This is a genomic window from Pantoea dispersa (assembly GCF_014155765.1).
GTDB lineage: Bacteria > Pseudomonadota > Gammaproteobacteria > Enterobacterales > Enterobacteriaceae > Pantoea > Pantoea dispersa.
Genome location: NZ_SCKT01000004.1, coordinates 287407 through 345077 on the forward strand (window position 1 = coordinate 287407; position 57671 = coordinate 345077).

The 57671-nt window shown below is 58.8% G+C and carries 52 protein-coding genes (2 of these 52 only partly in view); 27 read left to right on the forward strand and 25 right to left on the reverse strand.

Annotation, left to right across the window (positions count from 1 at the left end; genetic code table 11):
• From H7K56_RS14555 to H7K56_RS14570, 4 genes are all read right to left on the reverse strand, one after another.
• Nucleotides 1-335: the beginning of an MFS transporter gene (locus tag H7K56_RS14555; protein ID WP_059010392.1), read on the reverse strand. 985 nt of this gene lie to the left of the window's left edge; 335 of the gene's 1320 nt are visible here — the first part of the coding sequence; its start codon is at nucleotides 333-335; its stop codon lies off the left edge, out of view.
• 41 nt (nucleotides 336-376) lie between these two features.
• A complete protein-coding gene (locus H7K56_RS14560) occupies nucleotides 377-1330 on the reverse strand; it encodes a phosphoglycerate dehydrogenase (protein ID WP_150360703.1) in 954 nt (317 codons plus the stop codon).
• Between the two features lie 171 nt (nucleotides 1331-1501).
• On the reverse strand, nucleotides 1502-2386 hold the full coding sequence (locus H7K56_RS14565) for a dihydrodipicolinate synthase family protein (protein WP_150360704.1): 885 nt from the start codon (nucleotides 2384-2386) through the stop codon (nucleotides 1502-1504).
• Nucleotides 2387-2397: 11 nt separating this feature from the next.
• Entirely contained in the window at nucleotides 2398-3552 is a 1155-nt protein-coding gene (locus tag H7K56_RS14570; RefSeq protein WP_058770605.1) for an iron-containing alcohol dehydrogenase, read from the reverse strand.
• A gap of 188 nt (nucleotides 3553-3740) precedes the next feature.
• Here H7K56_RS14570 and dtnK point away from each other — a divergent pair, with 188 nt between their 5' ends.
• The 3 genes from dtnK to H7K56_RS14585 are packed head-to-tail and all read left to right on the forward strand — an operon-like array spanning nucleotide 3741 to nucleotide 6753.
• Nucleotides 3741-5012 (forward strand): D-threonate kinase, encoded by a 1272-nt coding sequence (gene dtnK / locus H7K56_RS14575; protein ID WP_150360705.1) that lies wholly within the window; start codon nucleotides 3741-3743, stop codon nucleotides 5010-5012.
• Nucleotides 4957-5985, forward strand: coding sequence for a D-threonate 4-phosphate dehydrogenase (locus H7K56_RS14580; RefSeq protein ID WP_220496590.1), 1029 nt, complete (start codon nucleotides 4957-4959; stop codon nucleotides 5983-5985). The genes dtnK and H7K56_RS14580 overlap by 56 nt, the downstream gene beginning before the upstream one ends.
• Before the next feature lie 6 nt (nucleotides 5986-5991).
• Complete coding sequence (locus H7K56_RS14585) at nucleotides 5992-6753, forward strand: DeoR/GlpR family DNA-binding transcription regulator (RefSeq protein WP_022547144.1); 762 nt, start codon at nucleotides 5992-5994, stop codon at nucleotides 6751-6753.
• A gap of 78 nt (nucleotides 6754-6831) precedes the next feature.
• Here H7K56_RS14585 and speD read toward each other — a convergent pair whose 3' ends face one another.
• The 3 genes from speD to H7K56_RS14600 form a co-directional block, all read right to left on the reverse strand.
• Nucleotides 6832-7641, reverse strand: a complete 810-nt coding sequence (gene speD / locus H7K56_RS14590) for an adenosylmethionine decarboxylase (RefSeq protein ID WP_021507527.1) — start codon at nucleotides 7639-7641, stop codon at nucleotides 6832-6834.
• A 19-nt stretch (nucleotides 7642-7660) separates the two neighbouring features.
• On the reverse strand, nucleotides 7661-8515 hold the full coding sequence (gene speE / locus H7K56_RS14595) for a polyamine aminopropyltransferase (RefSeq protein ID WP_150360706.1): 855 nt from the start codon (nucleotides 8513-8515) through the stop codon (nucleotides 7661-7663).
• A gap of 109 nt (nucleotides 8516-8624) precedes the next feature.
• The gene (locus tag H7K56_RS14600) at nucleotides 8625-8972 is read right to left on the reverse strand and encodes a YacC family pilotin-like protein (protein ID WP_021507525.1); all 348 of its coding nucleotides are present in this window, start codon (nucleotides 8970-8972) and stop codon (nucleotides 8625-8627) included.
• 177 nt (nucleotides 8973-9149) lie between these two features.
• Here H7K56_RS14600 and cueO point away from each other — a divergent pair, with 177 nt between their 5' ends.
• Nucleotides 9150-10763 (forward strand): multicopper oxidase CueO, encoded by a 1614-nt coding sequence (gene cueO / locus H7K56_RS14605; RefSeq protein WP_150360707.1) that lies wholly within the window; start codon nucleotides 9150-9152, stop codon nucleotides 10761-10763.
• On the opposite strand, the gene H7K56_RS14610 is transcribed toward cueO, so the two are convergent.
• A complete protein-coding gene (locus H7K56_RS14610; protein ID WP_150360708.1) occupies nucleotides 10750-12045 on the reverse strand; it encodes a cystathionine gamma-synthase family protein in 1296 nt (431 codons plus the stop codon). The genes cueO and H7K56_RS14610 overlap by 14 nt on opposite strands.
• A 154-nt stretch (nucleotides 12046-12199) precedes the next feature.
• On the opposite strand from H7K56_RS14610, the gene hpt reads away from it, so the two are divergent.
• The 4 genes from hpt (at nucleotide 12200) to H7K56_RS14630 (ending at nucleotide 15834) form a co-directional block, all read left to right on the forward strand.
• Complete coding sequence (hpt, locus tag H7K56_RS14615) at nucleotides 12200-12736, forward strand: hypoxanthine phosphoribosyltransferase (RefSeq protein ID WP_021507522.1); 537 nt, start codon at nucleotides 12200-12202, stop codon at nucleotides 12734-12736.
• A gap of 245 nt (nucleotides 12737-12981) precedes the next feature.
• Entirely contained in the window at nucleotides 12982-13908 is a 927-nt protein-coding gene (locus H7K56_RS14620) for an ABC transporter ATP-binding protein (RefSeq protein WP_021507521.1), read from the forward strand.
• Nucleotides 13905-14675 carry an ABC transporter permease gene (locus H7K56_RS14625; protein ID WP_021507520.1) on the forward strand — a complete coding sequence of 257 codons (771 nt, stop codon included), beginning with the start codon at nucleotides 13905-13907 and terminating at the stop codon, nucleotides 14673-14675. The genes H7K56_RS14620 and H7K56_RS14625 overlap by 4 nt, the downstream gene beginning before the upstream one ends.
• Before the next feature lie 151 nt (nucleotides 14676-14826).
• Entirely contained in the window at nucleotides 14827-15834 is a 1008-nt protein-coding gene (locus H7K56_RS14630) for an acyltransferase family protein (protein ID WP_150360709.1), read from the forward strand.
• 36 nt (nucleotides 15835-15870) lie between these two features.
• On the opposite strand, the gene panD is transcribed toward H7K56_RS14630, so the two are convergent.
• The 9 genes from panD to thpR all read right to left on the reverse strand — a co-directional run bounded on the left by panD (nucleotide 15871) and on the right by thpR (nucleotide 22977).
• Nucleotides 15871-16251 carry an aspartate 1-decarboxylase gene (gene panD / locus H7K56_RS14635; RefSeq protein ID WP_021507518.1) on the reverse strand — a complete coding sequence of 127 codons (381 nt, stop codon included), beginning with the start codon at nucleotides 16249-16251 and terminating at the stop codon, nucleotides 15871-15873.
• A gap of 85 nt (nucleotides 16252-16336) precedes the next feature.
• Nucleotides 16337-17191 carry a pantoate--beta-alanine ligase gene (panC, locus tag H7K56_RS14640; protein WP_058774807.1) on the reverse strand — a complete coding sequence of 285 codons (855 nt, stop codon included), beginning with the start codon at nucleotides 17189-17191 and terminating at the stop codon, nucleotides 16337-16339.
• Nucleotides 17192-17206: 15 nt separating this feature from the next.
• Nucleotides 17207-18001, reverse strand: coding sequence for a 3-methyl-2-oxobutanoate hydroxymethyltransferase (gene panB / locus H7K56_RS14645; RefSeq protein WP_058780480.1), 795 nt, complete (start codon nucleotides 17999-18001; stop codon nucleotides 17207-17209).
• Between the two features lie 82 nt (nucleotides 18002-18083).
• Nucleotides 18084-18569: a 2-amino-4-hydroxy-6-hydroxymethyldihydropteridine diphosphokinase gene (gene folK, locus H7K56_RS14650; RefSeq protein ID WP_150360710.1), complete on the reverse strand. Its 486-nt coding sequence runs from the start codon at nucleotides 18567-18569 to the stop codon at nucleotides 18084-18086.
• Entirely contained in the window at nucleotides 18566-19981 is a 1416-nt protein-coding gene (gene pcnB, locus H7K56_RS14655; protein ID WP_206099480.1) for a polynucleotide adenylyltransferase PcnB, read from the reverse strand. The genes folK and pcnB overlap by 4 nt, the downstream gene beginning before the upstream one ends.
• 38 nt (nucleotides 19982-20019) lie before the next feature.
• Entirely contained in the window at nucleotides 20020-20955 is a 936-nt protein-coding gene (gene gluQRS, locus H7K56_RS14660) for a tRNA glutamyl-Q(34) synthetase GluQRS (protein WP_371815467.1), read from the reverse strand.
• Between the two features lie 70 nt (nucleotides 20956-21025).
• Nucleotides 21026-21481, reverse strand: coding sequence for an RNA polymerase-binding protein DksA (gene dksA, locus H7K56_RS14665; protein WP_021507512.1), 456 nt, complete (start codon nucleotides 21479-21481; stop codon nucleotides 21026-21028).
• 239 nt (nucleotides 21482-21720) lie between these two features.
• A complete protein-coding gene (sfsA, locus tag H7K56_RS14670) occupies nucleotides 21721-22437 on the reverse strand; it encodes a DNA/RNA nuclease SfsA (protein ID WP_150360711.1) in 717 nt (238 codons plus the stop codon).
• The gene (gene thpR / locus H7K56_RS14675; protein WP_150360712.1) at nucleotides 22438-22977 is read right to left on the reverse strand and encodes an RNA 2',3'-cyclic phosphodiesterase; all 540 of its coding nucleotides are present in this window, start codon (nucleotides 22975-22977) and stop codon (nucleotides 22438-22440) included.
• Between the two features lie 35 nt (nucleotides 22978-23012).
• Between thpR and hrpB the strand changes: the two genes are divergently transcribed.
• The 6 genes from hrpB to fhuB all read left to right on the forward strand — a co-directional run bounded on the left by hrpB (nucleotide 23013) and on the right by fhuB (nucleotide 34361).
• Entirely contained in the window at nucleotides 23013-25490 is a 2478-nt protein-coding gene (hrpB, locus tag H7K56_RS14680; protein ID WP_150360713.1) for an ATP-dependent helicase HrpB, read from the forward strand.
• 98 nt (nucleotides 25491-25588) lie between these two features.
• On the forward strand, nucleotides 25589-28111 hold the full coding sequence (mrcB, locus tag H7K56_RS14685) for a bifunctional glycosyl transferase/transpeptidase (RefSeq protein ID WP_150360714.1): 2523 nt from the start codon (nucleotides 25589-25591) through the stop codon (nucleotides 28109-28111).
• A gap of 328 nt (nucleotides 28112-28439) precedes the next feature.
• Nucleotides 28440-30659, forward strand: a complete 2220-nt coding sequence (fhuA, locus tag H7K56_RS14690) for a ferrichrome porin FhuA (protein ID WP_150360715.1) — start codon at nucleotides 28440-28442, stop codon at nucleotides 30657-30659.
• Nucleotides 30660-30702: 43 nt separating this feature from the next.
• Nucleotides 30703-31497 carry a Fe3+-hydroxamate ABC transporter ATP-binding protein FhuC gene (gene fhuC / locus H7K56_RS14695; RefSeq protein ID WP_058780465.1) on the forward strand — a complete coding sequence of 265 codons (795 nt, stop codon included), beginning with the start codon at nucleotides 30703-30705 and terminating at the stop codon, nucleotides 31495-31497.
• 9 nt (nucleotides 31498-31506) lie between these two features.
• Nucleotides 31507-32385 (forward strand): Fe(3+)-hydroxamate ABC transporter substrate-binding protein FhuD, encoded by an 879-nt coding sequence (gene fhuD, locus H7K56_RS14700; protein WP_150360716.1) that lies wholly within the window; start codon nucleotides 31507-31509, stop codon nucleotides 32383-32385.
• The gene (fhuB, locus tag H7K56_RS14705) at nucleotides 32385-34361 is read left to right on the forward strand and encodes a Fe(3+)-hydroxamate ABC transporter permease FhuB (RefSeq protein ID WP_150360717.1); all 1977 of its coding nucleotides are present in this window, start codon (nucleotides 32385-32387) and stop codon (nucleotides 34359-34361) included. Before fhuD ends, fhuB begins: the two co-directional genes overlap by 1 nt.
• Before the next feature lie 35 nt (nucleotides 34362-34396).
• Here fhuB and hemL read toward each other — a convergent pair whose 3' ends face one another.
• A complete protein-coding gene (gene hemL, locus H7K56_RS14710) occupies nucleotides 34397-35677 on the reverse strand; it encodes a glutamate-1-semialdehyde 2,1-aminomutase (protein ID WP_150360718.1) in 1281 nt (426 codons plus the stop codon).
• 221 nt (nucleotides 35678-35898) lie between these two features.
• Here hemL and erpA point away from each other — a divergent pair, with 221 nt between their 5' ends.
• The gene (gene erpA / locus H7K56_RS14715; RefSeq protein WP_021507501.1) at nucleotides 35899-36246 is read left to right on the forward strand and encodes an iron-sulfur cluster insertion protein ErpA; all 348 of its coding nucleotides are present in this window, start codon (nucleotides 35899-35901) and stop codon (nucleotides 36244-36246) included.
• 33 nt (nucleotides 36247-36279) lie between these two features.
• Here erpA and H7K56_RS14720 read toward each other — a convergent pair whose 3' ends face one another.
• The 3 genes from H7K56_RS14720 to mtnN all read right to left on the reverse strand — a co-directional run bounded on the left by H7K56_RS14720 (nucleotide 36280) and on the right by mtnN (nucleotide 38135).
• Nucleotides 36280-36531, reverse strand: coding sequence for a hypothetical protein (locus tag H7K56_RS14720; RefSeq protein WP_127833699.1), 252 nt, complete (start codon nucleotides 36529-36531; stop codon nucleotides 36280-36282).
• Nucleotides 36532-36637: 106 nt separating this feature from the next.
• Entirely contained in the window at nucleotides 36638-37444 is an 807-nt protein-coding gene (btuF, locus tag H7K56_RS14725) for a vitamin B12 ABC transporter substrate-binding protein BtuF (protein ID WP_150360719.1), read from the reverse strand.
• Complete coding sequence (gene mtnN, locus H7K56_RS14730; RefSeq protein ID WP_136546859.1) at nucleotides 37437-38135, reverse strand: 5'-methylthioadenosine/S-adenosylhomocysteine nucleosidase; 699 nt, start codon at nucleotides 38133-38135, stop codon at nucleotides 37437-37439. Before mtnN ends, btuF begins: the two co-directional genes overlap by 8 nt.
• A 98-nt stretch (nucleotides 38136-38233) precedes the next feature.
• On the opposite strand from mtnN, the gene dgt reads away from it, so the two are divergent.
• The 3 genes from dgt to H7K56_RS14745 all read left to right on the forward strand — a co-directional run bounded on the left by dgt (nucleotide 38234) and on the right by H7K56_RS14745 (nucleotide 42661).
• Nucleotides 38234-39727, forward strand: coding sequence for a dGTPase (dgt, locus tag H7K56_RS14735; RefSeq protein ID WP_150360720.1), 1494 nt, complete (start codon nucleotides 38234-38236; stop codon nucleotides 39725-39727).
• Nucleotides 39728-39863: 136 nt separating this feature from the next.
• The gene (gene degP / locus H7K56_RS14740; RefSeq protein WP_058759526.1) at nucleotides 39864-41303 is read left to right on the forward strand and encodes a serine endoprotease DegP; all 1440 of its coding nucleotides are present in this window, start codon (nucleotides 39864-39866) and stop codon (nucleotides 41301-41303) included.
• Nucleotides 41304-41503: 200 nt separating this feature from the next.
• Nucleotides 41504-42661: a CdaR family transcriptional regulator gene (locus tag H7K56_RS14745; RefSeq protein ID WP_021507495.1), complete on the forward strand. Its 1158-nt coding sequence runs from the start codon at nucleotides 41504-41506 to the stop codon at nucleotides 42659-42661.
• A gap of 38 nt (nucleotides 42662-42699) precedes the next feature.
• On the opposite strand, the gene H7K56_RS14750 is transcribed toward H7K56_RS14745, so the two are convergent.
• From H7K56_RS14750 to map, 4 genes are all read right to left on the reverse strand, one after another.
• Entirely contained in the window at nucleotides 42700-43092 is a 393-nt protein-coding gene (locus tag H7K56_RS14750; RefSeq protein WP_010616197.1) for a DUF3461 family protein, read from the reverse strand.
• 294 nt (nucleotides 43093-43386) lie between these two features.
• A complete protein-coding gene (dapD, locus tag H7K56_RS14755; RefSeq protein ID WP_021507493.1) occupies nucleotides 43387-44211 on the reverse strand; it encodes a 2,3,4,5-tetrahydropyridine-2,6-dicarboxylate N-succinyltransferase in 825 nt (274 codons plus the stop codon).
• A gap of 172 nt (nucleotides 44212-44383) precedes the next feature.
• Nucleotides 44384-47038, reverse strand: coding sequence for a bifunctional uridylyltransferase/uridylyl-removing protein GlnD (gene glnD, locus H7K56_RS14760; RefSeq protein ID WP_021507492.1), 2655 nt, complete (start codon nucleotides 47036-47038; stop codon nucleotides 44384-44386).
• A 197-nt stretch (nucleotides 47039-47235) separates the two neighbouring features.
• A complete protein-coding gene (gene map / locus H7K56_RS14765) occupies nucleotides 47236-48030 on the reverse strand; it encodes a type I methionyl aminopeptidase (protein ID WP_021507491.1) in 795 nt (264 codons plus the stop codon).
• 317 nt (nucleotides 48031-48347) lie between these two features.
• Here map and rpsB point away from each other — a divergent pair, with 317 nt between their 5' ends.
• From rpsB to bamA, 9 genes are all read left to right on the forward strand, one after another.
• Nucleotides 48348-49067: a 30S ribosomal protein S2 gene (rpsB, locus tag H7K56_RS14770; RefSeq protein WP_031279692.1), complete on the forward strand. Its 720-nt coding sequence runs from the start codon at nucleotides 48348-48350 to the stop codon at nucleotides 49065-49067.
• A gap of 180 nt (nucleotides 49068-49247) precedes the next feature.
• Nucleotides 49248-50099, forward strand: coding sequence for a translation elongation factor Ts (gene tsf / locus H7K56_RS14775; RefSeq protein WP_150360721.1), 852 nt, complete (start codon nucleotides 49248-49250; stop codon nucleotides 50097-50099).
• A 153-nt stretch (nucleotides 50100-50252) separates the two neighbouring features.
• Nucleotides 50253-50978 (forward strand): UMP kinase, encoded by a 726-nt coding sequence (pyrH, locus tag H7K56_RS14780; protein ID WP_010616191.1) that lies wholly within the window; start codon nucleotides 50253-50255, stop codon nucleotides 50976-50978.
• 148 nt (nucleotides 50979-51126) lie between these two features.
• Entirely contained in the window at nucleotides 51127-51684 is a 558-nt protein-coding gene (frr, locus tag H7K56_RS14785) for a ribosome recycling factor (protein WP_021507488.1), read from the forward strand.
• 115 nt (nucleotides 51685-51799) lie between these two features.
• The gene (gene ispC / locus H7K56_RS14790; RefSeq protein WP_058774798.1) at nucleotides 51800-53002 is read left to right on the forward strand and encodes a 1-deoxy-D-xylulose-5-phosphate reductoisomerase; all 1203 of its coding nucleotides are present in this window, start codon (nucleotides 51800-51802) and stop codon (nucleotides 53000-53002) included.
• Between the two features lie 165 nt (nucleotides 53003-53167).
• Entirely contained in the window at nucleotides 53168-53920 is a 753-nt protein-coding gene (gene ispU / locus H7K56_RS14795; RefSeq protein WP_058759529.1) for a (2E,6E)-farnesyl-diphosphate-specific ditrans,polycis-undecaprenyl-diphosphate synthase, read from the forward strand.
• An 18-nt stretch (nucleotides 53921-53938) separates the two neighbouring features.
• Nucleotides 53939-54796 (forward strand): phosphatidate cytidylyltransferase, encoded by an 858-nt coding sequence (cdsA, locus tag H7K56_RS14800; RefSeq protein WP_010616187.1) that lies wholly within the window; start codon nucleotides 53939-53941, stop codon nucleotides 54794-54796.
• Between the two features lie 12 nt (nucleotides 54797-54808).
• Nucleotides 54809-56158: a sigma E protease regulator RseP gene (rseP, locus tag H7K56_RS14805; RefSeq protein WP_058759530.1), complete on the forward strand. Its 1350-nt coding sequence runs from the start codon at nucleotides 54809-54811 to the stop codon at nucleotides 56156-56158.
• A gap of 51 nt (nucleotides 56159-56209) precedes the next feature.
• Nucleotides 56210-57671: the 5' portion of an outer membrane protein assembly factor BamA gene (gene bamA, locus H7K56_RS14810; RefSeq protein WP_021507483.1), read on the forward strand. The gene runs 950 nt beyond the window's last position; the window shows 1462 of its 2412 coding nt (coding positions 1-1462); it begins with the start codon at nucleotides 56210-56212; its stop codon lies off the right edge, out of view.

Here is a 57671-nt window from a genome sequence, read left to right on the forward strand (position 1 = left end):
CCGAGCGCCAGACGCAGCGCCAGCAGCGATTTAAAGCCGGTGGCGAGCCCCATCGCCATGGTGGCAATCGACCACCAGCCGACAGCGATGCCGAGGCCTTTTTTCTGGCCGAAGCGGTCGGCAAACCAGCCTGCCGGGATCTGCAACAGCGCGTAGGACCAGAAAAACGCCGCCATGATAAAGCCCATCATCTCCGGATTGATGTCGAGCTCGGTGATCAGGTGCGGTGCGGCGGCAGAGAGTACGGTACGATCAATATAGTTAATGGCAATGGCCAGCCACATCAGGCCGGCGATCCACCATCTGATGCGTGTTGAGCGTGCGGTGTTGGTCATAATCATTATCCACGCGAAAAGGGTGACAGAGGAGGGCGGCGTCAGGCCAGCCCGTTCATGATATTCATCGGGCGTTCGCCCTGTTTTATACACTGCACAATCTGCGTCACGCAGCGTTCACCAATGGCGCTGATGGCACCGTCGGTATAACCGGCAAGGTGCGCCGTGGGGATAAAGTTACTCAGGGTGAACAGCGGATGCTGCGCCAGCGGCTCCTGCACAAAGACATCCGCCGCCGCACCGGCAATCACGTTATCCTGCAATGCCTGGTAGAGATCCTGCTCATTCACCACGCCACCGCGTGACGCGTTGATGAGAAACGCGCTCTTCTTCATGCGCTTCAGGCGCGCGGCGTCGAACAGGTTTTGCGTCTGGTCGGTGAGCGGCATATGTAAGGTGATGAAGTCGCTGTGCTCCGTCAGCTGATCGAGGCTGACAAACGTCACGCCGTGTTCGGCGGCGAAGGCGTCATCGGGGTAAAAATCGAAGGCGAGGATGCGCATATTGAAGCCTTTAGCGCGCAGTGCCACCTGCTTACCGATATTGCCCAGGCCGATGATGCCGAGCGTTTTGCCGTAGACGTCGGTGGCAAAAATGCGCGGCCAGTGGCCGGCGCGGGTCTCTATTGCGGCGGTGGTGATCTGGCGCGCGCTATTGAGAATCAGCGCAAAGGCGAAATCGGCAACCGCGTGTTTGTTCGCGTCCGGCACGTTTGTCACGTAAATACCGCGCGCACGGGTTGCGTCGAGGTCGATGTTATCGACGCCTACGCCGTGCTTGCAGACAATTTTCAGCTGCGGTGCCAGCGACAGCAGCGCATCGTTGACCTCGGTGAAGGCCACGATCAGGGCGACGGTGTCGGCGAGATGCGGCGCCAGCGCGCTGAGCGGTGCGTTGGCGGGCAGCGTAATCAGCTCAAAGCCCTGCTGGCGCAGTGTGTCGATCGGCGCGGCGTCGTAGCGGGCGAACGAAGGTGAAGTACAGATGACTTTCATAGCAAATGCGTCCCGGTGTTAATAACAGCAGCCATCGCTGCCTGAATCCGACCCGCCACCGTCAGATTAACCCTAACCCTGATGGCGGCAGGGGGTAGCGGCGCCTGTATTGCGCGATGAATCGCGCCGCTACCACAGCTGCGTGCGGTAAGTGCTTTGAATTTACTGGCTTTACTGCAAATACTGATTCACGATCTGGCGGATCTTCTGCTCTTCCTCCGCAGAGAAGCGCACCGCATAGCGGCTGTCGCCGACCTCATAGCCGAGCAGCGCCACGGCTTTTTTCACCGCCGCCGGGGAAAAACCAATGCTGTAGAGATCGGTACGCAGGCCGGTGACGTTCTCCTGAGCGGCGCGCGATCCGGCGATGTCGCCGGCATGGAAGCGCGCCCAGATGGCGTTAATCTCTTTCGGCGCCACGTTAGCCAGCCCGGAAATACAGGCGGAGCAGCCATCGACGAAGCCCTGATGAATCAGTGAGTCCGGCCCGTTCAGCACGTTGAAATGCGCAATACCTGCCGCTGCCTGCAGAAAGCCGCTCAGACTTTCGTAGCTGCCGGCGCTGTCTTTGATGCCAATGATGTTGGGATGCGCTGCCAGCGTACGCACGGTTTCCGGCTGCAGCGTATTACCGGTGCGCGCCGGAATGTTGTAGAGAAACAGCGGGACGTCGAGGGCGTCGGCCACGGCGCGGTAGTGATCAATCAGCTCTTCCTGTTTAAGCGGGACAAAGTAAGGGGTGATCACCGAGACGGCATCCACACCCAGCTTTGCTACCTGCCTGCCCAGCCGGATAGTCTCACGCGTCGAGATCTCGCCAATGTGCGCCACCACCGGTGCAGTGCCGTTTACTTCGTCGACGCAGGTCTCGGTCACCGCCAGCTTTTCCTGCTCGTTCAGCACGAAAAACTCCCCGTTGGTGCCGCCGCAGAAAATACCGTTACCGGCGCTCAGCTGACGCCGAATCTGTTCACGCTGCGCGGCAGGATTGTAGGCTCCGTCGCGATCAAAAGTGGTGACGATGGCGGTCAGTACGCCCTGAATGGTGTTGCTCATGATTCCCCCGCTCATGCTGAGTGATTTAATGCCGGAAACAGCGTCAGGTAGACGTTGCGCACATCGTCGGCGCTGACTTTCATCGGTACATTCTTCATCAGGCGCTGCACGTCCAGCGCGGCTTCGACCAGATACGGCAGATGATCCGGCCCGATACCCAGCGCTTCCAGGCTGGCCGGCAGTTTAAGGCGCTGCACCAGCGCGGCGAAATAGGCCACCAGTGCGTGCGATTTGGCCTCTTCATCCAGTGCGCTATCGGCATCCGGCAGCAGATCGTAGGCCTGCGCGAACTTGCTCACCGCCGCCGGACGCACAAACTGCATGCACGGCGCCAGCAGAATGGCGTTGGCCACGCCGTGCGGCAGATGATACTTGCCGCCCAGCGGATACGACATGGCGTGCACCAGATGTGTCCCGGCATGGGCGATCGCCGCTCCGCCGTAGTAGGACGCCCACAACATATTCAGCCGTGCTTCCAGGTTGTCCGGTTCGGCAAGGGTCTTTTCGAGGCTGGCGAACAGCTTTTTCATGCCGATCAGCGCATAGTTATCACTCACCGGATTGGCCACGGTGGCGGTGAAGCACTCAATCAGGTGGCACAGCGCATCAATCCCGGTCGACGAGGCGATGTGCGCCGGCATGCTGGTGGTCAGTTCCGGAATCAGCGCCACGTAGTCCGGCAGCATCACCGGCGAAATAATACCGACCTTGGTCTCTTTCTCCGGAATGGCAAGGATGGCATTGGGCGTGGCTTCCGAGCCGGTGCCGGCCGTGGTCGGGATCAGTAAAGAAGCGGTACGCGTGTGCGGCTTCTCACCGGCCAGCAGCGCCGTCAGGGTTGGCGCATCGGCTACGCACAACACGGACAGCAGCTTCGCCACATCCAGCACGCTGCCGCCGCCAATGCCGATCACCAGATCGACGTCGCCGTGCGGCAGCGCCGCAACAATCGCCGCCACATCATGCTGGCTCGGCTCGGGCGGCACCGTATCAACCAGGCTCAGGCTGGCGATCTGCTGCTGCAGCCGGGCGATAAGCGCCTGCACCGCCGGAATACCCAGAATGTTTTTATCCGTGACCAGCAACGCCTTCTGCTTATCCTGCAGTAAATAGCTGAGATCGTTCAGAGCCTGATAGCCACTGATCACGGTGCTGTTGATATTCATGTCATGCCCTTATAACGGTTTTGCACATTATGATTAGGTTTGCTCAATGCTGTGCGGGGTGTATCCCTTTCTGAGGCTAAATTTATAGGCGATATCGATTTCAATTAATTTGATCTTGCTCACATATAATCAATCATGATTGAATATAATCAAATGCAGCACGGCAAGGGGCCGTGACAGGAGAGAAAATGACTTCATCGCCATGGAAAACGCCGGTTCTGGTGATTGCCGACGATTTTACCGGCGCCAATGACGCAGGCAGCGGCTTCGCGCTGGCCGGCGCACGCGTCCACGTGCTGTTCAATAACCTGACACCCCCGGAGGCCGGCGCAGCGGATGTGCTGGTGATCAGCACCGATAGCCGTGCGGTCAGCGCAGCGGAAGCCGCCAGCCGCACGCATGCCGCCATTCAGCCGCATCAGCAGATAGCGCAACACGGCTGGCTGTTTAAGAAGATCGACTCAACGCTGCGCGGCAATCCAGGCGCTGAGGTAGCCGCCGCGCTGCAGGTCAGCGCGAAACGGCTGGCGCTGGTGGTGCCGGCGGTGCCTAAGCTGGGCCGCATCACGCGCGGCGGGGAAGTGTGGATCCATCAGCAGCGCCTGACTGACACCGAATTTGCCAGCGATCCTAAAACCCCGGTGACCAGCAGTAACGTGCTGATGCGCCTGCAGATGCAATGCGAGCTGCCGGGCGAGCAGATCGATCTTGCCACGGTACGCAGCGGCACGCTGGCCGCACGGCTGGCGACCAGTCAGGGCCTGCTGGTACTGGACGCGGAACAGCAGGCGGATATCGACGCCATTATCGCGGCTGCCGCGACGCTGCCGGAACGTCCGCTGCTGGTCGGCGCGTCCGGGTTAAGCGATGCGCTGGGTGCGCATCTTGCTGCGCGGCCCTCTCGCCCGGTGCTGGCGATAGTCGGTTCGATGAGCGCCATGGCGCAGCAGCAAATCGCCCGGCTCGCCAGCCAGCGTGACATCCGCTTGATTGATATTGATATTTGCCAGCTGTTTGCCACACCGGCATGGCCGCAGGCGGCGGCCTGGCAGCAGGCGATGGTCCAGGCGCTGCGCGAGGGTGTGCACTGTGTGGTGCGCACTACGCAACAGGCTGACCAGCGCCACGCGATTGCGCAGCTGTGTCAGCAGCAGCAGATTACGCGCCAGCAGCTCGGCGAGCGCATCTGCCAGTTTCTGGCGCAGCTGACGCGCGCCGTCTGCGCGCACATTCAGCCTGCCGGCCTGTTTCTCTCCGGCGGTGACGTGGCCATCGCGGTAGCGCAGGCACTCGGGGCCAGCGGCTTTCAGATTCAGGGCCAGGTGGCGGGCTGTGTACCGCACGGGGTTCTGCTTAACAGTGAATTACACCTGCCGGTGATGACCAAAGCGGGTGGCTTTGGTGATGAAAACACCCTGGCAGAAGCCATTCGTTTTATTGAGGAGAAGTCGAGTGAATAACACTATTGCGGTGACCATGGGCGATCCGGCGGGCATCAGCCCGGAAATCATCATTAAAGCGCTGGCAGAAGGGGAGCTGGCGGGCATTCCGGCAGTGGTGGTCGGCTGTGCCGCGACGCTGCGTCGGGTGCTGGCATTGAATATTACGCCGCACGCCGAGCTGCGCGTGCTGGACAGCGTGCAGGATGCGCATTTCGCACCGGGCATCATTAACGTCATCGATGAGCCGCTGGCCGATCCTGATGCGCTGCAGCCGGGCAAGGTACAGAAGCAGGCCGGCGATCTGGCCTGGCGCTGCGTGAAGCGCGCCACCGAACTGGCGCTGGCGGGCGACGTGCAGGCGATTGCCACCGCCCCGCTGAACAAAGAGGCGCTGCACGCGGCGGGCCACCTTTATCCCGGCCACACTGAACTGCTGGCACAGCTGACCCAGACCAAAAATTACGCCATGGTGCTGTATACCGACCATCTGAAAGTGATCCACGTGACCACGCACATCGCGCTGCGTAAGTTCCTCGACACGCTGAACGGCGAACGTATTCAGACGGTGATCGGCATGGCTGACAGCTTCCTGCGTCGCGTGGGCTATGACCAACCGCGCATCGCCGTCGCCGGGGTCAATCCGCACGCGGGCGAGAATGGCCTGTTTGGTGATGAAGAGATCACCACGGTGACGCCAGCGATCCAGGCAATGAAGCAGCAGGGCATTGATGTCCATGGCCCGTGCCCGCCGGATACGGTGTTTTTACAGTGCCAGCAGGGGCAGTACGATATGGTGGTGGCGATGTACCACGATCAGGGGCATATCCCTTTGAAACTGCTTGGCTTTTACGATGGCGTCAACATCACGGCGGGACTGCCGTTTATCCGCACTTCCGCCGACCACGGCACGGCATTTGATATCGCCTGGACAGGTAAAGCGAACTCTGCGAGCATGGCGATCTCGATTAAACTCGCGATGCAGCTTGCATAGGGAAATATGAAGGGACAAAGCCGTCTCGACCAGATTATGGACTATCTCAAAAGTCATAATCTGGTCACTGTTGAACAGCTGGTGAGCGCCATTTCTGCTTCGCCAGCCACCATTCGCCGCGATCTGATTAAGCTGGACAAGGAAGGGGTGATTAGCCGCAGCCACGGCGGCGTCACGCTGAACCGCTTTATCCCGACGCAGCCGACCACGCTGGAGAAGATGCAGCGTAACCTGGCGGAGAAGCAGGCCATCGCCCAGTTCGCTGCCAGCTATGTGCAGTCCGGCGATGCGGTAGTGCTGGATGCCGGCACCACCATGCTGGAACTGGCACGACAGCTGACCCATCTGCAGCTGCGGGTGATCACCGCCGATCTGCACATTGCGCTGTTTTTGTCGGAGTTTAAACAGATTGAGACCACCATCATCGGCGGCCGCATCGACGACTCCAGCCAGTCGTGCATTGGTGAGCACGGCCGGCGCCTGCTGCGCAGTATCAATCCGGACATTGCGTTTGTCAGCTGTAACTCATGGAGTATTGAGCGCGGTATTACCACGCCGACGGAAGACAAAGCCGGGCTGAAGATGGATCTGCTGGCCAACGCGCGCCGGCGCATTCTGCTGGCCGACAGCAGTAAATATGGCTCATGGTCGCTGTACTGCGCGGCACCGATTGATAGCCTGACCGATGTGGTGACCGATTCCCGCCTTGATGAAGCGGTATGCCGTGATTTGCGCGAGCGCGGCATTGGCCTGCAGCTGACCGCGTAAATGTGCCGCCCGCATCAGCGGGTGAATGACGTGCGCTGCGCTACCGCGGCGCAGCCTTCACCCACTGCTGGCGCTGAGTTACAACAACTTCAATCCCGTCGCCGGGATATTGCGCCCGTAATAAATCTCACGCATCTCCTTCCACAACAGATTGGTAATGCGCTTGTGCTCCTGCGGGCTCAGCTCTTCAGGTTTGGTGTTGAACAGGTAATACTTCAGATCAAATTCCTTCAGCAACATCTTGGTATGAAAGATGTTTTCCTGATAAACGTTAACGTCCACCATGTCGTACATCGCTTTCATATCCTCGGACATGAAGTTCTGAATGGAATTGATCTCATGGTCGATGAAATGCTTCACGCCATTGACGTCGCGGGTGAAGCCGCGCACGCGGTAATCCACGGTTACGATATCCGACTCCAGCTGGTGGATGAGATAATTCAGCGCCTTCAGGGGCGAAATCACGCCGCAGGTCGAGACTTCAATGTCGGCGCGGAAGGTACATAAACCGCCTTCCGGGTGACTCTCCGGATAGGTGTGCACGCAGATGTGACTCTTGTCGAGGTGCGCCACCACCGAACTGGGCAGCGGGCCGGGATGCTCGGAATTATCGATATCCTGCGGATTGATCGGCTCTTCGCTGACCAGAATCGTCACGCTGGCACCCTGCGGCTCATAATCCTGGCGCGCGATATTCAGCACGTTAGCACCGATGATTGAGCAGGTCTCGGTGAGGATTTCCGTCAGGCGGTTGGCGTTATATTGCTCATCAATATAGGCGATATAGCCATCACGTTCGGCTTCGCTATTGGCATAGCAAATGTCGTAGATACAAAAACTCAGGCTTTTGGTCAGATTATTGAAGCCATGTAGTTTTAGCTTTTGCAATTGGGTTCACCTCCTGAGGTCAGCTGAGCGCGTTTAAAAGGTATTGCGGCAGGGCAAAGCTGCCGATGTGCAGCTGTGGCGTGTAGTAACGGCAGGGCAGTCCGGCCGCGGCAAAACGTGACTGCAGCGTCGCAAGGTCCGGCTGGCGCAGCGCCGGATCGTCGCTCGCCCAGGCGAAGGTCATGATGCCGCCGTAGTAAGTCGGAATCGCCGCCTGGTAAAAGCTGACGTCAGCGAAATAGTGGCTGAGTTTGCGGTGGCTGTTGACCGCTTCATCCTGCTGCAGGAAGCAGACGCCGTTCTGCGCGACAAACACGCCACCGTGATTGAGCGCCTGTTTGCAGCCGGCATAAAACGCCGAGGTGAACAGACTCTCGCCAGGACCGATTGGATCGGTACAGTCGGAGATGATCACATCAAACCGTTCCTGCGTCTGGCTGACGAAGTTAACGCCATCGTCGATCACCAGCTGCAGACGCGGATCGTCGTAAGCGCCGGCGCTGTGGTTAGGCAGATAGGTTTGACAGAAATTCACCACGCCAGCATCAATTTCCACCATGGTGATGTGCTCAACGCGCTGATGCCGGGCTACCTCGCGCAGCATCGCGCCGTCACCGCCGCCGATAATCAATACGCGCCGGGCGTTGCCGTGCGCCAGAATCGGCACGTGCGTCATCATTTCGTGATAGATAAACTCATCGCGCTCGGTGGTTTGCACCACGCCGTCCAGCGCCATCACGCGGCCAAACGCGGCGTTCTCAAAGATCACCAGATCCTGATGCGCGGTTTTATCGCGGTATAGCAGATTGTCTACGCTGAAATATTGGCCAAAGCCGCTATGCAGCGTCTCATGCCAGGTCTCTTTGTCGGCCATGCCGGAGCGCTCCTTATGCTGTTAACGCGCAATAATGCCAGAAAAAAGCATAACGAATTATGACCGTGCTTGCACGGTCAGGGCGTTAACAGCAGCGCAGGGCGGAGGATTATTTCACGTAGGCAAGCAGGCTGAGGGAATCGCGCGCCAGCGACTTACACTTTTTGTCGTTGGTGATGGCGATACCGCTCAAATCTTTGTAGCTCTCTTCACCGAGGGATTTCATGTTGTAAGCGCTGTAGTTGCTCAGATCCCAGCGGTTTTGCTGGGCAAAAAACACCAGTGCTTTACGAATCTGCGCGTCGGGCAGATCCTGATAGCCGCAATCATTTTTCAGATAGACAAACACCGCGGTGAGGTCAGCCAGATCTTCTGCTTCGGATTCGCTCAGGGCAAAACTGGTGGAGGAGAAGCCAAGGAGTCCCGCCAGCAGCAGGATCTTGATGCTTTTCGTCATAATCGTTCTCAACAAGGGACAATTTAATGACGTTAGCACAGTTATTGCCGGGATTCCGCTAAATTTGGCTAAATGCGCCACTGGCGCGCTTTTTATCCCGGCGGGCGCTTTCATCGCTTGACCCTCCCGCAGGGGAAAGGTTTACGCTGTGCCCCTATTCACGATAAGGATATGAATATGCAACGTCGTCATTTTCTCAAGCTGACCGCCGCCCTCAGTGCAGCCGGCGCGCTGCCCTTCTGGAGCCGCTCGCTGATGGCCGCTACGCGCCCGCTGTTGCCCATCCCGTCGCTGCTGGAGCCCGATGCACACGGCCAGTACACGCTGACCGCCATGACCGGCAGAAGCCAGTGGAACGGCAAATCCGTCCCAACCTGGGGTTACAACGGTAGCCTGCTCGGTCCGGCGCTGCGCCTGCAGCGTGAGAAAAGCGTCACCGTCAATATTCATAATCGTCTGCCGGAAGCCACCACGTTGCACTGGCACGGGCTGGAAATTCCCGGCGCGGTGGATGGCGGTCCGCAGGCGCTGATTGCGCCCGGCGCCACGCGTCAGGTGAGTTTTACCCCCGATCAACCGGCGGCGACCTGCTGGTTCCATCCGCATCAGCACGGCAAAACCGGCTATCAGGTGGCGCAGGGGCTGGCGGGGCTGGTACTGCTGGAAGATGAGGCGTCCGGCAAGCTGCGGCTGCCGATGCAGTGGGGCGAAGATGATGTGCCGCTGATTTTCCAGGATAAGCAGCTCACTCAGGACGGCACGCGTATCGATTATCAGCTGGATATCATGCGCGCCGCCGTGGGCTGGTTTGGCGATTTGATGCTGACCAACGGCGTGCCGTATCCACAGCACGCGGTGCCGCGCGGCTGGCTGCGCCTGCGCCTGCTCAACGGCTGCAATGCGCGCTCGCTGCACATCGCCGCCAGCGATAAACGTCCGCTGTACGTGGTGGCGAGTGACGGTGGCCTGCTGGCTGAACCGGTGAAGGTGGAGAGCCTGCCGCTGCTGCCGGGCGAGCGCTTTGAAGTGCTGGTGGATACCTCAGACGGCAAAACCTTCGATATCGTAACGCTGCCGGTCACGCAGATGGGCATGACGCTGGCGCCGTTCGATCAGCCGCTGCCGCTGGTGCAGATTCTTCCGCTGCGCGTGATGGCCAGCGGTACGCTGCCGGACCAGCTGGTGGATGTGCCGCCGCTGCCGGCAACGGAAGGGCTGCAGAGCCGCTGGCTGCAGCTGATGATGGATCCGCAGCTGGATCAGCAGGGCATGCAGGCGCTACAGCAGCGCTACGGTGCCAAAGCGATGGGCAGCCAGCACGGCGCGGGCAAAGCGATGGATCACGGCAGCATGAAGATGGACCATGGCGCGATGGATCATAGCAACATGGATCACGGCGATATGGCGATGGATCAGGGTAACCACGCCAGCAGCGCCGTATATGATTTCCACAACGGCAACAAAATCAACGGCCAGGCCTTCAACATGGAAAAGCCCATGTTTGCCGTGCCGCTGGGCAAATATGAAAAATGGACCATCTCCGGCGAAGGCGACGCCATGCTGCATCCGTTCCACATTCACGGCACGCAGTTCCGCATTCTGTCCGAGAACGGCAAGCCGCCTGCGGCGCATCGCGCCGGCTGGAAAGATATGGTCAGCGTCAACGGCTGGCGCAGTGAAGTGCTGGTGCGCTTCAACTACGTCGCCGATAGCGAAAATGCCTATATGGCGCACTGCCATCTGCTGGAGCATGAAGATACCGGCATGATGCTGGGCTTTACGGTGAGCTGACGGCCGCGTCCAGCGCCAGGCGGATATCCTCAATCAAATCATCGGCATGTTCGATGCCGATCGACAGGCGCACCGTCGCGTCGGTGATGCCGATACGCTCGCGCACCTCCAGCGGTACGCCGGAATGGGTGGTGCTGGCGGGATGGCTGGCGAGCGACTCGGTGCCGCCGAGGCTCACCGCCAGTTTGAACAGCGCCAGCGCGTTGAGAAAGCGGAATGCCGCAGCCTGGCCGCCCTCGATATCAAAGGAGAAGGTGGAACCGGCGCCGCTGCACTGGCGCTGCCAGGTTTCTCCTGCCGGACTGCTGGCGTCGAGATAGGGCAGCCAGTGCAGTTTCGCCACCTGCGCGTGATCACGTAAAAATGCCGCGACCTGTTCCGCATTGCTGGCGGCTTTCTCCATGCGCAGCGACAGCGTTTCCAGCGAGCGGCCAATCATCCAGCTGGAGTGCGGATCGAGCTGGGTGCCAATCGCGCTGCGCAGCGAACGCACTTTGTTGATTAACGCCCGGCTACCCAGCGCGGCGCCGGCAATCAAATCGGAATGACCGCCGACATATTTGGTCAGCGAGTAGAGCGAGATATCCGCGCCGTGCTGCAGCGGACGCTGAAACAGCGGGCCGAGCAGGGTGTTGTCGCAGGCGAGAATTGGCCGGGAGCCCTGCTGCTGGGTGATCACCTCCGCCACCTGACGCATCAGTTGGATGTCTACCAGACTGTTGGTGGGGTTGGCCGGTGTTTCAATCAGAATCATCGCGACGCGCCCGCGCTGCCACGCCAGCTTCGCGGCTTCATACACTTTATCTTCGTCGGTGCCGTCGCTGAATCCCACCGCTTTGATCTCCAGATCGTGCAGCGTTTTGCTCAGCAGCGTTTCGGTGCCGCCGTACAGCGGCTGCGAGTGCAGGATCACTTCGCCGGGACGGGCAAAGGTCAGCAGCGTGGTGGCAATCGCCGACATGCCGGAAGAGAACAGCGCGGCGCTTTCGGCACCTTCATAAATGGCCAGCCGATCTTCAACGATCTCGCTGTTAGGGTGGTTGAAGCGGGAATAGACCAGCCCGCCGCTTTTGCCCGCCGGTGGTTGCTGGCGGCCGGCAACGAAATCGAAAAATTCTTTGCCCTCTTCGGCGCTGTTAAACACAAAGGTTGACGTCAGAAACACCGGCGGCTTCACCGCACCTTCTGACAGGCGCGGATCGTAACCGTAGTTGAGCATCTGCGTTTCCGGATGCAGTTCACGCGTGCCGATCTGCGTTTTTTTACCTGATGAAGCGGCCATAGGGATCTCCAGAGAGAGCGGGCAGGATGCTTACAGTTAACGCCAGCGCAATAAATTTCGCCACGATAACGTTTGCGTTCTGTGCGCGGCGTTAGCCTGTGCGTCGACTATGATAGAATGCGCGGCTTTCTGAAAACCTTCTTAGGCGAATGCAATGAAACACACCGTCGACGTGATGATCTCTGAGCAGGAGATCGCAACCCGTATTGCCGAACTGGGCAAGCAGATCAGCGAGCACTACCGCAACAGCGGCAGCGAAATGGTGCTGGTCGGCCTGCTGCGCGGCTCCTTCATGTTTATGGCTGACCTGTGCCGCGCCATTGATGTCGCGCACGAAGTCGACTTCATGACCGCCTCCAGCTACGGCAGCGGCATGTCCTCTACGCGCGACGTGAAAATCCTCAAAGATCTCGATGAAGACATTCGCGGCAAAGATGTGCTGATCGTCGAGGACATCATCGACTCCGGTAACACCCTGAGCAAAGTGCGTGAAATTTTGCAGCTGCGTGAGCCAAAATCACTGGCGATCTGCACGCTGCTGGATAAGCCGGAGCGTCGTGAAGTTGAGGTGCCGGTCGAGTTTGTCGGCTTTACCATTCCGGATGAGTTCGTGGTCGGCTTCGGTATTGATTACGCACAGCGCTACCGCCATTTGCCGTATATTGGCAAAGTTACGCTGCTGGACGAATAACCGCACAATCTTCCAAGGCTGATTCCCTCCGCCTGCGATAAGATGCGCAGCCCGTAACTCACTGACTTACGGGCTCGGCACGCGTTTTCCTGCGGCACGCAGAGTGGTAGAGTGTGGTGGGTTATCACTCTGCGCAATTCCTTTGATTTCACAACCGTTATCGCTGAATAACCCCGCACGCTCGACGCGAGCGCACTATCATTTCATATGGCTATGATGTCACTACAACAGGGTACGGACTCGCAATGACTTATGCACTGGAACTTTCCGGGCTGACCAAGACCTATCCCGGCGGCGTACAGGCGCTGAAAGGCCTCGATCTCAACGTGGAAGCAGGCGACTTCTATGCCTTACTGGGCCCTAACGGTGCCGGTAAGTCCACCACCATTGGCATTATCAGCTCGCTGGTGAACAAATCCAGCGGCAGCGTGCGCGTGTTTGGCTATGACCTGCAGAAAGATGTGGTCAACGCCAAGCGGCAGCTTGGGCTGGTGCCACAGGAATTCAACTTTAACCCGTTTGAAACCGTGATGCAGATTGTGGTTAATCAGGCCGGTTATTACGGCGTGGAACGCGCCGAAGCGAACAAGCGCGCGGAAAAATACCTTAATCAGCTCGACCTGTGGGGCAAGCGTAACGAACGGGCGCGCATGTTGTCCGGCGGCATGAAGCGCCGGCTGATGATTGCCCGGGCGCTGATGCATGAACCGAAACTGCTGATTCTTGATGAGCCGACGGCTGGCGTGGATATCGAACTGCGCCGCTCGATGTGGGTGTTCCTGAAAGAGCTGAACGCCAAAGGCACCACGATTATCCTGACCACCCACTATCTGGAAGAGGCGGAAATGCTGTGCCGTAACATCGGCATCATCCAGAGCGGCGAGCTGGTGGAGAACACCTCAATGAAAGGGCTGCTGTCCAAGCTGCAGTCGGAAACCTTTATCCTCGACCTGGCGCCGCGCAGCCCGCTGCCGCAGCTGGAGGGCTTCCAGTATCGTCTGGTCGATACCTCAACGCTGGAAGTGGAAGTGATGCGTGAACAGGGGCTGAATAGCGTATTCAGCCAGCTGAGCGCGCAGGGCGTGCAGGTGCTCAGCATGCGCAATAAAGCGAATCGTCTGGAAGAGCTGTTCGTCAGCCTGACGCAGGGAAAAACAGGAGTAACCGCATGACGCATCTGTACTGGGTGGCGCTCAAGAGTATCTGGAGCAAAGAGATCAACCGTTTTGCCCGCATCTGGATTCAGACGCTGGTGCCGCCGGTGATCACCATGACGCTGTACTTCATTATCTTTGGCAATCTGATCGGCTCACGCATCGGCGATATGCACGGCTTCAGCTATATGCAGTTTATCGTGCCGGGCCTGATTATGATGGCGGTGATCACCAACGCTTACGCCAACGTCGCTTCGTCATTCTTCAGCGCTAAGTTCCAGCGCAACATTGAAGAGCTGCTGGTGGCGCCGGTGCCGACGCACATCATTATCGCCGGTTATGTCGGCGGCGGCGTAGCGCGCGGCGTGTGCGTGGGCGTGCTGGTGACGGCGGTGTCGCTGTTTTTCGTGCCGTTCCACGTATTCTCGTGGCCGATGGTGGCGATCACGCTGCTGCTGACAGCGATTCTGTTCTCGCTGGCGGGCCTGCTGAATGCGGTGTTTGCGCGCACCTTTGACGATATCAGCCTGATCCCGACCTTCGTGCTGACGCCGTTAACTTACCTCGGCGGCGTATTCTACTCGCTGGCGCTGCTGCCGCCGTTCTGGCAGGCGGTGTCGAAGCTCAATCCGGTGGTGTACATGATCAGCGGGTTCCGCTATGGCTTCCTTGGCATCAACGATGTTCCGCTGGTGTTGACGCTGTCAGTGCTGGTGGCGTTTATCGTGGTGTTTTACGTGCTGGTGTATGCGCTGATTCAGCGCGGACGCGGCTTGCGCACCTGAGGCGCAGCTCCGAATAAGAAGCCGCTGCCGGCGTCGTCCGGCGGCGGCTTTTTTTTACCCACTCTTCGCAATTCCAGACGCGTCTTGTGCTTTCAGTCTGTGGCTTTCCCCATAGTGGCCGCTGACCAAAAAAGCAGCGGGGAAGCGAAGAGTGAATCGGGTATCATGGATTGATAATTTACGCGGCATGAGCATTCTGGCGGTGATTTTTTTGCACTGCATGATTGCAGTGAACCAGCAGGCCGGGCACTTCACTGCCTTTAACGAGCTGGTAAATCAGCTGCTGGCGCCGGTGCGTATGGGGCTGATGTGCTTCGTCTCCGGACTGTTCGTCGCCAGCGGTTTACGCCACGGGCAGGCGCGCTATCTGCGAAACAAAGTCAGCAGCATTCTCTATCCGTTTGCCGTCTGGGCGCTGATCTACGGCGGTCTGAAGTGGACCTTCAGCGCGATGGCCAATCACCCACAGTCGCCGCTGGCCATCGCGCTCGGCCATCTGAGCGGCGGCGATATCACCTGGTTTCTGCACTCGCTGTTTCTGTTCTTTGTGCTGATTATCCCGGTGCGCCGCCTGCCTGCGGCGCTGGTGCTGACATTGTGCGTTGCCGGTGCGGTGCTGCCGCCGCCGGTGCCGCCTGACTCGCTGTTTGCCAGTTTCGACAACCTGCATCTGAACAAGTCGCTGGTGCTGTTTGCCTTCTTCTACAGCGCCGACTGGCTGGTGCGCCAGGATATTGATATTGCCGCGTTCGCGCAGCGTCGTACGCCGCTGCTGCTGTCGCTGATCGCCTTTATGCTGCTCGCGGCGTTCAGCCTGTGGGGCGGGCTGCGTCAGCATTCGCCGTGGCTGCTGCCGCTGGCGCTGCCCTCAATCCCGCTGTTCGTTGCGCTGGCCTGCCGTATCAATCTGCGGGCGGTTAACTACGTTGGCCGCCATTCGATTGTGTTTTATCTTTCGCACTATCTGGCGATTCAGGTGTGCAGTAAATTGCTGCGCCACGACGGCCACTCTGCGTGGCTGGCTGACCTGCATTTTGTGCTGGCGTTCAGCGTCGCGCTGGCGTTGCCAACGGCGCTGTGCTTACTGCGGGCAAAAGGGTGGTTTGACTGGTTGTTTACGCTGAAGCGCAAAGGGCAGCCGCAGCTGGCGGGCGTATAAGGAAAAGGCGCGCTGTCAGTACAGCGCGCGGGATGATCAGGCCACCTGCACCGGTAGCGCTTTAGCGATACGTTTCATCTCGTTATCGCCGTCGAAGTAGGCCACTTTGGGCTGCCAGCTGCGCGCCACTTCATCTTCCACCTGCACATAAGAACAGATGATCAGCAGATCGCCCTGACAGGCACAGCGCGCGGCTGCACCGTTGACCGAAATGATTTTCGAGCCACGCTCGGCGGCGATGGCATAGGTAGAGAAGCGCTGGCCGTTGGTGACGTTATAGATGTCGATGGCTTCGTATTGCAGAATGCCGGAGGCATCAAGAAAATCCTGATCGATGGCGCAGGAGCCTTCATAATGCAAATCCGCCTGCGTCACTTTTACGCGGTGCAGTTTGCCTTGTAATACGGTACGAATCATAGCGTGATACCTTTGTTATACCCGTGCGCGGCCGGTTTCCACCGCGCAGTGTGTAGCGGGTACATGCTGCCCATAAACGACGGCGTTAAACCGTCAGATCCACTTGCTGATTATCAATCAAACGCGCATTACCGAGCCAGGCGGCCATCAGAATCACTGCGCGCTGGCTGTCGACCGTCAGCGGCTGCAGCGTATCGGCATCGCAGATGGCCAGGCCGTCGGGGCGCAGGCCCTGATCGCGCAGCGTCTGTTCGGCGTGCTCAATAATCTCATCCACGTGCCGCTCGCCGTTGCTGAGGCGCTGCGCCATGCTGTTCATCACCTGGCTGAGCACCGGCGCCAGCTTGCGTTCATCGGAAGTAAGATAGCCGTTACGTGAGCTGAGCGCGAGACCGTCTTTGGCGCGCACCGTCGGCACGCCAACGATGTCAATGTCAAAGCCCATGTCCGCTACCATCTTGCGGATGATCGCCAGCTGCTGAAAATCCTTCTCGCCAAAACAGGCGATATCCGGCTGCACCAGATTAAACAGCTTACTGACGATGGTCGCCACGCCGCGGAAATGACCGGGACGGCTGGCGCCCTCCAGCAGCGAGGAGAGGCCCGGGACTTCAACAAACGTCTGGCTGTCGAGACCCTGCGGATAGACATCGGCCGGCGCCGGGGCAAAGACCAGGTCGACGCTGTGGCGATTGAGTTTTTCACAATCGTCCTGCAGCGTGCGCGGATAGCGCGCCAGGTCGTCGGCGCGATCAAACTGCATCGGGTTAACGAAGATCGATACCACCACGATATCTGCGCGCTGGCGTGCTTCATCCACCAGCGTCAGATGCCCCTCATGCAGGTTGCCCATAGTGGGCACCAGCGCGATGCGTTTACCTGCCTGGCGCCAGCGTCGGATTTCACGGCGCAGCAGCGGCAGCGTTTCAATGATCAGCACTGCAAATCTCCTGATTTACTGGAAACTGTGTTCGGCAGCAGGGTAGGTGCCTGCCTCAACGTCGGCCATATACTGGCGAATTGCCGCACGAATGTCGCCGGTTTCCGCAAGGAAATTTTTGGCAAATTTTGGAATGTGGCCGCCGGTAATACCAAACGCGTCGTGCATCACCAGAATCTGGCCGTCGGTGACGTTACCGGCGCCGATGCCGATCACCGGTACCGACAACGCTTTTGTGACGCGTTCAGCCAGCGCGACCGGCACGCATTCCAGCACCAGCAGCTGCATACCGGCCGCTTCCAGCGCCAGCGCATCCGCCAGCAGGCGCTCGGCTGCCGCTTCATCGCGCCCCTGCACCTTGTAGCCACCGAAGATATTAACCGACTGCGGCGTCAATCCCAGATGACCACACACCGGCACGGCGCGCTCGGTCAGCATGCGCACGGTCTCTGCCAGCCAGGCGCCGCCTTCCAGTTTTACCAGGTTGGCACCGGCGCGCATCAGCTGCGCGGCACTGTCAAAGGTTTGCTGCGGCGTGGCGTAACTCATAAACGGCAGGTCGGCCATCACCAGCGCGTCAGGCGCACCGCGCCGCACAGCGGCGGTGTGATAAGCAATATCGTCGACCGTCACCGGCAGCGTGGAATCATGGCCCTGCACGGTCATGCCGAGCGAATCGCCAATCAGCAGCAGCGGAATGCCCTGGTCGGCAAACAGGCGCGCGAAGCTGAAATCGTAGGCGGTCAGCGTGGCGAACTTGCGGCCGCTGGCTTTCAGCTGGCGTAAGTGAGAGAGGGTGGTGGGTTTCATCGCAATCTCCAGCATTTTCTGATGCGCGCAGTGTACTGGATTGATTGCAAAGGCGATACGACGGGCGTGCGATTCTGCCGCGTCAGGCAGACCACAAGCGGATGCTGCTGCGGTCCAGCGTCGCCAGAATGCCGGCCAGCGGCTGACCGTTCGGCAGGCGCAGCGCTGGCGCAATCTCCAGCAGCGGCACCAGCATGAAGGCGCGGTTGTGCATATCGTAGTGCGGCACCGTCAGGCGAGGCGTGTGGATCACTGCATTGCCGAAAAGCATAATATCGAGGTCCAGCGTGCGCGGGCCCCAGCGTTCGGCTTTGCGCACCCGGCCATGCTCCAGCTCAATGCGCTGGGTGTGATCGAGCAGCGTTTCCGCGGCCAGTGTGGTCTCCAGCGACACCACGGCGTTGAGGTAATCCGGCTGATCCGGCGGGCCGTACGGTGGCGTGCGATAAAACGCGGAGGTGGCTACGCGGTGGGTATCGGGAATGGCATCCAGCGCGGCCAGCGCTGCATCAACCTGATGCAGCGGATCGGCGAGATTACTGCCTAAGGCGAGATAGACCCGCGTCATGACGCGCTGTGGTTGCTGTCGCGGCGCGGGCCAGCAGGACGACGGCGTGGACGGCGCGGTTTACGGCGCGGAGCCGGATCGTCACCCAGGGTGTTGAGCATGGTTTTCTGCTGTGTCGGCACCGCCGACTGGAACTCGCCCCACCACTGGCTGAGGCGCAGCAGCTCGGCGTTGTTCTCGACTTCTGCACGCAGCGCCAGCAGGTCGTAGGCGGCGCGGAATTTAGGATGCTCCATCAGCTTCCATGCGCGCTTACCGTGACGGCGCGACATGCGCAGCTGCAGCTGCCAGATATCGCGAATCAGCGTGGTGATACGTTTCGGAATCGCCAGCGCACGGCAGGCTTCATCCAGCGTTTCGTTCATGGACAGCGCAAAGGCATCGAAATAGGTCAGGCCGCTCTCCTGCGCAATCTGCTCGGCTGACTCCAGCTGCGGATACCAGAACATCGCTGCAAACAGGAACGCCGGATTCACGCGCATATCGTTATGCAGGCGGGTATCGGTGTTTTTCAGCACCTGGGCCAGCATGCGCTCCATCGGGCTGTCGCCCTGTTCGGTGAAGTTGCGCGCCAGCGTCGGGAACAGCGGCTGGAACAGCTGGTATTCGCGCATCATCAGATAGGTGCGATAACCGTAACCGGCCTGCAGCAGCTTCAGCGACTCTTCAAACAGGCGCGCCGGCGGAATGTCATTCAGCAGCGTGGCAAGGCGGGGAATCGGCTCGGCGGTTTCCGCCGCAATGCTCATGTCCAGCTTGGCGGCGAAGCGCACCACGCGCAGCATACGCACCGGATCTTCGCGGTAGCGCGTTTCCGGATCGCCAATCATGCGGATGATGCCTTCCTGCAGATCCTGCAGGCCACCGACGTAATCGCGTACGGTGAAATCAGCCACGCTGTAATAGAGGCTGTTGATGGTTAAATCGCGGCGCTGCGCATCATCTTCAATGTTGCCAAAAATATTGTCGCGCAGCAGCATGCCGTTCTGACCGCGCTGCGAACCGTTGCGATCGTCGACGCTCTCTTCCTGATGATGGCCGCGGAACGTGGCGACTTCGATCACTTCCGGACCGAACATTACATGCGCCAGACGGAAGCGACGCCCGACCAGGCGACAGTTGCGGAATAGCTTACGCATCTGCTCCGGCGTGGCGTTGGTGGTCACGTCAAAGTCTTTCGGCTTTTTACCCAGCAGCAAATCGCGCACGCCGCCGCCGACCAGATAGGCTTCGTATCCGGCTTTGTTCAGGCGATACAGCACTTTGAGAGCGTTTTCGCTGATATCTTTGCGTGAGATATTGTGGCTTTCCCGGGGGATAACGGTCATCAGACTTACGGTTTCCACCTCTTCAGGGGCCTCCTCATCACGCTTGAGGACTCTCCGGCAAAAATTAGCGACTCGGGTAAAAATGGGACACCTCGACAGTGAGAAAATGGGTGTGAATAAAATCAGCGGCTAATCATAGCCTGTTGCGAACCATTTAGGAATGGCGTTGTCGCCTCATCCGGTTGTTGCGCATCATGCCGCGGAATCAATGCGCTATCCCAGTGTGTAACGGCATGGTCCAGCAGCGCCCCCAGCCCATGGTCCTGCCAGCCAGGCAAAACCGACTGCCCCAGGAAGCTCAGCGCCTGCACCAGCACCGGTCGCGGATCGCCGTCCGGCAAAGCCGGCGCGTGGTTTTGCTTCGACAATTTATTACCGTCCGGGTTAATTGCCAGCGGCAGATGCAGATAAGCCGGCACCGGCCAGCCAAACTGCTGATACAGCGCAATCTGGCGCACCGTTGGCTCAATCAAATCCGCACCGCGCACTATCTCCGTCACGCCCTGAAAATGGTCATCGACCACCACCGCAAGGTTATAGGCGAACAGGCCGTCACGACGGTGAATAATAAAGTCTTCCTGCGCCAGACGCGGCTCCGCCTGCAGATGGCCGCGCAGGCGATCGTCAAAACCGTACACCGGCGCATGCTGACGCAGCCGCAGCGCGGCGCCGTCCGGCGGCAAATGTAAATCGCGGCAGTGACCGTCGTAAAAGCCGCCCAGCTGCTGAATGCGGCTGCGCGGGCAGGTACAAAAGTAGCTTTGACGGTGTTCGCGCAGCCAGCTCAGCGCCGCGCGATAGGCCTCGTGGCGCTGCGACTGCCACAGCACGTCGCCGTCCCAGTGCAGCCCATAATGGGTCAGCTGACGCAGAATGCGCGTTGCGGCACCGGCGACTTCACGTGGCGGATCGATATCTTCAATGCGCACCAGCCAGCGGCCCTGCTGCGCGCGCGCGCTCAGGTAGCTGCCTAATGCGGCTATCAGCGAACCGAAATGAAGATCACCGGAAGGAGAGGGGGCGAAACGCCCGATGCAGGGAAGCGTGGCGGACATCATGCTGTGGTACACCGCACGGCGGGAAAACAGTGGTTTTCCCGGCTGTGCGGCGACAGTCTGTTAACGGCCATTAGCCTGCCATCTGCTTCTCGCGGATTTCTGCCAGCGTTTTGCAGTCAATGCAGAGATCGGCGGTCGGACGCGCTTCGAGACGGCGGATACCAATTTCGACCCCACAGGATTCGCAGTAGCCAAAGTCGTCGTCTTCCACTTTCTTGAGCGTTTTCTCAATCTTTTTAATGAGTTTGCGCTCACGATCGCGGTTACGCAGCTCCAGGCTGAACTCCTCTTCCTGGGCGGCACGGTCAACCGGATCCGGGAAGTTGGCAGCTTCGTCCTGCATATGCGACACAGTACGGTCTACTTCATCCCTGAGTTGGTTGCGCCAGGCTTCCAGAATCTTGCGGAAATGGCTCAGCTGGGCGTCATTCATATACTCTTCGCCCGGTTTCTCCTGATACGGCTCCACCCCAGCGATGGCGAGGATACTCAGGGACGATGTTTTACGGTTTTGCCCTTCTTGCATGTTGTTTCTCCTGGATAACACGCACTACCCGTTCTGTTTCAGATTGCGAAAGCCTTTGCCTGCAACCCGACGCATGCGGGGCATATCGATTCCCATCAGGGAAAAAAACAGGCCGCTATAAATAGCAGAAGCAATCAAGGTTGGCAATTATTCATGAACGCACCTTGACAAGCCTGTGAGGAACAGCGTATTTAGCGCACCGCTCAGAACATTCTTATCACAGCAAATAACGTTAAATATTACAACTGTGCGTTAATCGTTACCGTTAACGGCCGGGTAAGTAACATTTCTGCCGGTGAAATCTGAGCCTGATACGCCAACACTTCCACACCGCAGCGCTGCGCCTGTACCAGTAGTTCTGCGTATTGCGCATCGATATGGTGCGCCGGGGAAACGTCCTCAATCCCCGTGTGCAGAACAGCAAACAACAAAACGGCCCGGTGGCCTTCTGCCGCGATAGTGCTTAATTCGCGCAGATGTTTCTGTCCACGAGCCGTCACCGCATCCGGAAAATAGCCTTTACCATTTTGTAAAAGGGTGACGGACTTGACTTCAATATAGCAGTTGGCTTTGCCCTCCGCTTGCAACAGGAAGTCAATTCGGCTTTTTTCCGTGCCGTATTTCACCTCAGCCTGGCAGTGGCTATAAGCGGATAATTCCGGAATTGCATCGCGCAGCAGCGCCTCGCGCACCAGTTGGTTTGCGCGCAGGGTGTTGACGCAAATCCAGTGGCCCTGCGCGGTTTGCGTTATTTCCCAGCTGTGCGGATATTTGCGCGTCGCGCTGGCCGAGGTGGAGTACCACACGGTGTCGCCTGGCGTGGCGCAGCCGGTCATCGCGCCGGTATTGGCGCAGTGCAGGGTAAAGGTGTCACCTTGCGGCGTAATGGCATCGGCTAAAAAACGTTTATAGCGGGTGATTAAGCGGGCTGATTGTAACGGCGGATCGAACTGCATTTATGCTCCTGCGGCAGATAACAGTGGCCAGCGCGCCAGCCGGCGATAGCGCGTGCGTCCCTGCGTGAAGCTGGACGCAAACAGCGCGAAATGACTCACCTCAACGCGCCAGTGAAAACCGCGCGGCGGCAGCGCCACGGCCTGCGCAGCGTGGCGCAGCAGGGTGATGTGGGGATGGAACGGCTGCGTACTCTGCGCACAGCCATGACGCGCGGCCTGGGCGCGCAGCAGGTTGGCCAGCTGCAGTAAACCGCGCGGCGCGCGCTGGCAGCCAAGCCACACCACGCCGGGACGCGGCCAGTGACCGGCGTCATCGAGATCCAGCGTAAAGCCCGGCTGGCGGATGCGTGCCGCCAGCTGCTGCAGCTGCTCCGCCGTTTCCGTGCTGACCTCACCGAGAAACGCCAGCGTCAGGTGCAGATTCGCCGCCGCCACCGGTTTACCCGCGTCTGCGGCGAAGCAATCGGCCCGCCATTGCACCAGCTGTTGCTGGAGGGCATAAGGCAATTCGAGGGCAAAAAACAGTCGTTGCGTGGCCATGCTGAACTCCGATAATTGGCGCCGGGTGGTGTACAATGCGCGCCATCTTAGCACAGGCAGAGTGGGAGTTGAGTGTGAGTGAGTTACCGGTAAGCGAGGTACTGCCTGCATTGCTGGCCGCGCTGGCGCAGTCGCCACAGGTGCTGCTGGCGGCCCCGACCGGCGCCGGGAAATCCACCTGGCTGCCGCTACAGCTGCTGCAACAGGCGCAGCTGCCGGGGCAAATCATCATGCTGGAGCCGCGCCGGCTGGCGGCACGCAACGTGGCACAGCGGCTGGCGGAACAGCTGGGTGAACAGCCGGGCGGGACGGTAGGCTATCGGCTGCGCGGGGAAAACTGCAGCAGCGCAGCGACGCGTCTGCTGGTGGTCACCGAAGGCATTCTGACACGCATGCTGCAGCGCGATCCGCTGCTGGAGGGCGTATCGCTGGTGATCCTCGACGAATTCCATGAGCGCAGCCTGCAGGCTGACCTGGCGCTGGCGCTGCTGCTTGATGTGCAGCAGGGATTGCGCGACGACCTGAAAATTCTGCTGATGTCGGCAACGCTGGATAATCAGCAGCTACGCACGCTACTGCCCGACGCGCCGTTTATTGCGTCACAGGGGCGCAGCTTTCCGGTGATGCGACGTTACGCTTCGCTCAATCCGCAGCAGCGGTTTGAAGAGGCAGTGGCGCGCGAGGTGGCACAGTTGCTGCGGGATGAGCCCGGTTCGCTGCTGCTGTTTCTGCCCGGCGTGGCGGAGATTGAACGGGTGAAGTGTGAACTGGCGTCGCGCGTCAGTGATGAGGTGGATTTATCTCCTTTATATGGTGCGCTGTCGCTGGAGGCACAGCGGCGAGCCATCCTGCCGGCCGCGCCGGGCCGGCGTAAAGTGGTGCTCGCCACCAATATCGCCGAGACCAGCCTGACGATTGAAGGCATTCGCCTGGTGGTGGACAGCGCGCTGGAGCGCGCGGCGCAGTTTGACGTGCGCAGCGGCGTGACGCGTTTGCTGACCCAGCGCATCAGCCAGGCATCAATGACGCAGCGCGCTGGCCGCGCCGGTCGCCTGGCGCCGGGAATCTGTCTGCATCTGCTGCCGCAGGAGCAGGCGCTGCGTGCGGCGGCGCAGAGTGAGCCGGAGATACTCACCAGCGATCTGGCCTCGCTGCAGCTGGATTTACTGCAGTGGGGCTGTCAGGACGCGGCTCAGCTGCAATGGCTGGATAGTCCACCGGCGCGCAGCCTGCAGGCGGCACGTCAACAGCTGCAGCGGCTCGGCGCGCTGGATAGCGAAGGGCGGCTCAGCGCGCGCGGCCGTAAAATGGCGCAGCTCGGCAGCGATCCGCGTCTCACGGCGATGCTGTGCGCCGCCGGCGACGATGTGCACGCCATCGCCAGCGCGGCGCTGTTGGTGGCGATTCTGGAGGATCCGCCGCGCAGCGGCAGTGTCGATCTGCGCGATGCGCTCAACCAGCCACAGCCGCAGTGGCTGCGGCGCGCGCGGCACTGGCAGCAGCGGCTGAACGCGCGCGAAGGTCACGTTGACGCCGATCGCTTCCCGGCGCTGCTGGCCGCCGGATTTGCTGACCGGCTGGCGCAGCGTCGCGGTGACAGCGCGCGCTATCAGCTCGCCAATGGTATCGGCGCGATGCTGGATGAGCACGACGGTCTTAGCCGCTATGAGTGGCTGATTGCCCCGAGCCTGCTGCAGGGGGCCAGCAGCGCCGATGCACGCATGCTGCTGGCGCTGCCGGTAGAGATGGATGCGTTACGCCAGCAGTGCCCGCAACTGGTGGAGCAGCGCACCGATGTGGACTGGGATGAAGACAAAGGCACGCTGCGCGCGTGGAAGCGGGAAGCGATTGGTGCGCTGATCCTGCGGGCCCAGCCGCAGGCGCGGCCCGAGCCGGAGATCCTGCATGCGGCGATGCTGCGCTGGATCCGCGAAAAAGGGCTGGCGGTGCTCGGCTGGACGCCAGAGGCAGAGCAGCTGCGTCTGCGCCTGCAGTGCGCCGCGCAGTGGCTGCCGGAAGAGGCGTGGCCGACGCTGGATGATGACACACTGCTGGCCACGCTGGAGCACTGGCTGCTGCCGGAGATGGGCACAGTACGCGATTTAAAAGGGCTGCAGAGCGTTAATCTTGTCAGCGCTTTATTACATTTGCTGACATGGTCACAGCGGCAGCGGCTGGATACTGTGCTGCCAACTCATTACACTGTGCCGACCGGAAGTCGCCTGCCGATTCGCTACGACGCGGAAAAGCCCCCCGCGCTGGCGGTGCGTATGCAGGAGATGTTTGGCGAGGCGCAGAACCCGGCGGTTGCCGATGGGCGCGTTCCGCTGGTGCTGGAGCTGCTTTCGCCGGCGCACCGTCCGCTGCAGATCACCCGTGACCTCGCGGCGTTCTGGCGCGGTGCGTATCCTGAAGTGCAGAAAGAGATGAAAGGGCGCTATCCCAAACATCCGTGGCCGGACGATCCGGCCAGCGCCTTGCCGACGAGGCGCACCAAAAAATATTCCTCGTAGCCCGCAGTGGATCGAATTCAGAGGGTTCTGCCATGCGCGGCACGAGAAAGCAGTTAGAGTAGCGGCGCTGCCGTAGCTATGCCTGGAGAAAACAAAGCATGTCTGGGAACGATCGCGAACCTATTGGGCGCAAAGGAAAAGCGCCAAAGCCGCCGCGTAACGTTACGCGCCGGGGTCGCCGCAGGGAGCCTGAAGATGATATCGATCAGGACGATTTTGACGAAGATGATGAGGAGAGTGCGCCGGTGCCACCCAAAGGTAAAGGAAAACGACCCGCGCGTGGCAAACGCCGCTGGTTAGGCTGGTTGATTAAACTCTTCCTGGTGTTTGTCGTGGTGATGGCCGCCTGGGGCGTCTATCTCGATTCGGAAATCCGCAGCCGCATTGACGGTAAAGTGTGGCAGCTGCCAGCGGCCGTGTACGGGCGCATGGTCAGCCTCGAACCGGGCATGGCTTACGACAAGAAAGAGATGATTGCGCTGCTGGAAGGCACGCAGTATCGCGAAGTGTCGCGCATTACCCGTCCGGGTGAGTTCAGCGTGAAAGGCAACACCATCGACCTGCTGCGCCGTCCGTTTGATTTTCCGGACAGCAAAGAGGGCCAGATTAACGCGCGTCTCACCTTCAGCAACAACGAGCTGAGCGAGATTAAAAACCTCGATACCGGACGCGACTTTGGCTTCTTCCGCCTCGATCCGCGGCTGATCACCATGTTGCAGTCGCCAAACGGCGAGCAGCGTCTGTTTGTGCCGCGCGCCGGGTTCCCGGATCTGCTGGTCGATACGCTGATCGCCACCGAAGACCGCCACTTCTACGAGCATGACGGCATCAGCCCGTACTCGATTGGTCGCGCCTTCCTCGCCAATATCACCGCCGGTAAAGCGGTGCAGGGCGGCAGTACCCTGACGCAGCAGCTGGTGAAAAACCTGTTCCTCACCAACGAACGCTCGCTGTGGCGTAAAGCGCGTGAAGCCTATATGGCGGTGATCATGGATGCGCGCTACAGCAAAGATCGCATTCTCGAGCTCTACCTGAACGAGGTGTATCTCGGCCAGGCGGGCAACGACCAAATCCGCGGTTTCCCGCTGGCCAGCCTGTACTACTTTGGTCGCCCGGTGGACGAACTGAGCCTTGATCAGCAGGCGATGCTGGTCGGCATGGTTAAAGGTGCGTCGCTGTACAATCCGTGGCGTAATCCGCAGCTGGCGCTGGAGCGTCGTAACCTGGTGCTGCGTCTGCTGCAACAGCAGAAAGTGATCGATCAGGAGCTGTACGACATGCTGTCGGCGCGGCCGCTTGGCGTTCAGCCGAAAGGCGGGGTGATCACGCCGCAGCCGGCGTTTATGCAGATGGTGCGTAATGAGCTGCAGGCGAAGCTGGGCGATAAGGTCAAAGACCTCTCCGGCGTGAAGATCTTCACCACGCTCGATCCGATTTCGCAGGATGCGGCGGAAAAAGCGGTTGAAGACGGCATTCCCACGCTGAAGAAACAGCGCGGGCTGAAAGATCTGGAAACCGCGATGGTGGTGGTCGACCGCTTCAGTGGTGAAGTGCGCGCCATGGTCGGCGGTGCCGATCCGCAGTTTGCCGGCTATAACCGCGCGCTGCAGGCGCGTCGCTCGATTGGTTCACTGGCAAAACCGGCGACCTATCTGACCGCCCTCAGCCAGCCAAACAGCTATCGCCTGAACAGCTGGATCGCCGACGAGCCGATTGCGCTGAAACAGCCAAACGGTTCGGTGTGGAAGCCGATGAACGACGATCGTCGCTTCAGCGGTAAAGTGATGCTGGTGGATGCACTGACTAACTCGATGAACGTGCCAACCGTTAACCTCGGTATGACGCTGGGACTCGATGCGGTAGTGGATACCTGGACTAAACTGGGCGTGCCAAAAGATCAGCTGCATCCGGTACCGGCCATGCTGCTGGGGGCGCTTAATCTGACGCCGATTGAAGTGGCGCAGGCGTTCCAGTCAATTGCCAGCGGCGGTAACCGCGCTGCGCTGTCGGCGGTGCGCTCGGTGATCGCGGAAGATGGCACGGTGCTGTATCAGAGCTTCCCGCAGGCGCAGCGCGTTGAGCCGGCGCAGGCGGCGTATCTGACGCTGTATACCATGCAGCAGGTGGCCGATCACGGTACGGCGCGGGCGCTGGGCGCACGCTTCCCGGGTGCGCATCTGGCGGCGAAAACCGGTACCACCAATGACCTGATCGACAGCTGGTTTGCCGGTATTGATGGCAAAGAAGTGGCGATCACCTGGGTTGGCCGCGACAACAACCAGACCTCGAAGCTGTACGGTGCCAGTGGTGCGATGCAGATCTATCGTCGCTACCTCGACAACCAGGCGCCGATGCCACTGGTCCTGACGCCACCGGAAGATATCACTCAGATGAATATCGATTCGGCCGGTAACTTTGTCTGCGGCAGCGGCAGCAGCACCTGGCGTTCGCTGCCTGTGTGGGCGCTGGATCCGAACGCGCTGTGCCAGCAGCAACAGCAGCAGATTCAGCAGCAGCAACAGCAAGAACAGCAACAACAGCAACAGCAGCAGCCGCAGGGCGAGCAGAAGGACTCTGACGGCGTCGCGGGCTGGATTAAAGATATGTTTGGCAGTAAATAAGCCATCCGGCACTGCACCGGCTTTATACCTTCAGAGCCTGTGCAGTGCCGGCGTTTTACCACCACGTGGCGGTGCCAGATACATGGCGGCGCTCCAGCCTGAGTCTTGCATAAAAGCTGAATTTAACTCTCTCTGGCGCTGCGGCGCCTTTTTCTTTGCCCGCCATTTTTTTAGCCGCGATCATGGATATGTGCGATCCGCTGGCAAACTCACCGCCAGCAGGCATTACATCTTGCGGTGCTTGCCAGGTTTCGCCTAAAATCCGTGCGTCTAATAATCATTCTCGTTTCCATTCGCCTGCATTGTTCTATTTTCATGAGATCCCACTATGAATGCGCGAAACACTTTTCCTTGTTCTCTGCGCGCGGTGACCACCCGTCGACCGCTCGCGTTATTGATTTCCCTGACTCTGGGCACACTCAGCATGCAGGCGCTGGCCGAAGATACCGTGGTGGTGACGGCTGATGGCGGCAGCGGCGTCGCGCAGGAGAGCGCATGGGGACCGTCGCCGACCATCGCCGCCAAACACAGCGCGACCGGCACCAAAACCGATACGCCAATCGAGAAGAATCCGCAGTCGGTGTCGGTGGTGACGCAGGAAGAGATGTCAATGCATGCGGTGACCAGCGTCAAAGGTGCGTTCAATTACACGCCAGGCGTGCTGACCGGTAACCGCGGCAGCTCGGACGTTATCGACGCGCTGTCGATTCGCGGCTTCAGCGAAACCAACACCAATCAGTATCTCGATGGCCTGAAGCTACAGGGTGACAACTACTCCGAATTCGCTATCGATCCTTACTTCCTTGAGCGCGCGGAGCTGCTGCGCGGCCCGGTGTCGGTGCTGTACGGTAAGAGCAACCCGGGCGGTGTGGTGTCACTGGTGAGCAAGCGGCCGACCCAGGAGACGCTGCGTGAAGTCCAGTTCCAGATGGGCACCGACAACCTGTTCTCCACCGGCTTCGATTTTGGCGGCTCACTGGATGATGACGGCGTTTACAGCTATCGCCTGACCGGCCTGGCGCGCAGCGCCGATGCGCAACAGGAGATGAACAAAGAGAAGCGCTATACCCTTGCGCCTTCGTTCAGCTGGCGTCCCGATGCCAATACCCGCTTTGACCTGCTGACCTACTTCCAGAACGAACCGGAAACCGGCTATTACGGCTGGCTGCCGCGCGAAGGCACCGTGGTGGGCATCACCCGGCCGGACGGCAGCAGCTATAAGCTGCCCACCAATTTTGATGAAGGCGAAGACAGCAATAAGATCTCGCGCAACACCAAAATGGTTGGCTACAACTTTGAGCACAGCTTTAACGATACCTGGACGGTGCGCCAGAATCTGCGCTATGCCGAAATGCAGACCGATTATCGCAGTATTTATGGCTTCGGTTATAACCCTGAGAATCAACTGATTACCCGTAATGCCGCATTCTCAAAAGAAAAACTCAACCAGTTTGCCATGGATACGCAAGCGCAGGCTAAATTCGCAACCGGTGATTTAGCCCATACGTTACTGCTGGGCGTTGATTTTCAGCGCACCCGTAACGATATTGATGGTCAGTTCGGCACCGCCACCGGCCTGAGTCCATTCAATCCGCAATATGGCAACGACAGCTACACCCCTTATGACGATCCTTATCAGCGTTTGAACCAGCAACGCCAGACCGGTCTGTACGCGCAGGATCAAATGGAGTGGAACCGCTGGGTGCTGACGCTCGGTGGCCGCTACGACTACGCGATGAACTCCGTTACCGACCGCGTAGCGCAGAGCGTTGATCGCCAGAACGATCAGGCCTTTACCTGGCGTGGTGGCGTTAACTATGTGTTCGATAATGGCATTGCACCTTATTTCAGTTACAGCGAAGCGTTTATTCCTAATGCTGGCGCAACATGGGGCGGCGAAGCGTTTGATCCGTCACGCGCTAAACAATATGAAGCGGGCGTAAAATACGTTCCCAAAGATCGTCCGATTGTCATGACGGCGGCGGTCTATCAGCTGACCAAAACGAAGAACCTGACGGCCGATCCCGATGCAAGCCATCAATTTGCCAGCGTGCAAAGCGGTGAAATCCGCTCCCGTGGCGTCGAGCTGGAAGCCAAAGCGGCGCTTAACGCCAACATCAACCTGACGGCGGCTTACTCTTATACCGATGCGGAATACACCGAAGACACCTTGCTGAAAGGCCGTACGCCGGTGCAGGTGCCGAAGCATATGGCTTCGCTGTGGGGTGATTACACCTTCCACGAAACCGCACTGTCGGGCTTTACCGTGGGTGCCGGGGTGCGCTACGTGGGTGAAAGCAAAGGCCTGTACGCTGACAATGAGCAAAATGGCGTGAAATCCAACCAGAACTTTGACGTCGCCGCGTACACCACTGTAGATGCCGCACTGAAATACGATCTGGGCCGCTTCGGCTTGCCGGGCTCAACCGTGGGCGTCAACATCAACAACCTGTTCGATCGCGAATACGTTGCCAGCTGCTACCGCGACTACGCCTGCTACTGGGGCGCAGAGCGCCAGATCGTCGGTACCGCCACCTTCCGCTTCTGATACTGAACACAGGGCGCTGCGGCGCCCGTTAACAGGGATTATCATGCAGCATCCGCACCACGCAGAAACCACCTTTTCACTGGAAAACGTCAGCTTCCGTGTGCCCGGCCGCACGCTGCTGCATCCGCTGTCGCTGACTTTCGCCCCGGGCAAAGTCACCGCGCTGATCGGGCATAACGGTTCCGGTAAATCCACGCTGCTGAAGATGCTCGGCCGTCACCATGCCGCCAGCGAAGGGCGCGTGATGCTTAACGGTGAAGCGGTTGATACCTGGAGCAGTAAAGCTTTTGCACGTCAGGTAGCCTATCTGCCGCAGCAGCTGCCCGCGGCAGAGGGCATGACGGTGCGCGAGCTGGTGGCGATTGGGCGCTATCCGTGGCACGGTGCGCTGGGGCGCTACGGCCAGGAAGATCGCGATCGGGTAGACGAGGCGATTGCGCTGGTTGGACTGAAACCCTTCGCCGGGCGGCTGGTGGACAGCCTGTCCGGCGGCGAGCGTCAGCGTGCGTGGCTGGCGATGCTGGTGGCGCAGAACAGCCGCTGTCTGCTGCTGGACGAACCCACGTCGGCGCTGGATATCGCTCATCAGGTTGATGTGCTGGCGCTGATTCAGCGCCTCAGCCACGAACGCGGCCTGACGGTGATAGCGGTATTGCACGATCTCAACATGGCGGCTCGCTACTGTGACCGGCTGGTAGCGCTGCGCGCGGGCGAAGTGATCGCGGAAGGCGGACCGGAAGCGATTATGCAGGCCGGGGTGCTGGGTGATATTTATGGCATTCCGATGGGCATTCTGCCGCATCCGCAGGGCGGCGCGCCCGTCAGCTTTGTCTACTGAGGCCTCGTGATGTTCGACATTTCCCGTCGCCGTCTGCTGACCGCGCTGGCGCTCTCACCGCTGATGAACCTTGCACCGCTGCGCGCCGCGCCGCCGGACAGCCAGCGCATCCTGGCGCTGGAGTGGCTGCCGGTGGAGTTGCTGATGGCGCTCGGCGTCGCCCCGCTCGGCGTGGCCGATCTGCACAACTACGCCATCTGGGTGGGTGACCCGGTCTTGCCGGCCGGCACTCTCGATCTCGGCTTACGCACCGAACCCAATCTGGAACTGATGACCCAACTGGCACCGTCGCTGATCCTGCACTCCAACGGTTACGGCCCGGCGGTCGATAAGCTGGAGCGCATTGCGCCGACAATGGGCTTTGACCTCAACAGCGGCGATGGCAAACCGTTCACCACCGCGCGCACATCGCTGCATGCGCTGGGTGCCCGGCTTGGCCTTGAAGCGCAGGCACAGGCCCATTTGCACTGGGTGGATGGTGAAGTGGCTGCCGCGCGTGAGCGGTTACGTCCGTGGGCGCAGCGTCCGCTGCTGCTGATGTCGCTGATGGATCCGCGTCACGCCATTACCTTCGGTAAAGGCAGCCTGTTCCTCGAAGTGATGGAGCAGCTTGGCCTGCGCAATGCCTGGCAGGGCGAAACCAACTTCTGGGGCAGTGCGGTGGTCGGGCTGGAGCGGCTGGCGGAGGTCGGTGACGTTGAGGTGATCTGCTTCGATCACGATAACGAACGCGATATGCAGCAGGTGACGCAAAGCGCACTGTGGCAGGCGCTGCCGTTTGTCCGTTCCGGCCGTTTCCGGCGGGTGCCGGCGGTGTGGTACTACGGCGCCACTTACTCAGCCATCAAATTTATTCGCGTGCTGGAACGCGCGCTGGAGTCGCACTGATGCGCAACCGTCTGTTTCCCGTCACGCTGCTCAGCGTGCTCAGTTTACTGGCGCTGGCGCTCACGTTTATCAACCTGCGCCAGGCGCTGCCGCTGGCGCAGTGGCAGCAGGCGATGTTCGCGCCGGATATCGATAACATCCGTCAGGTGGTGTTCCACTACAGCCTGCTGTCGCGGCTGGCGCTGGCGCTGCTGGTCGGAGCCGGACTTGGCCTCGCGGGCCTGCTGTTTCAGCAGGTGCTGCGCAATCCGCTGGCGGAGCCGACCACGCTGGGCGTCTCTTCCGGCGCGCAGCTTGGCCTGACCGTCGCCACTCTGTGGCAGCTGCCGGGCGGGGAGCTGACGCAGCAGTTTGCCGCGATGGGCGGGGCGGTGCTGGTCGGCGTGCTGGTGTTTGGCATCGCCTGGGGCAAGCGTCTGTCGCCGGTGACGCTGATCCTCGCCGGCCTGGTACTGAGCCTGTATGCCGGCGCGGTTAATCAAATCTTTGCCATCTTCAATCACGATCAGCTGCAAAACATGTTTCTGTGGAGCACCGGCGCGCTGAACCAGCTCGACGGCCACAACGTGGCGCTGCTGTGGCCGCGCCTGCTGCTGGCGTTCGCACTGGCGCTGGCGCTGTTGCGTCCGCTGACGTTGATGGGGCTGGATGATGGCGTGGCAAAAAACCTCGGTCTGGCGCTGTCGGCAGCGCGCATTGCCGCGCTGGCGCTGGCGATCCTGCTCAGTGCGCAGCTGGTTAACGTCGCCGGTATCATCGGCTTTATCGGGCTGTTCGCGCCGCTGCTGGCGAAGATGCTGGGGGCGCGTCGTCTGCTGAGCCGCTTGCTGCTGGCGCCGCTGATTGGCGCACTGCTGCTGTGGCTGGCCGATCAGTGCGTGCTGTGGCTAACCGCGCACTGGCGTGAAGTGTCAACCGGGACGGCTACCGCGCTGATTGGCGTGCCGATTCTGCTGTGGCTGCTGCCGCGTCTGCGCACTGGCACTGTGCCGCCGGCGATGAATGCCGGCGACACAGTGCCGCAGGAGCGACAGGCCGTGCTGCGCTGGTGCCTGGTGGGCGTGATGATTCTGGCGCTGTGCAGTCTGGCAGGCATCGCGTTTGGGCGCGACGCACACGGCTGGACGTGGGTCAGCGGCGATATGCTGCAACAGCTGCTGCCGTGGCGCGTGCCGCGCGTGCTGGCGGCACTGGTGGTCGGCACGATGCTGGGCGTCGCCGGGGTGCTGATTCAGCGCCTGACTGGTAATCCGATGGCCAGTCCGGAAGTGCTGGGCATCAGCTCCGGGGCGGCCTGCGGGGTGGTGGTGATGCTGTTCTTTGTGCCCGGCAACGCGGTCGCCTGGCTGCTGCCTGCGGGCGTACTGGGAGCTGCGCTGACGCTGCTGGTGATTATGCTGGTGGCCAGCCGCGGCGGTTTTGCACCGGAACGCATGCTGCTGGCCGGAATGGCGCTGAACAGTGCGTTTGTCACGTTACTGATGGTGTTGCTGGCGAGCGGCGATCCGCGCATGGCCGGGCTGCTGAGCTGGATTTCCGGTTCCACGTACAACATCTCAATGACGCAGGCGCTGCAGAGTGCTGTCGTGGGCATGATACTGGTGGCGCTGACACCGCTGGCCAGCCGCTGGCTGACGCTGCTGCCGCTCGGCAGTGCCACGGCGCGCTCAGCCGGCATGGCGCTTAACCGATCGCGCTTCAGCCTGCTGTTGCTGGCGGCCGCGCTGACCGCCACCGCGACGCTCACTATCGGTCCGCTGAGTTTTATTGGCCTGATGGCACCACATATTGTGCGCATGCTCGGCTTCCGTCGCGCGCTGCCGCAATTGCTGATGGCTGGCCTGCTCGGCGGGGGGCTGCTGGTGTTCGCCGACTGGTGCGGCCGTATGCTGGCCTTCCCGGATCAAATCCCGGCAGGCCTGATGGCGACCTTCTTCGGCGCGCCGTATTTTATCTGGCTGCTAAGGCGCGCTTAGTGAAGCGGGGCGCTATGAATGGCGCCCCGGCAGGTTTACAGCCGCGCGAAGCAGCGGCGGGCGGCATCGACGGTGCGCTGAATATCTTCCTGGCTGTGCGCCAGTGACATAAAGCCGGCCTCATAGGCCGATGGCGCGAGGTAAACACCTTCCTGCAGCATCAGATGGAAGAAACGCTTAAAGCGCTCCACATCGCATTTTGTCACGTCGGCGTAGCAGGTCACGCTGTCGGCGTCGGTGAAGAAAATACCGAACATGCCACCGACGTGGTTCACTACCAGCGGGATATTCTCCGCCTCCGCCGCCGCCAGCAGGCCAGCACACAGCTGGTCGGTGAGTGCGGTTAAGGTCGCATGGGTGCCAGGCTGCGCAATCTGCGACAGGCAGGCAAAACCGGCAGCCATGGCAATCGGGTTGCCGGACAGGGTGCCCGCCTGATACACCGGGCCGGTGGGAGCCAGCGCGGCCATCACTTCGCGGCGGCCGCCAAAGGCACCAACCGGCATACCGCCGCCGATGATCTTGCCGAGGCAGGTCAGGTCTGGCGTAACGTCGTAATACGCCTGGGCACCGCCCAGCGCCACGCGGAAGCCGGTCATCACTTCATCGATAATCAGCAGCGCGCCAAACTCATCGCACAGCGCACGCAGGCCCGGCAGGAATTCCGGCTGCGGCGGAATGCAGTTCATGTTGCCCGCCACTGGTTCGACGATAATACAGGCGATCTCTTGCGGATACTGCTCAAACGCCGCGCGCACCGAGTCGAGATCGTTATAGGTGCAGGTCAGGGTGTGACGGGCGAAATCCGCCGGCACGCCCGGCGAGTTGGGTTGGCCGAGCGTCAGCGCACCGGAACCGGCTTTCACCAGCAGGCAGTCAGCGTGGCCGTGGTAGCAGCCCTCAAATTTGATGATTTTGTCACGCTGGGTGAAACCGCGCGCCAGGCGGATGGCGCTCATGGTGGCTTCGGTGCCGGAGTTAACCATCCGCACCATATCCATGCTCGGCACCAGCTCGCACACCAGCTCGGCCATCTTCACTTCCATCTCGGTCGGCGCGCCAAAACTCAGGCCGCGCGCGGCGGCTTCGATCACCGCATTGCGAATGGTGGCGTTATTGTGGCCCAGCACCATCGGCCCCCAGGAGCCGACGTAATCGATATAGGCTTTGCTATCGGCATCATACAGATAGGCACCGTCGGCGCGTTCGATGAACAGCGGCACGCCGCCCACGCCGGTAAAGGCACGCACCGGGGAGTTCACGCCGCCCGGGATCAGGCGTTGTGCTTCGGCATACAGGTTTTCTGACTTACTCATGGTTCGGCTCCTGCTGTTCTGGAAAAAATCTGGCGCCATTCTACGGAAGAGCGGCCGGTGAAGAAAGGCGCGCGGCCGCTTGCGCCTGCGACATTGCTATACTTTATGCCATAACTGGCGGCACACAGTGTCAAGGGCGCTACTTGATTGCACTGGACGGCTGGCAGATAATAGCGAAATTGAGGTCGTTTTCTGACCTGGACGTTTACCCGGAGTAAAAGATGAGTGACGACGTAGCCGCGCTGCCTCTGCAGTTCACCGATGCAGCAGCGAAAAAAGTAAAAAACCTGATTGCGGATGAAGAGAATCCGGCGCTGAAACTGCGCGTATATATTACCGGCGGGGGCTGCAGTGGCTTCCAGTATGGTTTTACTTTTGACGATCAAATGAATGACGGCGACATGACCATCGAGAAGCAGGGTGTGGCGCTGGTGGTTGATCCGATGAGCCTGCAGTATCTGGTGGGCGGATCGGTTGACTACACCGAAGGTCTGGAAGGTTCCCGCTTTATCGTGACTAACCCGAACGCCAAAACCACCTGCGGCTGCGGCTCCTCTTTCAGCATCTGATGCTGGGCTGGCTGCCGTTCTGGCAGCCAGAACTCACCACTCAATCGTCACCAGGCGTGCCGTTTCACGGCGTGATGCATCGCGGTTTATTACGCTTTGTGTCACGCGCGGCTGCGCGCTGAAATGCCGGCCGCAGTCAACAGATGGCAGCGTCTGCTCACTCGGGCGTGAGATATCGCAGCGGGAGAAAATCGTTAGCGAGACGGCGATAGAGCCCGTGGTGGTTGCCGCACCGATCGGTGCAGCCACGATCAGCCCTATGGCCAGCAGCAGCGCTCTGGTCATGGTGAAATCCTGGTGATGTCAAAAGTGCGCTATGCGCTAAAAGGGCACAGAGCATACGTGGCCGCTGTGCCTTGTTATTTGATTTTCGACATGAATCGTCGAATCTTTAGTCTGGTAATGCTTTATTTTTCGTCGGATGTAAAGCTTCGCACAATTGTTTTGCCGCCAGCAGCAGGCGCGGACCCGGCCGGCTCAGCCAGTCATCGTTAAGCGCAATCACCGGCACGTTAAGCTGCGGCTGCCAGAAGCGCGCGACGCTGGCGGCGCGGCTGGCATCACCGCCAGTGACAATCGCCTGCGGATGCCGCATCAGCACCTGCTCCCGGCTCACCTGAGGCCAGCTCACACTGCTGTCAGCAAAGATATTGCGACCGCCGCACAGGGTGATAACCTCATTCTGCAGCGTGCTGCGCGCGGCGGTAAACAGCGGCTGCTGGCCAAACTGCAGAAACAGCGGCACCGGCGTTTGCTGCTGATAGCGCTGACGCAGCGTCTGCAGCTGCTGGTGTAACGCCTGTGCGGCCGCGGTGGCCCGCTGGGGCTGTGGGCTCCAGCGCTGCAGCGCTGCCAGCGCGTCAATCATCTGATCGAGTGATTGCGGATCGATCCATTCCACATGGATGCCCAGACGCTGTAGCTGCTCCACCTGGCGTAGCGGATTGCCGCCGCGCCAGGCCAGCACCACATCCGGCCTGAGCTGCACAATGCGTTCAACGCGAATGCCCTGCCAGTTCGCCACCTGCTCCAGCTGGCGAGCAGCGGCGGGATAGTCTGACCAGGCGCTCACCGCCACTGGCGTGATGCCGGCGGCAAACGCCAGTTCGGTGAGATGCGGCGACAGGGTAATGACGCGCGGTGCGGCCAGCAGACTGTGGCACAGCAGCCACAGCCCGAGCAGCAGATATTTAGCCACGCGCCAGCTGAGCCAGCAGGTTTTCCACCATCAGTGACGACTGTTTAGCCGCCACGCTGAGGAACTCTTCGAAACTCAGATGCGACGCTTTATCGGCCACGTCAGAAATAGCGCGTACCACCACGAACGGCACCTTAAACTGATGGCAAACGTGACCAATCGCCGTGGCTTCCATCTCTACCGCAATCGCCTGCGGGAAGGTGCTGCGGATACGCTCCAGCGGCGCGGCGCCATTGATAAAGGCGTCACCGCTGACCACCAGACCGCGCACCGCGTTGAGATCCAGCTGTTTGATCACCTGCTCTGCGACGGCAATCAGCGCGCTGTCCGCGACAAACGCCGCCGGGCAGCCCGCCATCTGACCAGGCTCATAGCCAAAAGCGGTGACATCGGCATCGTGATAACGCACTTCATCGGACACCACGATATCGCCCACCTGTAGGGTTGGCGCCAGACCGCCTGCGGAACCGGTGTTGATCACCAGATCCGGTTTGCACAGCTCCAGCAGCAGCGTGGTACCCAGCGCCGCCGCGGTTTTGCCGATGCCCGATTTCAGCAGAGCCACCTCAACGCCGTTGAGCGTACCGGTGTAAATTTCGCAGCCGGCCAGCGTCAGCGTCTGACGGTTTTCAATTTTGTCACGCAGCAGTGTGACTTCCTGCTCCATCGCGCCAATAATGCCTGCTTTCATAAAGAATCTCGCTGTAGTTATGGATGTATAAGGCTAAAGTGAGGCATAGTCTAACATGGCTCAAAGGGGATCAATTCAGGAAAAAATAAGGGGTAACAATGGCGACGATCAATTTCAGGAAGAAGATCAGTTTCACCCGCCCTTATACAAGCCGCAAAGATCCCGAAGGCGAATACTTTATTACCCGCCACTTTGAAAGCGATCGTGGACGCATTATTAATTCTGCCGCGATTCGCCGTCTGCAACAAAAAACCCAGGTGTTTCCGCTGGAGCGGAATGCGGCCGTGCGCTCGCGCCTGACCCATTCGCTTGAGGTGCAGCAAACCGGGCGTTACATCACCAAAGAGATTCTGCATACGCTGAAAACCCAGGGCGGCGGGCTGGCGGCTTACGGCCTCGATGGCTTTGAGGGCGCGGTCGAGAGCCTGGTGGAGATGGCCTGCCTGCTGCACGACGTCGGCAACCCGCCGTTTGGCCATTTTGGTGAAGCGGCGATCAATGACTGGTTTGATGACAACCTGCCGGCCGAACTGGTGGATCCGCTGGTGGCGGGCGTGGCGGATGACGCGCAGCGTGCCGATTTCGACCGGTTAAATGCAATGATTCGTCAGGATTTGTGCCATTTCGAAGGGAATGCGCAGGCCATTCGGCTGGTGCATACCCTGCTGCAGCTAAATCTTAGCTATGCGCAGGTAGCGTGTATTTTAAAATACACCGCGCCGGCGTGGTGGCAGGGCGATAAGCCGGCGGAGTTCAGCGTGTTAATGAAAAAGCCGGGTTTCTATTTATCCGAACGTGAATATGTGGCCGATCTCCGCGCGGCAACGGATATACCTGAGCACCACCGTTATCCGCTGACCTGGATAATGGAAGCGGCTGACGATATCTCCTATTGTATTGCCGACCTTGATGACGCCGTAGAAAAAGACATCTTCACCGTCGATACGCTCTATCATTCTTTGCTCAACGCCTGGGGTCCGGTGAAATCCGGCGACGCGTTCAGCCGCACCATTAATGAAGCGTGGAAAGAGGCCAATCAGAAAAAGCGTCGCAGTATTAGCGATCAATTTTTCATGTCGCTGCGGGTCAACGTCCAGAGCGTGCTGGTCAGCCATGCGGTGCGCCGCTTTGTTGATAATTTACCTGCCATTTTTGCCGGCAGCTTTAACCATGCGCTGCTGGAAGATGACGGTGATGAAGGGCGCCTGTTAAAATTATTTAAAACCGTGGCGCGCCAGCAGGTGTTTAATCACCCTGAAGTTGAGCAGCTGGAATTACAGGGTTATCGGGTCATTAAAGGATTACTGGAAATTTATCAGTCGCTGATGCAGCTCGATTATGAACAGTTTACCACGTTAATGAATGAGGATTTTCTCGCGAAACATCCGATCGAAACCCGACTGTTTCATAAACTTTCCGGTAAACATCGTAAAGCTTATCAGCAACAGATGCGTAACCTGGTGGTGCAGCATAAATATCAGCGATTGTTATGGGAACGTTATTATCGCTCGCGGCTGATTCAGGACTATATCAGCGGGATGACGGACAATTACGCCTGGGATGAGTATCGTCGGTTGATGGCGGTGGAATAAGCGCAGTTTTGTAAAGACGAAGAATAAATTTTTACCTTTGCCCAATACTTTATCAGGAACTTCGCGCTAAAAACTTAATCTCATCATCACGACCACAGCAATGGTCTGCACGTTAATTTCAGAGAGACACAGACGAATGAAAAAAAGCACATTAATGTTAAGTGCGCTGGCGCTTAGTCTGGGCATGGCGTTAAGCCCTGTCAGTGTTTTCGCGGCGGAGACAGCGTCTTCCTCCAGTCAGCAACTGCCCAGCCTGGCACCCATGCTGGAAAAAGTGATGCCTTCCGTGGTCAGTATCAGCGTGGAAGGCAGCACCACGGTGAAAACCCCGCGCATGCCGCAGCAGTTCCAGCAATTCTTTGGCGATAATTCCCCGTTCTGTCAGGACGGATCGCCGTTCCAGGGTTCACCCATGTGCCAGGGCGGCGGCGGTGACGGTAGCGACGATGGCGCCAACGCGCAGAAGCAGCAGTTCCGCGCACTCGGTTCCGGCGTAATCATCAACGCCGACAAAGGCTATGTGGTTACCAACAACCACGTAGTAGATAACGCCACCAAAATTCAGGTACAGCTGAGCGATGGCCGTCGCTACGATGCTAAGGTCATCGGCAAAGATCCGCAGTCTGACATCGCGCTGATTCAGCTGCAGGATGCGAAAAACCTGACGGCAATTAAGATCGCAGACTCCGACAATCTGCGCGTCGGTGATTACACCGTGGCCATCGGTAACCCGTACGGCCTGGGCGAAACGGTCACGTCCGGCATCGTCTCAGCGCTGGGGCGCAGCGGCCTTAACGTCGAAAATTACGAAAACTTTATCCAGACCGATGCCGCCATCAACCGCGGCAACTCCGGCGGTGCGCTGGTTAACCTGAACGGCGAGCTGATCGGTATTAACACCGCGATCCTCGCACCGGACGGCGGCAACATCGGTATCGGCTTTGCCATCCCGAGTTCCATGGTGAAAAACCTGACCGCGCAGATGGTGGAGTATGGCCAGGTGAAACGCGGCGAGCTGGGCATTATGGGCACCGAGCTCAACTCCGAGCTGGCTAAAGCGATGAAAGTGGATGCGCAGCGTGGCGCCTTTGTCAGCCAGGTGCTGCCAAACTCCGCGGCGGCGAAAGCCGGTGTGAAAGCGGGCGATGTGGTGGTTTCCATGAACGGTAAAGCGCTGACCAGCTTTGCGGCGCTGCGTGCAGAAGTCGGCTCGCTGCCGGTCGGCACCAAACTGCAGCTGGGTCTGCTGCGCGATGGCAAACCGCTCAACGTGACGGTTGAGCTGCAGCAGAGCTCACAGGATAAAGTGCAGTCCGCGACGATTTACACCGGCATTGAAGGCGCCGATCTCAGCAACGTCGACAGCAACGGCCAGAAGGGCGTGCGCGTTGACAGCGTGAAAGCCGGCAGCGCTGCGGCACGTATCGGCCTGAAGAAAGGCGATGTGATCCTCGGTGTGAACCAGCAGGCGGTAAGCAACCTTGGCGAGCTGCGTAAAATCCTCGACACCAAACCGTCGGTGCTGGCGCTCAACGTCAAGCGCGGCGACAGCAGCCTCTATCTGCTGATGCAGTAATCCTTTTATTGGTCTCTCAGGCGAGCTTCGGCTCGCCTTTTTTATTGCCTGTATGCTGCTGCGCCCCAGTCATCTGTGCCTTCCCAGTGTGACCGCTGCCGCAATTCCGGTAATCGCCCTGCGGCTATGTGCAGTTGCACAATGCCAGGGGCAATCGGGATGCGTATTCTGTCGGTTCGTCCCGAATTCTGGAGTGTTTGATGGCCACCTATCATCTTGATGCGCGACTGGCTCAGGATATCGTTGCCCGCACCATGAAAATTATCGATAGCAATGTCAATGTGATGGATGCGCGCGGCCGCATTATTGGCAGTGGCGATCGCGAGCGTATTGGCGAATTGCACGAGGGCGCGCTGCTGGTGCTGTCACAGGGCAGGGTGGTTGATATTGACGAAGCGGTGGCTAAACACCTGCACGGCGTGCGGCCGGGCATCAATTTACCGCTGCGCATTGACGGCGACATCGTCGGCGTGATTGGCCTCACCGGCCAGCCCAGCACGTTACGCCATTACGGCGAGCTGGTGTGCATGACGGCAGAGATGATGCTGGAACAGGCGCGCCTGCTGCATATGCTGGCGCAGGACAGCCGCCTGCGTGAGGAGCTGGTGCTGAACCTGATCCGCAGCGATACGCTGTCGCCAGCGCTGAACGAATGGGCGCAGCGACTGGGCATCGATCTCAATCAGCCGCGCGTGGTGGCGGTGGTGGAAGTGGACAGCGGACAGCTGGGGGTCGATAGCGCGATGTCGGAGCTGCAGCAATTACAGACGCTGCTGACCACGCCCGATCGCGACAACCTGATCGCCATTGTTTCGCTCACCGAAATGGTGGTGCTGAAGCCAGCGCTGAATGCCCATGGCCGTTACGATCAGGACGATCATCGCCGCCGCGTCGATCAACTGCTGCAGCGCATGAAAGAGAGCGGTCAGGTGCGGATGCGCATCGCGCTCGGCAATTTCTTTACCGGGCCCGGCAGCATTGCGCGCTCTTACCGCACCGCCCGCACTACCATGATGGTGGGCAAACAGCGCATGCCGCAGCAGCGGAGCTTCTTCTATCAGGATCTGGTGCTGCCTGTACTCCTGGATAGCCTGCGCGGCGGCTGGCAGGCCAGCGAGCTGGCACGTCCGCTGGCAAAGCTGAAGAGTATGGACAATAACGGTTTGCTGCGGCGCACGCTGGTTGCGTGGTTCAGTCATAACGTGCAGCCGAGCGCCACAGCGCGCGCGCTGTTTATTCATCGCAATACGCTGGAGTACCGCCTGAACCGCATCTCGGAACTGACCGGCCTTAATCTGGCGAACTTTGACGATCGGCTGCTGCTGTATGTGGCGCTGCAGCTTGATGAGCAGGCATAAAAAAGGCCAGCAGCAGCTGGCCTGAGAAGCTGCGGGAATTAGCGACCGTTGCGGGTCAGCTGATCGAGATCGGATTCGATTTCGGCGATTTTGTTCGACACCACGTTCTCCAGATGGCGCAGATCGGCGAGGATTTTGCGCTTCAGATCCACTTCTACCTGATCGCGCTGGCAGATCTGATCCAGCTCGTCGATCACGTAACGCAGGTTAGGGCTGATTTCCTGAATCTCTTTATAACCCTGGGTGGTGTGATCGGCCACCACGGTTTTGCGCTGACGCGGGTATTTAAACTTCACGCTTTTGGCGAAGAACTCGCCCTTGTCTTTACGGAAGTAGATTTTCAGGATGTCGTTGTTGGCTTCCTGACGCAGGCTGTAGCGGTCAATGTCTTCAGGATTGCTGATACCTAAGCTTTTCAGGTTGTCGTACATAGCGTTTATATTCCATCTGAGAGTGAGTGAGCGCGCAGGATTATCATCATCATTCGGCTGCGTAATAAGCGCAACGAACCGAACGCTTACGGCATACTTAATCAACTGTAGACACAAAAACCGGGATGAACAGTGCGCGACCGGAGTTAACTGGCGCGGATTATGACCTGTTTGAAAAACAAACGCACCTGTTAATTCGCGGCGCGAAACAGGTAATAGCGGTAGAAGTGTAAAGAAAAAATGACGGGCCTGAATACAGGCCCGTGGCTATAAAAATAAGCGGGAAGAAAAAACTTAATCGATGGTACGCAGCAGTTCGTTGATGCCGGTTTTTGCCAGCGTTTTCGCGTCAACTTTCTTCACGATCACCGCACAGTACAGGCTGTAGCTGCCATCTTTAGACGGCAGGTTACCGGAAACCACCACCGAACCTGCCGGTACGCGACCGTAGTGCACTTCACCGGTTTCGCGGTCATAAATTTTGGTGCTCTGGCCGATGTAAACGCCCATGGAGATCACCGAGCCTTCTTCGACGATCACGCCTTCAACGATCTCAGAACGGGCACCGATAAAGCAGTTATCTTCGATGATGGTTGGATTGGCCTGCAGCGGTTCCAGTACGCCGCCGATGCCGACGCCGCCGGACAGATGCACGTTTTTACCAATCTGCGCACAGGAGCCGACGGTGGCCCAGGTATCAACCATGGTGCCTTCATCGACATACGCACCGATGTTGACATAGGACGGCATCAGCACGGTGTTGCGCGCGATGAATGCACCCTGACGCACTGCGGCCGGTGGCACGACGCGGAAGCCGGCGCTTTTAAAGCGCGCTTCATCCCAGCCGGCAAATTTCATCGGCACTTTGTCGTAGAAGCGGGTTTCTGCCCCGTCGATCACCTGGTTGTCGTTGATACGGAACGACAGCAGTACCGCTTTTTTCAGCCACTGATGCGTTACCCATTCGCCGTTGATCTTTTCTGACACGCGCAGTTCACCGCTGTCCAGCAGGCCAATCACCTGGTTGATCGCTTCACGGGTGGCGCTGTCTACGCTGGTCGGCGTAATGTCGGCGCGGCGTTCAAAGGCAGATTCGATAACGCTCTGTAACTGTTGCATATTTAATTCCTGAGTCTGTCATTGCGGATGCACGCCAACTGGCGTGCAGAGTAAAATTATCGGGCAAACATCCTTCATGCTGCAGAACGGTGGCGCGCCTATCGGAGCGAGATCCACGGATGGGCCGTGTCACCAGGCCAATGCATCGGCAACGTGAAGAATGGAAGCCGGGTCACATTTTATCGTTTGGATTAAGTACCTCTGTCAACCGTTGTTGCAGCACGGAACGCATTTCGGCATCCAGCGCACGTCGTTCGCTGTTGGCAAGGATGAACAAATCCTCCACCCGTTCGCCGATGGTACTGATGCGGGCGCCGTGCAGCGAAACACCGAGGTCAGCAAACACTTCGCCGACGCGCGCCAGCAAACCTGGCTGGTCCAGCGCCACCAGCTCCAGATAGCTGCGGCGGTCGGTATGGGTGGGCAAAAAGTTGACTTCGGTATCGACGCTGAAGTGTTTCAGACGTGACGACGGCCGGCGCGTACGCGGTGGCACCCACTGCGTTTGCGTGATCGCCTGCTCCAGCGCCTGAATAATCAGCGGATGGCGATCCGCTGCCAGCGGACTGCCGTCCGGCTCCAGCACAATAAAGGTGTCCATGGCCATGCCGTCGCGGCTGGTAAAGATCTGCGCATCGTGCACGCTCAGATTACGGCGATCGAGTTCTCCGGCTACGGCGGCAAACAGGTAAGGGCGATCCGGGCTCCAGATGAAGATCTCGGTGCCGCCGCGCGTGGCCTGCGGGCTCACCAGCACCAGCGGTTTGCTGAGGTCATGATTGATCAGATGCCGCGCGTGCCACGCCAGCTGGTTGGGCGTATGGCGCAGGAAGTAGTCGGCGCGGCAGCGGCTCCAGATATGGTGCAGGCGCTCTTCGTTGAGATTTTCCATGCGCAGTAGCGCCAGCGCCTGCAGCCGGTGATGACGCACGCGCTCGCGCAGATCCGGGCTGTTCTCCATACCGCGGCGCAGCTGTTTTTCGGTGGCGAAGAACAGCTCACGTAGCAGGCTCTGTTTCCAGCTGTTCCACAGGCTTTCATTGGTGGCACAGATGTCGGCAACCGTCAGGCAGGCCAGATAGCGCAGCCGGTTTTCATTTTGCATCACTTCAGCAAACTGCTGAATCACCGTGGGGTCCTGAATGTCGCGACGCTGAGCAGTCACCGACATCAGCAGGTGATGACGCACCAGCCACGCCACCAGCTGCATTTCGCGCGAATTGAGGCCGTGCAGCTCAGCAAAGTCCAGCGCGTCCTGCGCGCCAAGAATCGAGTGGTCGCCGCCGCGCCCTTTGGCGATATCGTGCAGCAGCGCGGCCATCAGCAGCAGCTCCGGCTGTGGCAGGCGCGGCCACAGCTCGACGCACAGCGGGTGCATCGGGCGCGTGGCTTCGTCGGCAAAACTTTCCAGCTTCTGCAACACGCGGATGGTGTGCTCATCCACGGTGTAGGCGTGGAACAGGTCGAACTGCATCTGGCCGACAATGTTGCCCCACAGCGGCGTATAGGCCCACAGTACGCTGTGGCGATGCATCGGCAGCAGCGCGCGCTTTACCGCGCCAGGGTGGCGCAGAATCGCCATAAAGGTGCGGCGCGCTTCGGGGATCTGACATAACGGCTGTTGCAGATGACGGCGGGCGTAGCGCAGCTGGCGCAGCGTGGTGGAATAGATGCCGGTGATGGTTTCGTTACGCACCATCACGTAAAACATGCGCAGAATCGCCTGCGGCTCGCGCTCAAACAGCGTGGGATCGCGCAGGTCAATCAGATTACCGCGCAGCTGAAAATCCTCATCGATGCTGCGCGGCTTCTCGGTGGTCGACAGCGCCAGAATGGCTTCGTCAAACAGCTGCAGCAGCATCTGGTTCAGCTCGCCGATACGGCGCGTGACGCGATAGAAATCTTTCATCATGCGCTCAACCGGCTCATTGCCTTCGCCGCCATAGTTGAGGCGCTGTGCCACGTTGAGCTGACGATCGAACAGTAAGCGGTTATCGTAGCGCGGCAGCGTCAGGTGCAGCGCGAAACGGATGCGCCAGAGAAATTCCTGGCACTCATTAATCTCATTGCGTTCGGCTTCAGTGAGAAAGCCAAAGCCGACCATCTCATCCATGGTGGTGGCGCCAAAGTGGCGGCGCGCGACCCACTGCAGAGTATGAATGTCGCGCAGCCCGCCCGGGCTGCTTTTGATATCCGGTTCGAGGTTGTAGCTGGTGCCATGATAGCGCTGGTGGCGTTCCAGCTGCTCCTCAATTTTGGCAGCGAAGAAGCGTGACGATGGCCAAAAACCGTCGCTGAAGATATTCTTTTGCAGTTCGAGAAACAGCGCCACGTCGCCGGTCAGCATGCGCGACTCAATCAGGTTGGTGGCGACGGTGAGATCCGACAAGCCCTCCAGCAGACACTCTTCCAGCGTGCGTACGCTGTGGCCGACCTCCAGTTTGAGATCCCACATCAGCGTCAGCAGTTCTGAGGTGCGCTGCGCGGCAGCTTCGTCCAGTGGCTGACGGCTCAGGATCAGCACGTCGATGTCCGACAGCGGATGCAGCTCACCGCGGCCATAGCCGCCCACCGCCACCAGCGCGATCTCTTTCATCTGGTCAAAGCCAAACAGTCGCCATAGCCGGCGCAGCAGGCGATCGATAAACAGCGTGCGCGCATCAATCAGCGATTCGATATCGCTGCCAGCGTCAAAAGCGCTGCCCAGATGCTGCTGGAACTGTTCAAGATACTGTTTGAGTTTGTCGCGCGTCAGCGCGTCGTCTGGCCAGCTGGCGGGGGAATCGGTCAGGCCTTTGTGTACTGCTTCGGTCACGCTACCACTCATCAACATGCCTCTTCTGCACCATAAAAAGCGGGCTTAACGCCGTGATGCCGTTCAGTTAGTCACCGTCCGTGACACCACCGCAGTAGCGGCGCGGGTTAACGCGCAACTGATGGCGCCGCTACGGGAGGTGCAGGGATGGGTGAACCTAAACTGACAGGCGTTCGTTTTGAGTCGGCCTGTTATCCTGATGACGAGCGTTACGCGTTGTTTTCCAGCACCGCTGGAATAGTGTCGTCGGCGCGCAGCGTCAGGATTTCACAGCCGTTTTCCGTCACCACAATAGTATGCTCATACTGTGCGGACAAGCTGCGATCTTTGGTTTTCACCGTCCAGCCATCTTTCATGGTGCGGATGCGATAATCACCGGCGTTTACCATCGGTTCGACGGTAAATGTCATGCCAGCCTGCAGCACCACGCCGCTGTCGTCGGCATCGTAATGCAGCACCTGCGGCTCTTCATGGAAGCCTTTACCGATGCCGTGTCCGCAATACTCGCGGACCACGGAAAAATCCTGTGCTTCCACGTATTTCTGAATCGCCCGGCCCAGTTCACGCAGGCGAATGCCCGGCTTCACCAGACGCAGCGCAATGTACAGGCTCTCCTGCGTAACCCGGCACAGGCGCTCGCCCTGAATCGTCGGTTTGCCGACGATGAACATCTTTGACGTATCACCATGGTATTCATCTTTGATCACCGTGACGTCGACGTTAACGATATCCCCGTCTTTCAGCACGCGATCGTCGCTGGGAATACCGTGACATACCACTTCGTTGACCGAAATACACACTGATTTCGGGAAACCGTGGTAGCCGAGACAGGCTGAAATGGCCTGCTGCTTTTCGGTGATGTGCTGGTGGCACAGACGGTCAAGCTCGCCGGTGGTGACGCCTGGCACGACGTGTGGAGCAATCATCTCCAGCACTTCGGCAGCCAGACGGCCCGCCACGCGCATTTTTTCGATTTCTTCTGGGGTTTTGATTGAAATGGCCATTAAATAATCCGCAATCGCCGCAATTTTCGACAATAATGAGTTCTGTGGCAGTCATGTTAGCAGTCAGCAAATGGGCTGCCAAATCGGGATTATACCCTGCCGCTCATGCTAACAACTGTTGGCGTATTCCTGCGCATTGTGGTATAAAGCGCGCCGACGATTCTCTGTCACCTCGTATGAGAGGGCAGGAAACGCATAAATCTCATTATGTGTACTAAAACACACATGTATCGACACGTACGCCGGGGTGCCTCGTAAGAGGTCGGTTGTATGGGATACATGGAGGCCCAACCCCAAACAAACTTTTAGAGGTAATCATGGCAACTGTTTCCATGCGCGACATGCTCAAGGCTGGTGTTCACTTCGGTCACCAGACCCGTTACTGGAACCCAAAAATGAAGCCATTCATTTTTGGTGCGCGTAACAAAGTTCACATCATCAACCTTGAGAAAACCGTACCAATGTTCAACGAAGCCCTGGCTGAGCTGAACAAGATCTCTTCCCGTAAAGGTAAGATTCTGTTTGTTGGTACCAAGCGCGCTGCTGCCGAAGCGGTAAAAGAGTCTGCACTGAGCTGCGACCAGTTCTTCGTTAACCACCGCTGGCTGGGTGGTATGCTGACCAACTGGAAAACCGTTCGTCAGTCAATCAAACGCCTGAAAGATCTGGAAACTCAGTCTCAGGACGGTACTTTCGACAAACTGACCAAGAAAGAAGCACTGATGCGTGCTCGTGAGCTGGCCAAGCTGGAAAACAGCCTGGGCGGTATCAAAGATATGGGCGGTCTGCCGGATGCACTGTTCGTTGTTGACGCTGACCACGAACACATCGCAATCAAAGAAGCAAACAACCTGGGTATCCCGGTATTTGCTATCGTTGATACTAACTCTGATCCAGACGGCGTTGATTTCGTTATCCCAGGTAACGACGATGCGATCCGTGCTGTAAGCCTGTACCTGACTGCCGTTGCCACTACCGTGCGCGAAGGCCGTTCACAGGACCTGGCTGAGCAGGCTGAAGAAGCTGCTGAAGCTTAATAAGGTTCGCTCTTTCTGAGAGCCCTTAGACATCAGATGTGATCTGTTAAGGGGCCGTGAAGGCCCCTTTATTTATCTCACTTAGTCACGCACCCTGTTCGGGCTGGCGGGGCAAGTAAATTTTCCGCAACAAGTTTCTGACAGTGTGAAAGCACTGCGAGACGAATCGAGGATTCTGGAATGGCTGAAATTACCGCTGCACTGGTAAAAGAACTGCGCGAGCGTACTGGCGCAGGCATGATGGACTGCAAAAAAGCGCTGACCGAAGCGAACGGCGACATTGAGCTGGCGATCGAGAACATGCGTAAGTCTGGTGCGATCAAAGCTGCTAAGAAAGCAGGCAACGTGGCTGCTGACGGCGTGATCAAAACCAAAATCGCTGACGGCTATGGCGTGATTCTGGAAGTGAACTGCCAGACTGACTTCGTGGCAAAAGATGCCGGTTTCCAGGCCTTTGCTGACAAAGTGCTGGACGCTGCTGCTGCCGGTAAAGTGACTGATGTGGAAGTTCTGAAAGCGCAGTTCGAAGAAGAGCGCGTGGCACTGGTTGCGAAAATCGGTGAGAACATCAACATCCGTCGTGTTGCTGTCCTCGAAGGTGCTGAGCTGAACGGCTATCTGCACGGCGCACGTATCGGCGTACTGGTTTCTACCACCGGCGCTGATGAAGAGCTGAGCAAGCAGATTGCTATGCACGTTGCTGCCAGCAAGCCAGAGTTCGTGAAGCCAGAAGACGTTTCTGCTGACGTGGTTGAGAAAGAGTACCAGGTTCAGCTGGACATCGCGATGCAGTCTGGCAAGCCAAAAGAGATTGCTGAGAAGATGGTTGAAGGCCGCATGAAGAAATTCACCGGCGAAGTCTCTCTGACCGGTCAGGCTTTCGTTATCGATCCGAGCAAAACTGTTGGCCAGGCGCTGAAAGAGAAAGGCGCTGACGTGATCAACTTCATCCGCTTCGAAGTGGGCGAAGGCATTGAGAAAGTCGAATCTGACTTTGCAGCCGAAGTTGCTGCCATGTCCAAACAGTCTTAATGGTTTGCAGGAACCGCCGAGAGGCGGTTCTTTTTTGTCTGCGTTTTGGCGCAGCAATTTTCAGTCTCATCCCAATAGCTTTTCTCACGCGCTAAGCGGATGATCGATCAGATTTAACTTCTCATTCATCTTATCTTCCAGGAAGAATTGACCATGGCGACCAACGCAAAACCTGTATATCAACGTATCTTACTGAAACTGAGCGGCGAAGCACTGCAGGGTGCCGAAGGTTTTGGTATCGACGCGAGCGTGCTTGACCGTATGGCGCAAGAGGTGAAAGAGCTGGTTGAGCTGGGCATTCAGGTGGGTGTGGTAATTGGTGGCGGTAACCTGTTCCGTGGCGCGGGTCTGGCGCAGGCAGGCATGAACCGCGTGGTCGGCGACCACATGGGGATGCTGGCGACCGTGATGAACGGCCTGGCAATGCGTGACGCACTGCATCGTGCGTACGTTAACGCGCGCCTGATGTCGGCGATTCCGCTGAACGGCGTGTGTGATAACTACAGCTGGGCAGAAGCCATCAGCCTGCTGCGCAATAACCGCGTGGTGATCTTCTCTGCCGGTACCGGCAACCCGTTCTTTACCACCGACTCAGCGGCCTGCCTGCGCGGCATCGAAATCGAAGCGGACGTGGTACTGAAAGCCACCAAGGTCGACGGCGTCTACTCAGCCGACCCGGTGAAAAATCCGGATGCCACGCTGTACGAACAGCTGACCTACGGTGAAGTGCTGGAAAAAGAGCTGAAAGTGATGGATCTGGCCGCCTTTACGCTGGCGCGCGACCATCAACTGCCGATCCGCGTCTTCAATATGAACAAGCCTGGCGCGCTGCGTCGCGTGGTGATGGGTGAAAAAGAAGGCACCCTGATTACGCATTAATACCCGACGCAGGATAAAATAAGGTATATTCTGTTGGCGCGCTGCACTGCTGTCGCGCAGCATTCAGGATGATCGATGTTTATCGATACCGTTTCCGTTCCGCTGCGTCCGGAAGTGGCCAGGTCAAACCGAATCCAAGGGTTTCAACGTGATTAACGATATTAAAAAAGATGCTGAAACGCGCATGGACAAATGCGTGGAAGCATTCAAAAACACCATCAGCAAAGTGCGCACCGGTCGTGCTTCGCCTTCACTGCTCGACGGCATCGTTGTGGAATATTACGGTACGCCAACGCCGCTGCGTCAGCTGGCCAGCGTCACCGTTGAAGATTCACGCACGCTGAAAATCAACGTGTTCGATCGCTCAATGGGTCCGGCAGTCGAGAAAGCCATCATGGCTTCTGACCTCGGCCTCAACCCAAGCTCAGCCGGTAGCGACATTCGTGTTCCACTGCCTGCGCTGACCGAAGAGCGTCGTAAAGATCTGATCAAGGTTGTGCGTGGCGAAGCCGAGCAGGGCCGTGTTTCCGTGCGCAACGTGCGCCGTGACGCGAACGACAAGATCAAGGCGCTGCTGAAAGACAAAGAGATCAGCGAAGACGACGAACGTCGCTCGCAGGACGAGATCCAGAAAATGACCGACGTTCGCATCAAGCACGTTGATGCGGCGCTGGCCGAGAAAGAGAAGGAACTGATGGAATTCTGATTCCGTCATTTGCCTGACAAAACGCCGTTCAGAGACGTAGTACGACTCTGGCGGCGTTTTACATTGTGCCCGGCGTACGCGCGGGCGCGCACCACGACTTCACAGGGACAGCACCATGAAGCGATTAACTCTGCTGGGTTCGACCGGCTCAATTGGTACCAGCACGCTGGCGGTAGTGGCGGCGCATCCTGAACGCTATCAGGTGACTGCGCTGGTGGCAGGTCAAAATGTGGCGCTGATGGCCGAACAGTGTCAGCAATTTAAACCGCGCTACGCGGCGATGTCCGACGACGCTTCCGCTGCGGCGCTGCGTGAACGACTGAAAGCACTCAACATCGATACGGAAGTGCTCTCCGGCGTTCAGGCCGCCTGCGAACTGGCCGCACTGGATGAGGTCGATCAGGTAATGGCCGCCATTGTGGGCGCTTCCGGCTTACAACCGACGCTGGCCGCCATTCGCGCCGGCAAAACCGTCCTGCTTGCCAATAAAGAATCGCTTGTCACATGCGGCCGTTTGTTTATGGAGGCGGTACGCCAGCATCAGGCGCAGCTGCTGCCGGTCGACAGCGAGCACAACGCCATTTTTCAGAGTTTGCCCGCTTCCATACAGCATCAGTTGGGGTACGCTGATCTGCGGGAGAATGGCATCGAGTCGATTCTCCTTACGGGATCGGGTGGCCCTTTTCGTGACACGCCATTAGCCGAGCTGGCCGCTATGTCGCCAGATCAGGCCTGTGCGCATCCGAACTGGTCAATGGGGCGTAAAATCTCCGTTGATTCGGCCACCATGATGAATAAAGGTCTTGAATACATTGAAGCCCGCTGGCTGTTCAACGCCACCGACGCACAAATGGAGGTCATCCTGCATCCGCAGTCGGTGATTCACTCCATGGTGCGATACTGCGACGGTAGCGTGCTGGCACAGCTGGGTTCACCCGATATGCGCACGCCAATCGCCCACAGCATGGCCTGGCCGGCACGTATTACCGCAGGCGTAACGCCGCTTGATTTCACCCGAATGAAGGCGCTGACGTTTGCTGAGCCGGACTACGCACGCTATCCCTGCCTGAAGCTGGCAATCGATGCATGCGCAACCGGACAGGCGGCCACCACCACGCTGAACGCAGCCAATGAAGTCGCGGTAGCGGCATTTCTGCAGCATCAGATTCGCTTTACCGATATCGCGGCCATCAACAGTGAAGTGCTGGCAACCCTGCAGTGTCAGGAGCCGGGCAGCGTGGATGACGTGATGGAGATTGATCGGATTGCACGCGTGCGGGCCACGGCGTTGCTGCCGCGCTTTCGTTTAGCCGGTTGATAGTGGCGCTATTTGTTCGCTCAGGGTGAAAATGGTATAGTCGCTCGCTCGCGTTTTACGGCCCGACATTGTTTCGATGTCATCCGGTGAAGTTTCCGGCGTTTGCCGCAGGCGCAATGTATTCAGAAACCACAGCATTTCTGATGAAAGGAATTATTACGCGTTATGTCGTCCAACAATCACAATACAATCGATGACGGGTCGTACTGCACGCCACGTCACGTGGCCATCATTATGGATGGTAATGGTCGCTGGGCAAAAAATCAGGGCAAACTGCGTATTTCAGGCCACAAAGCCGGGGTAAAATCAGTACGCCGGGCCGTCAGCTTTGCGGTCAGCAACAAGCTGGAAGCGCTCACGCTCTATGCGTTCAGCAGTGAAAACTGGAGCCGACCGGTACAGGAAGTGACGGCCTTAATGGAATTGTTTGTCTGGGCGCTCGACAGCGAAGTCAAAAGCCTGCACAAGCACAATGTGCGTCTGCGCATTATTGGTGATATCAGCCGTTTCAATAACCGCATTCAGGAACGCATTCGCCGCGCCGAGGAACTGACTCAGCAAAATGATGGACTCACCCTCAACATTGCTGCCAACTATGGCGGCCGTTGGGATATTATCCAGGGTGTAAAAAAACTGGCTGAACAGGTTCAGGAAGGACTGCTACGTCCTGACCAGATAACTGAAGAAAGTCTGGCTCCGCATCTGTGTATGCAGGAGCTGGCGCCGGTGGATTTAGTGATAAGGACCGGGGGAGAGCATCGGATCAGCAACTTCCTGCTGTGGCAGATCGCCTATGCTGAGTTTTGGTTTACCGATGTTCTCTGGCCTGATTTTGATGAACACGTTTTTGAAGGTGCACTGAATGCATTCTCTCTGCGGGAGCGACGCTATGGCGGCGCTGCACCAGGCGGCGCCTGAGCAACCTGGGGGTAACCTTTGCTGAAGTCTCGTCTGATCACCGCGTTTATTCTGATTCCGCTGGTGATCGCTGCTCTGTTTTGGTTGCCGCTGTCCGGTTTTGCGATTACCACCATCATCATCTGCATGCTTGCCGCCTGGGAGTGGGGGCAGCTGGCGGGGATGGCAACGCGTCAGCAGCGTATCTGGCTGGCGGTGCTATGCGGCCTGCTGCTGGCGGTGATGCTGTTCACCCTGCAACCCTATCAACGTAATCTGCACCAGTTCCAGATGGAGAGCTCGCTCTGGGCCTCGCTGGGCTGGTGGATTGTCGCGCTGTTTCTCGTGCTGTTTTATCCGGCCTCCGCTGCGCTGTGGCGCGCATCGCGTCCGCTGCGCCTGCTGTTTGGCGTGCTGACCGTGGTGCCGTTCTTCTGGGGCATGATGGCGCTGCGCCAGTATCACTATGACACCGACCATTTCGCCGGCGCCTGGTGGCTGCTGTTTGTGATGTTCCTCGTCTGGGGCGCGGATTCCGGTGCTTACATGTTTGGTCGTCTGTTCGGCAAGCATAAGCTGGCGCCGAAAGTCTCGCCGGGCAAAACCTGGGAAGGCTTCTTTGGCGGACTGCTGTCATCGGCGATTATCGCCTGGCTGTTTGCGCTGCTGGCCCCGCTGTCGGTGGCGCCGGGCACGCTGATTATCTGCGCCGTGATTGCCACGCTGGCCTCCGTGCTGGGCGATCTCACGGAAAGTATGTTCAAACGTGAAGCCGGTATCAAAGACAGCGGTAACCTGATTCCGGGGCACGGTGGTATCCTCGATCGCATTGATAGCCTGACAGCCGCGGTGCCGGTATTTGCCTGCCTGCTGCTGCTGGTGTTCCGCACCCTCTGAGGATAAGCGACGATGTTGAGCATACTCTGGAGTTTTGTCGCCTTTATCGTGGCGCTCGGCGTGCTGATTACGGTGCACGAGTTCGGCCACTTCTGGGTGGCGCGTCGCTGCGGTGTCAAAGTAGAACGCTTCTCGATCGGTTTCGGCAAAGCCCTGTGGCGTCGCACTGACCGCCAGGGCACGGAATACGTGATCGCGCTGATTCCGCTCGGTGGCTACGTCAAAATGCTCGACGAGCGCGTAGAGAGCGTGCCCGCTGAGCTGCGTCATCAGGCCTTCAACAATAAAACCGTGCTGCAGCGTGCCTCAATCATTGCCGCCGGTCCCATCGCCAATTTCATCTTTGCCGTATTTGCCTACTGGGTGGTGTTCATCCATGGTGTGCCGGGTGTTCGCCCGGTAGTCGGCGAAATTATGAGCGGTTCCGTCGCGGCAGAAGCGCAAATTACCTCCGGCATGGAACTTAAAGCGGTTGACGGTATCGAAACGCCTGACTGGGATGCTGTGCGCCTGGCGCTGATTGGTAAAATCGGCGACAGCAGTGCCACGCTGACCGTGTCACAGTTTGGTCAGCAGGCGACGCAGCAGAAGCAGCTCAATCTGCGTGACTGGCAATTTGAACCGGACAAACAGGACCCGGTGGTCGCTTTAGGTATTCGACCGCGCGGGCCGCAAATCGAAACCACGCTGGCAGAAGTGCAGGCGCGTTCACCGGCAAGTGCTGCCGGTTTGCAAGCCGGCGACAGGATCGTTAAAGTCGATGGTCAGCCATTAACGCAATGGCAGGTTTTTGCGGCTCAGGTTCGGGATAATCCCGGCAAAAACATGGCGCTGGAGGTTGAGCGTAACGGTGAACCGTTAACGCTGACGCTAACGCCGGAAGCGAAACCGGGCAACGCAGCGGAAGGTTTTGCCGGGGTGATCCCGCGTGTTATCCCGCTGCCGGATGAGTACAAAACGGTAAAACAGTACGGACCTTTCGCCGCGATTGGTGAAGCCGGTGTCAAAACCTGGCAACTGATGAAGCTGACGGTTTCGATGCTGGGCAAGTTGATAACCGGGGACGTCAAGCTGAATAACCTGAGCGGGCCAATTTCGATTGCGCAGGGTGCCGGATTATCAGCTGAATATGGGGTGATTTATTACCTGATGTTCCTCGCGCTGATTAGCGTCAACTTAGGGATCATCAATCTGTTCCCTCTGCCGGTTTTAGATGGTGGACATCTGCTCTTTCTGGCGATCGAAAAGATCAAAGGTGGACCGGTGTCCGAGCGAGTTCAGGACTTCAGTTATCGCATCGGCTCAATTTTGCTGGTGCTTTTAATGGGGCTTGCACTTTTCAATGATTTCTCTCGCCTGTAATCGCTGGAACGCAGACAGGCGCGGGATGTGTTAGGAAAACGCATAACAACGATGGCGATGAAAAAGTTGCTCATAGCGTCGCTGCTGTTTAGCAGCGCCACCGTTTACGGTGCAGACGATTTCGTAGTGAAGGACATTCATTTCGAAGGTCTACAGCGAGTCGCCGTCGGCGCGGCTCTGCTCAGCATGCCGGTACGCGTCGGTGATACGGTGAATGATGATGACATCAGAAACACCATTCGCTCACTGTTCGCTACCGGTAACTTTGAAGATGTCCAGGTTCTGCGTGACGGCACCACCCTGATTGTTCAGGTGAAGGAACGTCCGACCATTGCCAGCATCACCTTCTCCGGTAACAAAGCGGTGAAAGAGGATCAGCTGAAGGAGAACCTTGAGGCCTCCGGTGTGCGCGTCGGCGAAGCGCTTGACCGCACCACGCTCTCTTCCATCGAGAAGGGGCTGGAGGACTTTTACTACAGCGTCGGTAAATATACCGCCAGCGTCAAAGCCATCGCGACGCCGCTGCCGCGTAACCGTGTCGATCTGAAATTCGTCTTCCAGGAAGGCGTCTCGGCCAAGATCCAGCAGATCAACATTGTCGGCAACAAAGCGTTCAGCTCAGACGAACTGATCTCCCGCTTCCAGCTGCGCGATGAAGTGCCGTGGTGGAACGTGGTGGGCGATCGTAAATACCAGAAACAGAAACTGGCGGGCGATCTCGAAACCCTGCGCAGCTTCTATCTGGATCGCGGTTATGCGCGTTTCAATATTGATTCCACGCAGGTGAGCCTGACGCCGGACAAGAAAGGCATCTACATCACCGTCAACATCACTGAAGGCGATCAGTACAAGATTGCCGGCGTGATCGTCAACGGCAGCATGGCGGGCCACTCGGCGGAAATTGAGCACCTGACGCAGATTCCTAACGGTGAGCTGTATAACGGCACCAAAGTCACCCAGATGGAAGATGACATCAAGAAGCTGCTGGGCCGTTATGGCTACGCCTATCCACGTGTGGTGACGCAGCCGGAAATCAACGATGCGGATAAAACCGTTAAGCTGCACATCAACGTTGATGCCGGTAACCGTTACTACGTGCGTAAAGTGCGTTTTGAAGGTAACGACACCTCGAAAGATGCCGTACTGCGCCGCGAAATGCGTCAGATGGAAGGCGCATGGCTGGGCAGCGACCTCGTCGATCAGGGCAAAGAGCGCCTGAACCGTACCGGTTACTTCGAAACCGTGGACGTTGATACCCAGCGCGTTCCGGGCTCGCCAGACCAGGTTGACGTGGTTTACAAAGTCAAAGAGCGTAACACCGGTACCTTCAACTTTGGTGTGGGTTACGGTACGGAGAGTGGCGTCAGCTTCCAGGTTGGCGTAACCCAGGAGAACTGGCTCGGCACCGGTAATACCGTCGGCATCAGCGGTACCAAGAACGACTACCAGACTTACGCAGAATTCTCACTCACCGATCCGTACTTCACGGTGGACGGTGTGAGCCTCGGCGGCC

Bases quoted from the DNA above. Each gene is read 5' to 3' on its own strand.
- dapD (WP_021507493.1), bottom strand. From the start codon at position 44,211: ATGCAACAGTTACAGAGCGTTATCGAATCTGCCTTTGAACGCCGCGCC.
- pyrH (WP_010616191.1), top strand. From the start codon at position 50,253: ATGGCGACCAACGCAAAACCTGTATATCAACGTATCTTACTGAAACTG.
- fhuD (WP_150360716.1), top strand. From the start codon at position 31,507: ATGTTCGACATTTCCCGTCGCCGTCTGCTGACCGCGCTGGCGCTCTCA.
- H7K56_RS14720 (WP_127833699.1), bottom strand. From the start codon at position 36,531: ATGACCAGAGCGCTGCTGCTGGCCATAGGGCTGATCGTGGCTGCACCG.
- H7K56_RS14560 (WP_150360703.1), bottom strand. From the start codon at position 1,330: ATGAAAGTCATCTGTACTTCACCTTCGTTCGCCCGCTACGACGCCGCG.
- rpsB (WP_031279692.1), top strand. From the start codon at position 48,348: ATGGCAACTGTTTCCATGCGCGACATGCTCAAGGCTGGTGTTCACTTC.
- H7K56_RS14570 (WP_058770605.1), bottom strand. From the start codon at position 3,552: ATGAATATCAACAGCACCGTGATCAGTGGCTATCAGGCTCTGAACGAT.
- speE (WP_150360706.1), bottom strand. From the start codon at position 8,515: ATGGCCGACAAAGAGACCTGGCATGAGACGCTGCATAGCGGCTTTGGC.
- hpt (WP_021507522.1), top strand. From the start codon at position 12,200: ATGAAACACACCGTCGACGTGATGATCTCTGAGCAGGAGATCGCAACC.
- fhuB (WP_150360717.1), top strand. From the start codon at position 32,385: ATGCGCAACCGTCTGTTTCCCGTCACGCTGCTCAGCGTGCTCAGTTTA.
- tsf (WP_150360721.1), top strand. From the start codon at position 49,248: ATGGCTGAAATTACCGCTGCACTGGTAAAAGAACTGCGCGAGCGTACT.
- dksA (WP_021507512.1), bottom strand. From the start codon at position 21,481: ATGCAAGAAGGGCAAAACCGTAAAACATCGTCCCTGAGTATCCTCGCC.
- H7K56_RS14600 (WP_021507525.1), bottom strand. From the start codon at position 8,972: ATGACGAAAAGCATCAAGATCCTGCTGCTGGCGGGACTCCTTGGCTTC.
- thpR (WP_150360712.1), bottom strand. From the start codon at position 22,977: ATGGCCACGCAACGACTGTTTTTTGCCCTCGAATTGCCTTATGCCCTC.
- cueO (WP_150360707.1), top strand. From the start codon at position 9,150: ATGCAACGTCGTCATTTTCTCAAGCTGACCGCCGCCCTCAGTGCAGCC.
- gluQRS (WP_371815467.1), bottom strand. From the start codon at position 20,955: ATGATGTCCGCCACGCTTCCCTGCATCGGGCGTTTCGCCCCCTCTCCT.
- mrcB (WP_150360714.1), top strand. From the start codon at position 25,589: ATGTCTGGGAACGATCGCGAACCTATTGGGCGCAAAGGAAAAGCGCCA.
- panD (WP_021507518.1), bottom strand. From the start codon at position 16,251: ATGATTCGTACCGTATTACAAGGCAAACTGCACCGCGTAAAAGTGACG.
- map (WP_021507491.1), bottom strand. From the start codon at position 48,030: ATGGCCATTTCAATCAAAACCCCAGAAGAAATCGAAAAAATGCGCGTG.
- erpA (WP_021507501.1), top strand. From the start codon at position 35,899: ATGAGTGACGACGTAGCCGCGCTGCCTCTGCAGTTCACCGATGCAGCA.
- hemL (WP_150360718.1), bottom strand. From the start codon at position 35,677: ATGAGTAAGTCAGAAAACCTGTATGCCGAAGCACAACGCCTGATCCCG.
- hrpB (WP_150360713.1), top strand. From the start codon at position 23,013: ATGCGCGCCATCTTAGCACAGGCAGAGTGGGAGTTGAGTGTGAGTGAG.
- H7K56_RS14565 (WP_150360704.1), bottom strand. From the start codon at position 2,386: ATGAGCAACACCATTCAGGGCGTACTGACCGCCATCGTCACCACTTTT.
- folK (WP_150360710.1), bottom strand. From the start codon at position 18,569: ATGACGCGGGTCTATCTCGCCTTAGGCAGTAATCTCGCCGATCCGCTG.
- ispC (WP_058774798.1), top strand. From the start codon at position 51,800: ATGAAGCGATTAACTCTGCTGGGTTCGACCGGCTCAATTGGTACCAGC.
- H7K56_RS14580 (WP_220496590.1), top strand. From the start codon at position 4,957: ATGAAAACACCCTGGCAGAAGCCATTCGTTTTATTGAGGAGAAGTCGA.
- H7K56_RS14585 (WP_022547144.1), top strand. From the start codon at position 5,992: ATGAAGGGACAAAGCCGTCTCGACCAGATTATGGACTATCTCAAAAGT.
- H7K56_RS14625 (WP_021507520.1), top strand. From the start codon at position 13,905: ATGACGCATCTGTACTGGGTGGCGCTCAAGAGTATCTGGAGCAAAGAG.
- glnD (WP_021507492.1), bottom strand. From the start codon at position 47,038: ATGAGTGGTAGCGTGACCGAAGCAGTACACAAAGGCCTGACCGATTCC.
- panB (WP_058780480.1), bottom strand. From the start codon at position 18,001: ATGAAACCCACCACCCTCTCTCACTTACGCCAGCTGAAAGCCAGCGGC.
- mtnN (WP_136546859.1), bottom strand. From the start codon at position 38,135: ATGAAAGCAGGCATTATTGGCGCGATGGAGCAGGAAGTCACACTGCTG.
- dgt (WP_150360720.1), top strand. From the start codon at position 38,234: ATGGCGACGATCAATTTCAGGAAGAAGATCAGTTTCACCCGCCCTTAT.
- H7K56_RS14745 (WP_021507495.1), top strand. From the start codon at position 41,504: ATGGCCACCTATCATCTTGATGCGCGACTGGCTCAGGATATCGTTGCC.
- degP (WP_058759526.1), top strand. From the start codon at position 39,864: ATGAAAAAAAGCACATTAATGTTAAGTGCGCTGGCGCTTAGTCTGGGC.
- ispU (WP_058759529.1), top strand. From the start codon at position 53,168: ATGTCGTCCAACAATCACAATACAATCGATGACGGGTCGTACTGCACG.
- dtnK (WP_150360705.1), top strand. From the start codon at position 3,741: ATGACTTCATCGCCATGGAAAACGCCGGTTCTGGTGATTGCCGACGAT.
- rseP (WP_058759530.1), top strand. From the start codon at position 54,809: ATGTTGAGCATACTCTGGAGTTTTGTCGCCTTTATCGTGGCGCTCGGC.
- H7K56_RS14750 (WP_010616197.1), bottom strand. From the start codon at position 43,092: ATGTACGACAACCTGAAAAGCTTAGGTATCAGCAATCCTGAAGACATT.
- fhuA (WP_150360715.1), top strand. From the start codon at position 28,440: ATGAATGCGCGAAACACTTTTCCTTGTTCTCTGCGCGCGGTGACCACC.
- H7K56_RS14610 (WP_150360708.1), bottom strand. From the start codon at position 12,045: ATGGCCGCTTCATCAGGTAAAAAAACGCAGATCGGCACGCGTGAACTG.
- sfsA (WP_150360711.1), bottom strand. From the start codon at position 22,437: ATGCAGTTCGATCCGCCGTTACAATCAGCCCGCTTAATCACCCGCTAT.
- fhuC (WP_058780465.1), top strand. From the start codon at position 30,703: ATGCAGCATCCGCACCACGCAGAAACCACCTTTTCACTGGAAAACGTC.
- H7K56_RS14620 (WP_021507521.1), top strand. From the start codon at position 12,982: ATGACTTATGCACTGGAACTTTCCGGGCTGACCAAGACCTATCCCGGC.